We start from the raw sequence: 57,671 nt of genomic DNA, 5'->3' as shown, positions 1-57,671 counted from the left end.
CCCGGTGAGCTTATCCTCCACGTTGACCTGATGTTCACCCAGCAGGGTTTTCACAATCTGCGGTACCGTCTGGCCCTGGAAGATACGCAGGTTACGGTCGCGCTTCATCGGCCACAGGTCCGGCTCCACCGTCAGCTGGTACACCGCATAGCGGGTGCCCGTCAGCTCGACGGCACTCACCGCCACGCGGGTGATTTTTCCATTGATATAGCGGGGCGTCAGCAGGCTCTGCGTCGGGATGGTCACCGTGACCGGCTGACCCAGCAGTTTGCTGCGGTCAATGCGCGCATCCGTGCCAAGCAGGGTCAGCGTCAGGGCGAACGACTCGGACATCGCCTCGCGACCTGTGAGTTTCCAGAACAGAAGCCCCTCCACCGGGAGCTGAACGGTAATTCGGTTGAGCATAATCTTTATTCCGTAATGGTTTTATGCTGGAGAAGATAATAAAAAACGGATAAATGAAAAAAGTCATTTACTATTACATGTAACCAGGCAGATGAAAAATCACCTGGGGGAATCGTCGAGGAACCTATCATTTAATATGGAACAATTAATTAACTAATTAAAAATACACCCTACGCATGGCACCATACTTTCCCCATGCTAAAAATAAATCATTGATATAATGCACACATCTCTTCCGCAGCGATGAAATTTCCCCAGCACGTCCACAGTGTTACTCCCGGAGATGGATACCCCCTCTCATTCGTCAAGCCGACTTCAGTAATGTGTGGTGGAGTCAAACCTGCTGGCTTAACACGCATGGGCAATATCACCTGGTAATGAAGTATTTCCTTGTCAGTTAAGGTGTACAGCCATTTTCAGTCGTTCGCCTCAAGGTCTTCGTTACTGGTAGCGGAGGCTATGGGAAACGGATAGTTGTTCTAAGTGTTTATAATTTCTCTTCACTTAAGCCGCGGAGGCTAACCAGATACCATAGAATATAAGAATGCAACCAAATGATGCCAGGCATTTCGCCAGCAATAGCAATCCGGGGCTATATCTGTTTGCCAGCGATGACAAAATCGAATAATTTTCACCGTGTTATATCGCTGATGAAAACGCATTATAGTTTCAAATATTGAGCAAAGCATAACGACGAAAAACTTAGCCAATAACAGTGTGACAAATGAAGGAGGAATAACGATTAGTACCAACTCACCATCTTCTTTCGTCATCGAGGGGGAAATTTCCCGCAATCCGATCAACACGAAAACCAGAATAAAAGTGCAGACTAAGATAAAAGATAATTTTACGAAAAAAACTATCCATTCTTTTTTGTTAAAATTATCTTTGCCATTCCAGATATAGGCAAGAGCGACCAATGAAAAAATAATAAACCCGAGAAACTTCATTGAATCCGCTGCTCCTTATTCGTTCGCCCGACTATGACAGTCACACCCCCAGTATTAACAATTGGCGCATGGCGGGTTGCGTGAGGATGATCACCGCAACCAGTTGACCGAGCTGCCTGCTGCGGTCGATGCACGCATCCGGGTCGGGTCAAGGGCATGACGCAAAGCGGAGACGTTGTTGCGGTAACAGTAGAAACAACGGTATCCGTTATGCAACCTTAATCATTGTGCTTACTTTAGCCAAAGACCCGAAAACATAAGGACGCTTCCGAGGGAAATTAAGCTTTTAGCAACGATAAGTAAGCCAGGCGCGACGATGCGTGATATAGACGATATTTTTTCATAATTTTCCACATTGTAGCTTTTGTGCCCCCTCATAATCCCCGAGAAAACAGTACAGAGCAGCACAGCTGTGACCTTTAAACCCCATACGCACAGAAAAGACATAGAAAAAATGATCGAATATTGTTTGGCCGTTGCGATAGAAAACAATGACATCGACTGAGAAAGCCATTTAAACGTAAAGCCAATGACAACTGTGGCTACTAACACCAGAACCAACATCACTCCCGCCAGGAGCCACTTTTTCTTGTTAAAAAAATCTTTTCCATTCCAGATAAGCGCTAGTGTCCAAATCATAAAGAAAATAAAGAAAAACCAATGCATTACAATATTTCCCATTTATCCTCTTTAATCTTTTTTCAAAAGGGCAACACACTCAGCAATAACCATTAATTCCGCCATCTGCCTGAGCGGAAATTACGGCCAGCTCAAACCCTCACTATCCAAATATGAAAACAATTACAAGAAAGTATCTTCAGGAGCCCTGTCGAATAATTCACCTGCCATTCTGGCGATACGTTCGTGTTGTACCTAAATCAGAGTGCAGATCAATCATTATAATTCCTTATACGTAAGCGCAGTTTTACTACCAGAATCAACACGCTCAGTAACCTCAAATTTGGTCCCTGGCTCGAAAAGCACTCTGTTGTTTTAATGGAGATTAAATAATTATTTAGAGGGTTGAGGAGGCCATTTACCCCCCTTCTGGATGAGTTTCTCTTTTATCTCGTTTAATTTTTCGTATTGCTCACTGCCTTGTTCAAGCCCACTCAGCGCATCCGCAAGCGCATTGCTCATCGACCAGCCATTTTTAGCCTTAATTGACGGATCCGCGCCACGATCGAGCAGTAATAAAACATGATCGTATGACTGATTATCCAACGCATCAAACACCAGCGTTTTACCCAGTGAATTGGTTGAATTTACGTCAGCACCACGATTGAGCATTGCTTCCAGCGTCTCTGTATTTTTCGCTTTAATCGACTGGAAGATGATTGGTTCGTGGAAAACTTTATCTTTCACATTGGGTGAAAGACCACCGTCCAGCATCGCGTTGATCCAGTCAGCACTGTCCCCCTTCAGGGCGAATTCAGCAGGACTGCTTTTTCCCTGGGGGCGAGGCTGGAGCGGATCTGCGCCAGCCTTAACAAGCAACGTAATGATCTGCAAATGGGGTAATGTTTTTTTATCATTAATTGCGTTGCCCAGGGCCCAGAAAAGCAGGGTCATATCCTGCTTTCCGGGTTTGTTAAGGTCGCTGTCTGGTGCAAGCGTCTTCACCACATCGACATTGCCTTCTTCAATCGATTTCGCCAGTTCAAGCTGCTGACCGCTGAAGTAATCCTGTGGATTGAGTTCCATATCCTGCTTACACCCCTGAATCATGATTAAAAAACATAACGCCACGAAAGCCATCAAACGTTTTTTCACAACCGACTCCCGATTATCGAAATATCCTCATCCTTCTGTTGCTCAATGCAATCAATCGCCTGATTAATCCCATGGCGATCCAGCGCGCTTCCGGTTCCACCAGCAAGATCGTGGGGTATTCCCGCAGCATTAGGACTCAGCGCAGATATTTCCTCTTTGAGGATCCACGAAGGGACATGCCCTTTCATCATTTTCAGATCTTCCCAAGGGTTAACTTCCTGAATCCTGGTCAGCAGTTCACCATCAACACGATACGCCTGGATATTATCCGTACTGCCTAATATCTTGCCGCCGTATTTTTCTACCGTACCGGCGTTAAGGCCCGAGGCATTGAATGTCCATCCCGCTTTCCCACTAGCCATGGAGGTTGCAGAGGCCAGCCCGCCGCCCAGCGAATGTCCGGCAATATCAATATTCTGACCTGACCTTGCCAGCTCCTTACCGATACTCACAGCCTTTTTATAATACTCTGAAGCCATCCCCATACCCTGGGAAAAGTTATTCGACCAGTCAGCACCGTTTTGTACCGGAGCCAGTTCCCCTTTTGTCACCAAGGAGTAAACATTATCAGAGAATGATGCAAAGCCCGGCTCACGCGACCCACGGAACACCACAGTAGGGTTCATATCAGTACCGAACACTTCCGGCTTCGGTTGATAGACGCGCGCCAGAAAATTGGGAGAAGTGTCATCGTCAAAGAGCATCGATTTGTTCAAACCATACTTGCCCAGTAGCGCGTCATCATTACTGATATCCTTCCAGCCCTCTGGCACCCCCGGCGTTGTCTCCAGCGGATTCACTGTCTTATAAACATTCTCAGCAAGCTTCGCTTTCTCCACCGCAATATTATTCGCCGCCAGTCGTTTAGCGGCGATCTGCGCATCCGGGTAAAGGCTATTGCTGCCCTTCGCGATCAGATCCTTACGCGCCTGCCAGCGTTCCGCCTTGGTCATCTGCTGTAGCTGCGAAGCATAGGTTTTACCGTCTTTGCCCGGCGTGGGCTCATCCGGCATCTGTGCCGCTTTGGATTTCACCACCTGCTTCGGCAGTACCGTCGGCGCAGGACGGGCACCGTAGGTTCGCACCATGGTTTCGTAGCGATCGACGATTGTGCTTACCGGATACCAGCCCAGACCGGTAAGCGAGGCCGCCTGCAGTCGGCCATCGGCATTGATATAAAATATCTCCGTTACCGATGACCAGTTACGGAAACTCTCGTCGATGGCAACGATCCTGCCGATATCGAGATCCTGCACGATCAGCTTACGGGTATCGCGTCCTGACTGATAGGGATTCGCCCCGGTGATGGAATGCAGCAAATCGTAACGCGTAAACAGCGAACGCAGCGAATTGTCGGGAACTGACATTATCCACTGCCCGGCTACGGACGGGCGGATAATTTTCGCGAAAAGCGCTGGCGAGACATTCTCGCTGAAAAGATAGACAAACTTGAGGTTATACATTCGCTCCGTCCTGTTACCAGTCCCTGCTTACCTTACTTACGGATTCACCAGCCAGGTGCCAGGCTTCGCGATATCCAGCGTCTGGGTACGCGTTTTCCCGTTGCCCTGCAGTTCAATTCTGGCCTCGCCCGCAGGTAGCTTAAGCGATGCATAACCGTTATTTGCCGGACGCAGTGTTTTTGGCTCACCGTTCACTTTCAGGGTCTCACCGTCAAGAATACGGATATAGACCAGTGCAACCGGGCTGGCATCCACCGGCGGGGTGGCCGGTTGCGCTGTCGCAGTCGGTGCAGCCTGTTCACTGGCTTTCGCCGTTTCCGGTTTCACTTCCGGCGCGTTCGATGCGGTTTCAACGGGGCGCGTCTCAGCGGGGGCCTGCGCCGCCTGCTCTGGCGCATCATGGTCGCCACCGCTAAACAGCATCGCTCCGGCGACGACGCCAACCAGCACGCCCGCAGCAACCATTGCCGGGATTTTGTACCGGTGCCAGTCCAGTGCAGAAGCCGGTGCCTCTTCCTCTACCGGTACCAGCATCGTGCCCGGTTTTTTCGCGCTCAGTACATCGTCGATACCCGCTACCGGCATCTCAATCAGCGCCGCGAATTCATCGATGGATTGCGGTCGGTCTTCCATGTGCAACGCCAGCGCCCGGTCGATGGCCTGCAGCAGCAAGAGGGAATAGCCCTGTGGCTGCAGTTCCACCAGCGGTTTGCAGGTGTCCTGAATTGAGCGCACCACGCTGACCGGCGGCGGTGAGCCGACAATCAGGGTACGCAGCACGGCGCCGAGAGCGTAAATATCCGTCCACGGGCCCTGCTCGCTTTCGTTGTCGTCAGTGTACTGCTCGATCGGCGCAAAGCCCGGGCGCAGCATGGTTTCCGTCTCATCAGAGAGATTACCAATGGTGCGGCGCGCAGAGCCGAAATCGAGCAGAACCGGCAGGCCGTTGTCCTGAATCTGGATGTTATCCAGAGAGATGTCGCGGTGCAGATAGCCTTCGTCATGAATTGTCTTAATGGCACCGAACAGCATGGGCAGCATACGACGGATCCAGGCTTCGTTAATCAGCTCCGGCTTTTGTTCGCGCAGACGGGAGAGCGTGGTACCGCTATAGAACAGCGTTCCCATATAGGCCGTATCGTTTTGCACCCAGAAACGCAGCACGTGAAGCAGGTTCGGGTGGTTGAAGCGCGCCAGCAGGCGGGCTTCCTGAATGAAGCTGTTCAGGCCGGCGGAAAACGCTTTGCCAAAACGTTCACTGCGCAGTACCAGCGTCATATCGTCGCCGCGCACGGCGAGCGAGGCAGGCATGAATTCTTTGATAGCGATAGTGCGTTCGAGCTGATGATCCCACGCGCGATAGACGATGCCGAACCCGCCGCCGCCGATCACCTCTTTAATTTCAAACTCGTTGAAGCGATACCCGACCGGGAGCGCGTTTGGGACAGTCCGATTGTTATCATTATCCGTCATCTTTTACAGTTCTCTTGATGATTATTACGCGGCAAACTGACAGTGAAACTCGCCCTGCTCACAGGTGACGTGCAGACGTCGGTACTGCTCGTCGCTGCGGCTGGCGGTAAGTAATATCTGGCTCATCTGAGGCAGCAAGGTGTTTGTCAGAATAGCGTCCACCATGCGGCCGCCAGACTCCACCTCGGTACAGCGCTGAACAATTTGTTCCACCACGCTGTCATCAAACTCGGAAATAATATTGTGATTCTCTTGCAGACGACGCTGAATGCGTTTGAGCTGCAGGCGAACAATCTGCCCCAGCATCTCGTCGCTCAGTGGATAATACGGCACCACCAGCAGACGGCCCAGCAGCGCCGGCGGGAAGACCTCCAGCAGCGGCTGACGCAACGCGCCGCTTAACGCCTCAGGCTCAGGCATCAGTTCCGGATCGGCACACATGGCGCTGATCAGATCGGTGCCGACGTTGGACGTCAGAATAATGATGGTGTTACGGAAATCAATATGGCGGCCCTCGCCATCTTCCATCCAGCCTTTATCGAAGACCTGGAAGAAGATTTCATGTACATCCGGGTGCGCTTTTTCAATTTCGTCCAGCAAGACCACGCTGTACGGGCGACGGCGAACGGCCTCGGTTAATACCCCGCCTTCACCATAACCCACGTATCCTGGAGGCGCACCTTTTAAGGTCGAAACGGTGTGGGCTTCCTGGAATTCACTCATGTTGATGGTGATAACGTTCTGCTCACCACCATAAAGCGACTCCGCCAACGCCAGTGCGGTTTCCGTTTTCCCCACGCCGGACGGCCCACAGAGCATAAATACGCCAACAGGTTTGTTCGGATCGTCGAGTTTTGCCCGCGAGGTTTTCACGCGGCGGGCAATCAGATCCAGGCCGTGACGCTGGCCGATGACGCGCTGGTTGAGGGTATCAGCCAGGTTGAGCACCGCATCAATCTCGTTTTTCACCATCCGGCCCAGCGGGATACCGGTCCAGTCAGAGACCACCGCCGCCACCACGTTTTCATCCACCGCCGCAAACAGCAGCGGCTCGTCGCCCTGTAAAGCGTTGAGCGCCTGCTGCTGCGCGTTAAGCGCGCTGCGCAGTTCGCCGGTCTCGTCATCACCCGCGGCAAACAGCGCGGCACGCAGGCGGATGATTTCAGTCACAAGAGCACGTTCCTCTTCCCAGCGCTGGGTCAGGGCTTCGCGCTTTGTTTCGTATGTATCGCGCTCGGCGGTCAAGGCTGCGACGCGCTCCGGATCGCCGGCACCCACGCGCGCTTCGCGTCCGGCAATCTCGATCTCCACATCCAGGGCCGCGAGATGGCGCAGACAATCTTCCAGCTGTGCCGGCGGCGCACTCTGGCTGACCGCCACGCGGGCACAGGCAGTATCAAGCAGCGCAACGGCTTTATCCGGCAACTGGCGTGCCGGAATATAACGATGTGACAGCTTGACCGCCGCGCTGACCGCTTCGTCGAGAAGCAGTACCTGGTGATGCGTCTCCAGCGGCGACACGGTGCTGCGCAGCATCAGAATCGCTTTGGCTTCGTCCGGCTCGTGAACCTGTACCGTCTGGAAACGACGGGTCAGCGCCGGGTCTTTCTCGATGTATTTTTTGTATTCCGCCCACGTGGTGGCACCGATGGTGCGCAGTTGCCCGCGCGCCAGGGCCGGCTTTAACAGGTTAGCGGCATCACCGGTACCCTGCTGGCCGCCTGCGCCAATCAGGGTGTGGATCTCATCGATAAACAGAATGACTGGCGTAGCGCTGGACTGCACTTCATTAATCAGGGCCTGCAGACGCGCTTCGAACTCGCCTTTCATGCCTGCGCCGGCCTGCAGCATGCCGATATCCAGCAGCCAAAGCTGAATATTCTGCAGCGGTGCCGGCACGTCGCCTTCGGCGATACGCAGCGCCAGCCCTTCCACCACCGCCGTTTTGCCAACGCCAGCTTCCCCGGTCAGCAGCGGGTTATTCTGGCGACGGCGCATCAGAATATCGACCATCTGGCGGATCTCTTCATCGCGCCCGACAACCGGGTCAATCTTCCCTTCACGCGCGCGCGCAGTCAGGTCCTGACCATACTGGGCCAGCGTCCCTTGTGCGGCAGGCACCGTACCGGCTGGCGTATCCGCGGCAGCGGCCGCCTGCTGCGTCTCTTTGCTCTGAGCGCAAATCGCATCAAACTGCTCGATCAGCACGTCGACGTTTAGGCGGATGAACTGCGCCGAGATGCTTTTCAGCACGTTAGCCAGATTCCAGGTTTTCAGGATGCCAATCAGCAAATGTCCGCCGCGAATACGGCTGACGCCATACTTCAGCGAGCCAAACACCCACGCGCGCTCCACGGCGCTGTCGATATGTTCTGACAGATCGGAAACAGAACTCGCGCCACGTGGCAGCGCATCCAGTGCGGCCACGATATCGCGCGTCAGCTGCTGTTCATCGAGAGCAAAATGACGTATCACCTGTTGCAGATCGCCATCCTGCTGCTGCATCAGCTGATGCAGCCAGTGCACCAGCTCAACATAGGGGTTGCCGCGCAGCTTGCAGAACGCGGTGGCGCTTTCCAGTGAGGTAAATAACAGCGTATCCAGTTTGCCGAAAAGCACGGCACGGCTGATTTCTGACATGTTCGGTTCCGTTGATAACAATGCGTTAGAAAAATTATCGCTCTGCGCGATACACCAGATCGCCACGTGGGACAGGCTGAGGTTGAAGGCCCAGCCAGGTGTTGTAACCTAACCGCCCGGCGCTACCGAGCGAGGCACCCTGCACCGCGTCGGCGCGCAGAATAACCCGAGTTTCCCATTCAAATTCTACCCCTGCGTACTGGCGTACCCAGTCGCGCAGTTCAGTGACCCACGCTTCGCCTGGCAGGAAGCGGTTGTACTCTTCCGCGCTCAGTGGGCCGATTTCGATACGAAACTTGTGCTGCACGTCGCGCACCGCAACGCCGAGAAAAGCGGATTCTCCCATCCGCGGCAGTCGACGCCCTTCACCCAACTGCGCCTGTTCCCGCGGCGAAAGCGGCATCCACTGCGCCACGTTCGTGACCAGTTTTACCGGGGCGTGAAAATAGTTGCGCAGGATCTTCTCCAGCCCTTCCGGATCCCGTGCGTGACGGGTCAGGTGCCCCGCGTGAGTAAAACGGGCATGTGCGCTCAGGCTGCCTTTGGTCATCTGCCCCGGCTGGCCCATGCCGATCAAGGATGCCAGGTACCCCTCAAAGCGTTTGTTGTCCGCGCGGTCAAGAGAGACGGCGGGCTGCGCATCAGCCCAGGCACGGTAAAACAACAGCGTCAGGCGATGATGGAACAGATCGGCAAACGCGCTCAGGCTGGTGTCCTGATGATGATGAATACGCTCGCGGGCGTACTCTGTCATATGGACGGGCAGCGGGCCATTTGGACCAAACAGACCGAAGCTGAGGATAGACACCTCGTGCAGCCCGTTCTCTTCACGCTGGCGCACCTGCGCGAGGGTTGACGGCGCAAAGCTCATCGATGGCTGCTGACCGATACGTAATGGCTCAAATTTCGGCAGCGGCGCGCGCCCCAGCGGATAACGTTCACCGCCCTGGGCATCAATGCGTCTTAATAGCTGGAACAGATCGTAGCGCCACGGCGTCTCGCGAACGCCGCGCCAGAAAGCGTCCGGCAACGGCGTCAGGCGATGGACACGCAGCGGCGCGGAGGCGACTTCGCTCATAGTAGTGCCCTTTTCCCCATACGCGGTGCCCAGTAGCCAATCTCACCGCGCTGCTGACTCTTCAGCGTGAATTCAGTAAAGCTGTTGATGGACACCAGACGGGCAAACAGGCGTTCCAGCACGCTGCCGAAAAGCCAGGGGCTGGCGCCGGAAAACGCACGCTCATCCACCGTCAGAGTAATGCCGATCCCGCGCGCAAAGACCACCGGCCCCGGCTCCGGGACGCGACGGTGAACCGGCTCCAGCACGCAGTGGCGAACGCCCTCAACCTGACGCGCAACCGGCGTCTCCGCCAGGTTAGCATACAGCCCTAACAGCTGACGCAGGGCGGCGGCACCCTCTTCGTTTTCGCTGTCCATCAGGCTGAGATAGTTCATCTGCAGCTGGCTGATCAATCGCCAGGTGCTAAACCCTTCGGCCAGAGCCGGGCGTGGCGGCGTTGGGCCTTTTCGCAGGGTCAGGGATTTCACCGGCATGGAATCGGCCATGATGAACTGTCCGAGCTCCTGCTGAAGCATCAGCGGCAGGTCGCGGCTGGTGCACAATACTTCCGCGGAGATATAGCGCAGATTTTCCTGCCAGGGTGCATGCTGTTCATCCACCAGCGAAACAAAGACTTCGGAGCCGATATAACCGGTGCGGGTGCCGTAGCGCAGGGCATGTTCAGAGAGCACTCGCTGCTCGCGGCGCAGGGAAAAATAGGCGCCATAGTTGCCCGCATCACCGCTCCAGGTGCTCCAGAAAGGACGAAACGTCTGGTCGTCACGCTGGCCGTCGGCACTGCCGAAGATTTTGTTTACCGCATAAATTTCATAATCCAGGGGACGGATGTTATCCACCACCAGATGATATTCATGCTGGCTCTCACTCAGCTTCTGCCGCGCCGCCACTTTCGGGAAAAGGTTGATCACCGGCGTGCAATGCATCGCCAGATGGCTGGCATCAACCACCCGCTCCAGCTGCTCATCGCTTTTATCCAGCAGGATGAAAATATCGAACGCTTTTTCATTTTCACAGTGCTGGATAAGCTTGCCCAGACCGCTGAGGCTGATAAAGCGGAACCGTGCCGGAAACGCAAAGTATTCCTGCAGCAGACGATAGCCGTCAAAGTTGCGCAGGTCGTCCGGAAGCAGCGCCTGGTCCGGCTCAAACCCTTCCTGTCGCAAGGCATCCGCAGAGAGCAGCTGTCGCTGCGGGTGCTTGCTGACGGTCTGGCAGACAATCCCGGCGTGGTGCTCCATGACCAGCTCAAGCAGCTTGAGCGCTTCAATATCCGGGCCGCTAAAGAAAAACTCCAGACGGTCAAAATCCAGATGCCCAAGATGCTGCGGGCCATCACAGGCAATGCGGATCCGTAACGCGCTGTTGATCCCCCGCTGGCTCAGGCCCAGCTGCGCCAGCGGCAGATCGGCAGGCACACCGCCCAGCTCGACCTTATCGATTTTCAGCGGCAGCAGATTAACTTCATGCGCCGTGGTGTAGCTGCAGGTGACTCCGGTCTTTTTCAGCGCCAGGCTGTCCATCATGGTGCCGCGCGGCACCTTAAAACCGTTGCTCAGATCGCCACGCGTGCTGTCGGGCTGGATTTCAGCAATCGCCATTGAGGGGGTTGGCGCGAGATAGTTTGGCGCAATCATTTCCAGCAAACGCTGGGAGAAGCGCGGGAACTCCGCATCCATTTTCATTTGCACGCGGGAGGTCAGGAACGCGAACCCCTCCATCAGGCGTTCTGTATACGGATCCGCCACTTCGATGCCGCGCATGCCCAGTCGACCCGCGACTTTGGGATAGCGCTCGGCAAATTCAGCGCCCATTTCACGCAGATAGGCCAGTTCACGGTTGTAATATTCGAGCAGTTTACTTTCCATGATCACCCCGCATCTTTCAGTTCAAAATGGCCGTTTTCCAGATCGACATCGGTGCGAAACAGAAACTCCAGCGGGTACGGCACACACCACAGACGCCCTTTTATCTCAATGGACAACACGTTGTGCAGATCCAGTGACGAGGTGTCTGACACGCAGCGGACCTGCAGTCCCTGCGGCAAAATACGCGGTTCGAAGTTAATGATGGCCTCGGTAAGCTTGCGCTGAATGTCGTGCCATTCAATGTCTGACATTCTTTTCCCGGCCAGCGGCGCGACGCCAAAATTAACCACCGAGCGGTTCACATGCGGCAACGCGCTCAGGTCACCGGATGCGTCATGGTTGATGGTGTTAAACAACCACTGCAGATCCCGCAGCACGTTGCGGCGTAGGGCGGCGTGGGTAATCAGATTACTGTTGGCGGACTCGCGTTTTTTTTCCGGATCGTTATCGGTGAGGCGATCCAGCAGCGAGGGCTGCATTTTATCGCGCGCCCCCACCTTCTCCTGCTTGCTGCGGGCTTGCCAGCCGCTGCGCAGCAGATCGCCTTCGCCAGCGGGATTACTCATGGGCTCCATCCGCAGCAAACGTCACCAGGTTCAACGACAGCAATGGGCTTTCGCTTTGCTCGCTAAGCCAGGCTTTCTGCCCCATGCCTTCATACAGCGTGCCGTCATTGTCGAGCGGCAGCCATTCGGTGGTGCGCGCGAGCTTAACCGCATCAGACGCATCCACTGCGAAAGGATAGCGCGCCGGGATCTGGCAAACCTGTTCGGTACCGTCCGTCAGGCGCACCAGCGCATGACGCCACACCAGGTCAGTCACGCTGGCAGGGGCCTGGAAACGGATCTCGGCGATGGTGTTAAACGGCAGCCAGAAATAACGGCCGTTGACGATGGTTTCACACACGGGTCCCAGACGAGCATCGCCGTCCATCAGCCATGCGAATGCCTGCGTCTCGTCATTCTCAAGGGTGATTTGACCCGCCGTTGCCTGCGCCTGCTCAAGGGCTTCCAGACGCAGCGCCTGAGCACGCTCTCCCGCGTCATTAAGCGCGGCGGTAAGCGTGGTAAGCCACGGCCACTGGGTTTCAGGCATGGCAGGACGAGCCTGCCCCGCCATCACCTGCGCGCGCTGCAGCTCACCCAGGATGGACTGCTCCAGCAGGGTAACGGTTGGCTTAGCTTGGGGCTTAAGCGCCAGCCAGCTTTTCAGCTGAGTCAGGGCACGCGTCCAGTTACCACTGAGGGTCAAAAACTGCACAAACGCGGCACGGAGATCGGCATCGGCCGGACGGGCTTTGATCTCAGCTTCAAGACGCACCAGCGCGTCACTCAGCGATTCACCCGCCAGGTGTTGATAGAGCGTATTCATAGCCATTCCTTAGTTTGCCGCGCGCCAGGCGCCGACTGCCGGATCGCGCAGCTGAGGGCGCAGGGTGTCAATCAGGACGATATTGAGCGTTGTACCAGGGGTAACCCAGGCGCCCCAGATTTTTTTCACCGCGGCGATACGCGCCTGCAGTTTTGCATCGTCGCTGGCGGTCTCACGTGAAATCTCCACGGCCACCGTGCCGTTGCTTTTCCAGCCGTTGAGGCTGCTGTCGTAAGGCAGGATCATCCAGCTCTGGTCGCTGTTGGAGGTGCTGAAAACCATGCGCTCTTTGTTGACGGAGGTGATCAGCGCATTTTCCGGGTCGGCACTTTGATTCAGTCCCATGACCGGGAAGCCGTGAATGTAGGTCACCGGTATCTCTTTTTGTCCACCATTACGGGACTGGGAGATAACCGTGTGACCACTCAGCCAGCTCCCGTTTCCGCAGCGGGTGGTGTCTGAATCCGGAATAAAGAGCGCCGGAGCAGACGAGCCCCCTTCCCAGAAGGTACGCAGATGACAGCCGTCCTGAAGGGTAAATTCCTGCCACGGCGTGCGATCGGCAGCAACCGTGTGGGTTTCCGCGTTCTGGTCCGGCGGCAGCAACGCACCGCTGGCCGGAGTACTCACTGGCGCAGTCTGCTGCTGTTTTACCACCAGCGCCCAGTCCTGCGCTTTGCCTGCTGTCCCCTGCGCCAGCGTCGTCCCGGACGGATCGTTCAGCGTCCAGCTCAGTTTACTGACTTTGCTGCACTGGTGTTCCAGCAGCGAGCCCAAACGCGGAACAAAGTTCTCCAGAACCGAGACGTCTTTGTTGCCGTTCGCCACGATACGCAGCGCAATCTCTGACTTACACCAGCTCTGTGGGGTGTTGTCTTTGATGTTATCAATCCAGATATCCAGCTTCTGCGCAGGAGACTGCACGATGCGGAAATTCTCAGCCTGCGCGGTGGACGCCACCGCCAGAAGTGCTAAACCCGATAGCCAAAGTTTCATATCGTTCCTTGTGTGTCTAATCAGTTCCGCAGGGAAGAAATTGTGCTGCGTCAGAAAGCGTATGCAGCAAAGTGGTGTCCTGAGGGTTGCCCATCCATACCGCCAGGGCGGTATAGTTATCCTGAGCATTCCCCTCCTGTTCGCCATTCTTTTGGATGATTTGGTTCATTAAGGTCAGCCACTCTTGTGGCGTGTTAACCATGTGCAGCGACTGTTTCATCTGTTCTTCGCTGACGCCGTGCCAGAAACCGTCTGTACAGAGTAGAAATGCATCTCCGTCTTCGACCTGCACCACATCGCTGTAGCTCGCTTCTGGCCCACCGTTTTCAATACCCAGCGCCAGATAGAGCAAATTGCTGTTGAGGTTATCGGTGTCGTGCCCTGCATCTTTCATCTGCTGAACCAGGCTGTGATCGGTGGTGACATGCCACAGCCATCCCCGGCGAAACAGATACAGGCGGCTGTCCCCGGCATGTGCCCAGTAGGCCAGCCGGTAATCTCTGTCGATAAACAGACTGACCAGCGTGGTGCCCATCCGACGATAATCCTGAACCGCCTGCTGTTCGCTGAGAATGGTGCGATTCGCCGTTTGCACATAGTCGCGAATATGCTGCGCGTTCAGGTGCTTGTCGCCATCAAAACGGGAGATAATACTGTTGCGGGCCAGTTCAGCGGCCACCTCACCGCCCGGCAGACCAGCGATACCATCACAGACGACAAAGCAGGCTGAACGTTCCCCTATGGTTTCTCCCGTCTGATCCTGGTTGCTGGCGCGCGTCCCCTGGCGGGAGAGAGAAGCCGTTGCGATATTCATTTTTCTTCCGATCCGCTCTGTGAGTCTTTGTACTGATTTACCTCCATGTCATAAGCATGAAGGAAGGCTTCGCCAAACAGGGTGTGGAAGTCATCCTCAATCTCGCCTGCCGTTTCACCATAGCTGCGGACAAAGTAGTCCCACAGCGCGGCTTTGCGGCTGCCCGGCAACGCCAGTCGGGAGGTCATCCCGTTCTGCTTCGCCTGCTCTTCCAGCTGTTCCGGGTTGAAGGATTGCAGCATGGCGGCAATGATGGCGCGGATACCGGAGATCATACCCAGCTGATGCGCCTGCAGATCGATCAGCGCGTCACGCACGGATTTTGTCGGCGGCATAAAGCCCGGCATTGGCGTACCGAACATCTGGATCAGAACGGTTTTCCCGGTCGGCAACAGTTTGAACGGGTTGTTGGCATCATCAAGTACCATGGTCATATCGGCTTTTACGCCGCGCTTGAGAATGGAGCGCGAAGAAAGCAGCGCCACGGTGCCCTGAGAGAACATGCCCAGAATTTGCCCCAGCTGACGCATATTTTCACGGTCAAACTGCGGGACGGGCTGCATTTCGCTGAGCCCCATCCCTTCCAGCAGTGCCTCAAGTAATTCGCCCTGCAGTACTTCACCCTTTTCGCCATTATGGGCTGCTGGCGACGCCGCGTTTTTGACCGGGTCAATACGCAAACGCCCTTTAGGTGCCTGGGCATTACTGCGCGCCACGGCCTGCGGGGTTGGCATGGTGAAGCCGGCATAATCCGGTCGCGCTGGCTCTTCTTCTTCCGCGCGCGGCGGCACCTGCGGCTCAGGAGCAAACAGCGGAGAAGCGGCAAGGACGTCCTCTTCCTGTTCTGCTTCCGGCTCTGGCGTCAGGTCTGGCTCAACGACGGCCTCTGGCTTATCGCCGACAATTTCATCCGGATGGGTTAACGGTGCCCCGCCCATCAACCCGAGGGGGTCATCATTTCGTGCAGCAGGTGCGCTGGCACTACCGCCAAACAGAGCCAGCGGATCGAGTTCATCCGTCTGCTCTTCTTGTGGCTGCGCAGGTTTAGCTTCATTGGGCGGCACCAGCGTAGACGGGGTGACGTCGTCAAAAATGCTCTCTTTTTTGAACAATGCTTCGTCACTGAACAGCGTATCCGGATCCACGTTCTTACGCTCAAGCTTTGGATCGCTGTCATTGAACATCGCCAGCGGATCTTCAGCGTTACGCTCAGGTGCGACAGGCTGGGAGAACGGATCATGCGACGCTGCCGGCTGCGGCTTCGCCCGAGAACTGGAAATGCTGTCGGAGATAGAGAACTCCTGCATCAGGCTATCCCAGATTTCCGACGGCACAGCAGTCGGTTCCGCCTTCCCGCGCGGGGCGGCGCTCGCAGGCTTTGGCTGCGGGGCTGCCGCAGGGGCCGCGGCTGGACGCGCCTGCTGCTGCATGGTCGCCGCCATGCGGCTGACTGGCTGCGTATCATGAATCAGTTCGGTCACTTCGATGCGGTAATCATCAATACCGAGAATGTCCCCATCCTGCAGCTCAACCTGACGCCCGCGCTCAAGCGGAATGTCATTCAATACCACGCGGGTGACGCTGCCACGGTTAGTGACGCGGCATTCGCCCTGGGCGTCAACGTGAACAATGGCCTGCAAACGCGAGATGGTGCGGTCATTGTCCGGCAATACCAGATTGTTATCCGTACCGCGCCCAATGGTGCCGCCCGGGGCATAAAAATCACAGCTGCTCTGCGGCGGCTGATGACCGGGTTTTGTAGAAATAATCGTGAATCGCATGGCGTATTCCTGCTGGTATGATTAGCGCTCAAACGCTGCCGCTCTCGGGGCGAGAACGGCAGCGTTTGAGCGTAAAGTTAATTAGAACTCAGATTCCATTGTTACTTGCCAGAATTAAAAGCATTTAAAAATAGCCACCGTAAAAATAATCTTTTTGTTATACGAAGAGATCCAGACCATTTCAGAATCAGACGAAACGCCATTACACTTATGGAAATCTCTTTTTGTAGCAACCCAGCTTGCGTTAATGGCTGATAGACTCACGAAACCTCGCTGTAATGGTTTCGACAATGAATATAAAAAGTCATCACCAGAACAAAAGGAAAATTTCAAAAGTGGAGAACATATTCGAACTCACGTTCTTCTCCACGTAATATTAAATTATTCATTTGCCCACCAGCTTCTACATGACCACCAAATGACTCTATTTTTGGGTGTTTAGCGTTCGAATTGCGTCACTGTTGGTGATTAAGCTGCACTTCAATACCTGATAATGGCCCGGTTCGCTACCGCCTACCTTCTCTTTAAGTAAGGAAACAATAACGTTATCCGCTTTTTCAAAATTCTCTGCAGGTAGATTGCTTGCTTCGAGCCATGCGGCAGCGCTGGCCTCTGCATCATCTTTTAAACTCTTACTGTCCGCAATCTTACTGATGCAACGATTTTGCACCCAGTTTTCAAAGATTTGTTGTTGAGTAAAAGCACTGACATCAGGCAATGTTTGGGCATAAACAACGGTGGCATTTAACGCTAATGCGAGGAGTAATAAACGTTTCATTTCAGGCTCCAGAATGTTGCATTAGTAGGAATAAACGAACCATTGCCGGGTGATCCAAGGAAATGGCAGTCATCCGAGCAAATATTTCCATTCCAGAGTGTTACATGTCCGGTTGCGTCACTCCACCCATGGCCGGTAAAGATAATAATGCCTTGCTTGCCTGAAAATTGTGCTGGTGTAGGAGAGGCGACTGACATATCTGCCTGCCCCAGAACAGTAGGAAGAAATGCAATCATATCTTTAACGCGGAACATATAGCGTTTTTTGTCATTTCCGGTCACTGTCGCGTATTTGCTATTAGACGGAATAGGTATACCACAATAATTCAAAACATAGCTCATACGAATGGGACAGGCATTTTTAAAAATACCAGCATCGATATTATGCTGAACTTTTCCACCCAATAATTTGCCAACCTGTTCCACATTAACGTTAACTTCTCTGAATCTGTTCCAGGCAGCACCAAAAGCAGGACGCATAGCAGACATTCTTCTTTCTCCATCCTAAGAAGGTCACGTAAAAGTGAGCCCTTTCGGGCCCACTATCATTACGCTTCTTTGTTTTCTTTAATGTTCCAGCCAGCGCTGCTTTCAGCACCTTTACCACCAGCAGTGGTCTGCTCCCAGTACTGCTGTTTCACTTTCGCAGCCTGGAATGCATAGGTCACACCAACGGTGTCGCCGTTGTCTGCACCGGTGTACTGAACAGAAGTTACCAGCACATCTTCCAGCGTGATGCGGGTATATTCTACTTGCTGACCACCCGCTTTGCACACGGACAGTTCAACTTTAGTCAGGTGCTTACCGCTTGCGCAGTGTTTGAGAATTGCTGTAGTGGATTTGTCGATCAGAGCGTTAACGTGCAGATCGTTAAAGTTAACTTTACCGGCACCGCCGCCGCCACCAACACTCATATTACCTGGCTGGGAAGCGCCCCAGGAGAAGGAGGTAATATCAGTCCAGCCGGTGTGGTTAGAATCTTTAGATTCGCCCGTAACACCCTCGACCTTCAGAAACATATCAATAGCCATAATATCTACTCTTCGTGGATGAACAATATTGCTTTCGAAAAAGCACTTATATGGCAAACAGGAAAGCATGGGGCTGAATAAAACCGTCCATATTTTACCTCTGCCTCCAGCCTGACGAAAACACATTCGTGCAGACTGTTCAGAGTGGCTGCAATGACAACCACCCTAAATTAACTTAGTCACTCAATACTTCAACTAAGAGCTAGACAATTAACCTTTTAATCATCTAGAATAAAATCTATTGATTTTTAACAATTTAAGGGTCAGCGAATGAAGAAAATCATCTTATTAGTGCTAATGATTATATTTATAACCATTGGAGCTTTTACTCTTTTTGATATTTCTCAATCAATATGGTATGTATTTTCGCTTGAAGCAATAACAGCAATGTCTGCCGGTTTAATTTTTGGAAAAATCATTTTCCTAATTATCATTATTTTTGGGGTTCATTACTTATTGAAGGCATGGCGAAAATCATAGCCTTGACTTCATTTTTTCAGCAAAATAATAAATAGCGATGGATGCAATTACCAAAGAGATTAACAGGACAGCATTTATCGCTATTTTCATTACACTGCCACCCCAGTTAAATACAAAAACATAATAACCCAGAGTCGTAAAGAACATCATAAACGACACAAGTAACATCAGATAGACGAAAATATACTTGATCGTTTTTTCAAACACGTGTTACCCCTGACACAAAACGGCTAAAAATTTCCTCATCTACTGCACCATGACTTTGTTGGAAATTCACCGCCTCAATGAATGGTTTAATATTATCCTCAACCAAAAAATATAACAAATCCAAATCACCGGCTCCGCGCAATTCATAATAAATATTTTTATTCAATTTCAGCAAATCATATGAGGTATATACGGAGCGCGAAATTGAAGCACCAACACTCAAAACCCCTGTGATACCGGCAGAAACAAGGAATCGTGGAATGATTTTAGAGACAAATAATGTAATTAACTCATTAACGAAAACCATTTTAAAGGTAATTCCGCCTACTTGCGACCCACCTATTTTAAGGAGCAATTTCTTTGACTGCTCTTCAGATAAACCAGACAGATAGCGTTTAATCACTGTGTTGATTAGCCTACGTACATCTTCTGAGGTCAGCCCTTTTTTGATGAGTGTCAGCAACCTAATTTTATCGGTTTCATTTCTCCAGCGATGATCCGAATCCAGAAAATCCTTAGTTAACATCCACAAGTCTTCCGGGATGGACAAAAAGCCATCGACCGTACTGCGAGCGAATATTTCAGGACCACTTTGTGTACGCGGATTAAAGATTTTCAACATGCCATCGGCAATTTCTTTTGGCGAACTCGCTCCCAATTTATAGTCTCCCTGAGGTTAATGAATGTCGATGGTTAATTTTATGAATTGGATACCCACCAGCTAATTTACCGGCCCCGAAGGACCGGCAACGCACATCACGCGTCTTTCGTCTTCAGTGACGGCAGTTTAGAAACCAGACGCAGAGAAACGGTCAGACCTTCCAGCTGGTAGTGTGGACGCAGGAAGAATTTCGCGGCGTAATAGCCCGGGTTATCTTCAATTTCCTGCACCTGCACTTCGGCAGCCGCCAGCGGTTTACGGGACTTGGTCTCCTGTGAGGAGTTAGCCGGGTCGCCGTCCACATAGTTCATCACCCAGTCGTTCAGCCAGCGTTCCATCTCTTCACGTTCACGGAAGGAGCCAATTTTGTCGCGCACGATGCACTTCAGGTAGTGGGCAAAGCGGCAGCAGGCGAACAGGTACGGCAGACGGGATGCCAGACGCGCGTTAGCGGTCGCATCCGGGTCGTGGTACTCAGCCGGTTTCTGCAGAGACTGCGCGCCGATGAAGGCGGCAAAGTCAGAGTTTTTGCGATGAACCAGCGGCATAAAGCCGTTCTTCGCCAGCTCGGCTTCACGACGATCGCTGATGGCGATCTCGGTCGGGCATTTCATGTCCACGCCGCCGTCGTCGCTCGGGAAGGTGTGACATGGCAGGTTTTCAACCGCCCCGCCGGACTCCACGCCGCGGATTGAAGTGCACCAGCCATACTCTTTAAAGGAGCGGTTGATGTTGGCAGCCATGGCATACGCGGCGTTCGCCCAGGAGTAGCTGTTGTGGTTCGCGCCATCGGTCTGCTCTTCGAAATCGAAGCTGTCGACCGGGTTAGTGCGAATACCGTACGGCAGGCGCGACAGGAAGCGCGGCATCACCAGGCCAAGGTAGCGTGCATCTTCGGATTCACGCAGTGAACGCCACGCGGCATACTCGGTGTTCTGGAAGATTTTGGTCAGGTCGCGCGGGTTCGCGAGTTCCTGCCAGGACTCCATCTGCATCACGCCCGGTGCGGTACCGGTGATAAACGGACAGTGGGCCGCCGAGCCGATACGCGCCATCTCGCCCAGCAGTTCAACGTCCTGCGGACTGTGGTCGAAGTAGTAGTCGCCGACGATGCAGCCAAACGGCTCGCCACCAAACTGACCATACTCCTGCTCGTAGATTTTCTTGAAGATTGGGCTCTGGTCCCAGCCCACGCCCTTAAAGCGTTTCAGGGTACGACCCAGCTCCTGCTTGGAGATGCTCATAAAGCGGATCTTCAGCATCTCGTCGGTTTCAGTGTTGTTCACCAGGTAGCTCAGACCGCGCCAGGCGCTCTCCAGCTTCTGGAACTCTTCATGGTGAATAATCTGATTCACCTGCTGAGACAGCTGCTCGTCGATACCGGCAATCAGGTTCTGAATGGTGCGGTAGGTGTCACTGGAGAAGGTCACGGTATTTTCCAGCGCCTGCTGCGCCAGCGTTTTTACCGCACTTTCCACCGCGGAGCGCGCCTGATCGGTTTTCGGGCGGAACTCTTTGTTCAGCAGCGCGCTGAATTCATCCTGGCTGAACGCCTGACCACTCTGCTGCTCGTGTTGTTGAGTCTGGTTGCTCATCGATTATTCCTCGCTACCTTTCGCGCTTTCGTCATTTTTCGGCAACTGGCTCAGAGATTTGAGCAGCGTCGGATCCTGCAGAATTTTAGCGATCAGCTCTTCCGCGCCGTTTTTGCCATCCATATAGGTCAGCAGGTTGGAGAGTTGAGTACGTGCTTCCAGCAGCTTGTTCAACGGCTCAACCTTGCGGGCTACCGCGTCCGGCAGGAAGTCGTCCATGCTGTCGAAGGTCAGATCAACGTTGAGCTTACCTTCGCCGGTCAGCGTGTTATCCACCTGGAACGCCACGCGAGGTTTCAGCGCTTTCATGCGCTCGTCAAAGTTATCAATGTCGATTTCGAGGAATTTACGCTCGTCGACTGCCGGCAGGTTTTCCACCGGTTTGCCGACCAGATCGGCCATGACGCCCATCACAAACGGCAGCTGAATTTTACGTTCTGCACCGTAGATCTCTACGTCGTACTCGATCTGCACGCGGGGGGCACGGTTACGTGCGATGAATTTCTGCCCACTGTTACTCATTGCCATGATGTTCTCCATCAAAGATGCGCGGTGAAGGTGAAACGGCAGGCTCCATGCCTGTCGTCATAATGCCAGGACGCGTTATTCGCGGCGTCCAAAGATGTTTTCCAGTTGGTTAACGCCGTCTGGCGCCAGGTCGCGAATAATGTCCATAAAGTTAAGTTCTGACAGCCGCTGCACCCGTTCAATCATCAATGGTGCGGGGTGGCTCGGTTCGTACTGCGCAAAATACTGTTTGGCTTTCTCCAGCATCAGCTGTGCATCGGCGCGGCTGGTGACCTGCACGCTGCGCCAGTCTGTAACCTGCTGAACGGGTTGTGCGACCGCCGGTTGAGGTTCAGCGCTGAGCTCAGCCTGTGCCTCCCGGTTGGGCAGCAGCTTGCTGATGTCGGTCACCTGACAGGCGCTGGCGACCAGCCCGACGGTTTTCAGCAGCTGTTCCATCTCCGGAACGCCGCTTTCACCAAGATGGCCGGTGAGCAACTCGCGAATGGCCAGCAGCCGTTCGTTAATCACTATCACCGCCGACGTGCCCGGCTGATCGCCGCGGGCCAGCTCGTCAATCAGTCTTGGACGGCCACCGGGATAATCCGGACATTCGGTTTTACTGCCATCCAGCAGTGCCTGCGCGTCGCGAAGTGAAATTTCATCGCCATTTGATCGCAGCAGCGAGGCGTTACGCACGGCGACGGTCAGGTCAGACTTATCACTCAGCCCGGCCAGGGCGTTAATGCGGTAAAACGGGTCGGTTTCGCCATACTCTTCCAGCAGCGGATAGAGCGGCTCCCAGTAACGCGTGATCGCCTCCTGCACCAGTAACAACCCGTCGGCGTAGCCCGCAAGGCCGCGGCGACGTGTCCATGCATGTGTTAACGCCAGCATGACGCGCAGATCTTTGGTGCGGCTCAGCAGGCTGGTGGCGAATTTTTCCACCGTATTCCAGTCAGCAGGTTCTGCCGGAATGATGGTGTCGCCAAACTGCTGCTCTGCTTTGCCCTGGCTGGCCTGATTCATGAGCTGGAAATCAGCGTCATACTCCAGGTTTTCGCCGCAGGGCTTGTCGGGGCTTATTGGCGCGAGAAATTCTTCGATATTCATAAGATCCCTGCTTATTCAAACATGGGCGGATAGAGACCGTGACGGCCCGGACGGGCGCCACCTGCCGGGTCGAACAGCAGCGTAAAGAGCTGCCCGGTGAAGTTGCCGCTGTGAACATGGGTGTAGAGCGGGTAGCCGTCGCAGCGGTTGGTCCACCAGTAGCTGGTCTGGCGAAGCGGGTCAAAGCACTCTGCTGCCTGAGGCCAGCCCAGCGTGCTCTGGCCGTCTTCGTCATAACCAATCACGTCGAGAATATCTGAGCGCTTTTGCGGCTCGACGGGCTGCGGTGCCGGAATGGACATCAACATGTCATCGAGCTGTGAGGCAGAAAAACTGTTACGTACCGCATGCAGGCCCAGACGGCCAATCTGCTGATACCAGCTTTCAGCCTGACTGAGCAGACGTGATGACCAGTCCGCGGGGGCAAAGCTGAGCTGAATGCAGACCGGATATTGTCGACCAACGCTGTCACGTCCCGGCAGCAGGCAGCCCATCTGAATCATCTGGCTGCCCAGCATCGGCGGTACGACAAAATTCCAGACCGGCGCTTTGTTAAACGGGCGCTCACCGCTGCGCTGCTCTTCCTGCTGCCAGGCCAGCAGGCCGACCTGGAACCAGTGCGACCACTGGCGTTGCAGGGTGTCAGGAAAGCGACGCTGCAAAAAATCTCCGGCGCTGGGCAGTTTGCCATACCAGCTGTAGCGGTTCATCGCAGGGGTATTCGTCATACGGCTGTCCTTGCGGTTATGGGCATGAGAAACGGGGAAGCTGGAACGGGTTACGAATACTGTTTGGCGCAAATTCCAGCGTAACCTGATGTCCGTCTACGTTAAAGGTCGCCTGGCGACTCAGACTTCCCGCCCCGGGGCTGGTACGCGCTTTATCGAAAAAGCGGTTCAGCGCCCAGGAACCGTTCGTCACCAGCGTAGCCGTGCTGCCGTTAGCCAGACCCAGCTGCATACGCACCTGGTTAGTCCCGCCCGGCCCCGGCCAGTTCATGATCTGCACAGCCTGTGGACCGTGGCTGTAGCGCAGCAGTTGACCGTCAACATCCAGCGTCAGGTTAAGGATTGTGTTATCCATTCTGACGGTGCGCACCGTCACTTTGTAAGATGGCGTGGTGGCACCGTTAGCAAAGAAAGCATCGCGAATGGACTGCGCCTGCTGGAACGGTCTCAGGAGCCCTTCACTTCCCGGCAGCGTTTTTCCATCAATGCCCGGCATAAAGCGCCAGTTCGCCTGCGTGGTATCAACTTTATTGGTCAGGTTGTCACGAAAGAAGGTGTCCATCAGCCCGGTGCCTGGCGCAAACATGCGCGCGAGATCGTCCGGCGTGACCTCCGTACTGGCGCTGCGCACCAGCGGGTAACGGCCAGCGATTGCCTGACGGCAGAAACCACCGACTTCGACGTTAATCCGCTTACGCACGTTTTCGAGGTCGCGACGCTGGGTATCACTGCTGGCCCCCACCGCCATATTGCTGAACATGGTTTGCAGACCGCCCGGCAGACGACCGGCACTGGCCTGCAGACGGCTAATCGCCTCGCCTCCCGGAGCAGGCATGCCGCTGTTGGCCGCGTCCTGAACGGCAGTCAGGTAGCGGTAAAGTTCATCAACCTGCTTGAGAAAATCATCAAAGACGATGGTCTTCCCGCCTTTCTCCAGCGGCTGCGCCAGCTCAATCATTGGAGCATAGTGATCGGTTACCAGCTGTTCAGGTGCCTGAGTGACCACCGCGGCCTGCGTCGGGGCATTGTCATTATTACTGAATAACGCTTCGAGCGTGCGGGTGGCACGGTTGCTTTGCGCTTGCGCTTTACCGGCATCATCCGGGGTTGGCGCATTGCGTGAAAGCGTCAGGACCTGGCTCAGGTTCAGCACCAGACGGCGCAGCGGCGAGTTTGCCCCGGAGAGCAGACGCGCGGTATTGATGCGCTGAGAGAGATCGGCGCTGTTATTAAGCTGAATGTCGGCGAGGAAGCGATCCCAGTTGGCGATAAAGTCGCGCATGTAGAGCTGACGCACGGCGTTATCGATCTGCTGTTTATCTTCCTGGGCTGAGGTCGCCCCCAGCACCCACGCATCGTCTTCATGCAGAGCAGTGGTGACGCTGTCAATCTGGCCGTTGAAGCTTTTCCAGTAACCGTTCGGAGTATAAAGACCCGGTACGCCTTCACTCACCGGCTTGCCGCTTTTGCGTGAAAACACCAGCTCGCTCTGCGGACCGCCCAGGTCGGAGAGCGATACCGGTTTCAGGTTTTCATCATGCTCCAGCAGACGCTTCAGACGACCATACACCCGGGTGGAAAGCGGCTGCTGGTTGATTAGCGCCCTTTCACGCGCGACCAGGGATTCATCCTGCGCGTACGGCGAGGCCTGAATTTTCGGCTCAAGCAGCTGTGTCAGGTGCCACTCAAGCTGCTGAAGCTGCGCCTGAGTCACGTTCTGCGGCAGGTTGCGCTGCAGATTGAGCATTACCCAGGAGTGCAGGAATTTGCCGTCATAGTGCTTCGGCTGATAGAGCATCTGGTAGGCCTTCAGCGCTTCATAGCTGTATTCCACATCGCTGCCGTTATCGTTGCGCAGCCAGGTGGTGATATGCATCGCCACGGCAGGGAGCAGCATCTGGTCCAGCGCTTTCTGGTACAGAGACTGCGATGCATCGCTGACGTCATCCCCACGATAGAGCCCCATACGGCGTGAGACAGGCGGATCGTTAACATCAAACGCGTCACTTTTCGGCAGATCGACCAGGCCATTCAGCAAGGGCAGAAGGTCAAATAGATCGCGCTGAGGCTGATTCTGCAGCGCCTTGCTCTGCTGATCCAGCAGCGGCACTTTTGCGTCCACCTCTTCCAGATAAGCCTTGTTCCTGGCATAGCTGGTCAGCCACAGTCCACCGAGGATCACCAGCAGGGCCAGCAGCGCCGCATAGCCGGACCAAATGACGGCGCGGTTACGCAGTTCCCACCAGCGGTTTTCCCCGGCGATGCCAGCTTCCTGGAAAATGACGTTTTGCAGCAGGTTCTTGATGAAGAAGCTCTGCCCTTTCGCCCCCGGAATCGGAGCCTCTTTGCTGACGGAGTCCCAGCGATTTCCCTCTTCACCTTCCGGCAAGGAGAGCGCACGGTTAAGTTCGCCCATCACCCGGTCAAACGGCATACCTTCCTGGGTACCACTGGCGAAATAGATCCCGCGCGGGGAGAATTCGGTTTCAAAGTTAGAGCGGGCAAAGACCGTGCTCAGGTAGTCAGCCAGCAGCGGACGCAGTGCGGCAAACTCCTGCGGGAAGAGATACGCTTCCGCGCGCGCTTTTGCATCATGCTCCTGCAGCAGGGTTTCCGGCAGTCCGGCATCCAGGCGCTGCTGTAAGAGGGAAAATTCCTGCTGGAAGTTACCCATCAGGTCGTAATCAGCGTGTTTGGTTTGCTCCCACGGCAGCGTGAAGCCCCAGATCTGGTCGCGCTGCGCTTTGTCGTAATCGGCAAACCAGGCACGGAAGCCTTTAAGCAGGTCAGCTTTGGTCACCATAACATACACCGGGAAGCGAATACCCAGCTGCTCATGCAGCTCAGAGAGACGCTGGCGCAGGTTGACCGCCTGCTGGCGTGACGCTTCAGGCGAGAGCGTCAGCAGGTCAGAAATGCTGATGGTAATAATCACACCGTTGATCGGCTGGCGACGGCGATACTTACGCAGTAACCCCATAAACTCAAGCCATTCACCGGCGTCCTGAACCTGTTCGCTCTCCTGGGTGGTATAGCGACCCGCGGTGTCCAGCAGTACGGCCTCGTTGGTGAACCACCAGTCGCAGTTACGCGTGCCGCCGATCCCGCGCAGCGCGGTCTTACCGAAGCGGTCGGCCAGCGGGAATTGCAGCCCGGAGTTGACCAGCGCCGTGGTTTTACCGCTGCCCGGCGCGCCGATGATGACGTACCACGGCAGTTGATACAGATACTGTGTGCTAAAGCGCTGCGTCCACTGGGCACCCTGTCCCGCTTTGCTGAAGTGCGCTTTTTTCAGCATCTGTGCGGCTTCGTCAAAACGGCTGGCGAGGATCTGCTCCTCGTTGTTCAGTCGCTTCTGCGGATCCGCTGCTTCCGGGCTGGTGGTGTTCTCATTGAGTTTGTCCATCAGCTTGCGGTTCAGCCAGGCATTGTACAGCCGCGGCAGAATGTGGCCCTGCGCCCAGAGCAGATAAACCACCGCAATACTGATGATGCGGTTCTGTTCAGATTCGAGCGGTCGGGTGTCCACGATGGACAACAATGGGCCAATCATCCAGATAACCGCCGCAAGCGCAGTGACGCCCAGGAAGCTCCACAGAATGCGATTGGTCAAAATGGAAAGAAGAGTAGTCAGCATCCTTAGTTTCCTTGCGGCAATCCGTTCAGCTCAGCCTGGGTATTTTCAGGCGACACCAGCAGAGTAATTTCCACCCGGCGGTTACGGGCACGGTTTTCCGGCGTATTGTTAGGTGCCACTGGATTAATCTCGCCGCGGCCTTCCGCTTTCACACGTTCAGGTTGAGAGAGGCTTCCCTGCAGCATTTTCTGAACTGACCGGGCACGTTCCAGCGACAGTTCATAGTTAGAGGCAAAGCGCGCGCTGCGAATTGGCACGTTGTCGCTGTAGCCCACCACCAGAATTTTACCGCTGACGTTATTCATGGCCTGTGCAATACGGTTTATCACCGGCTCATAACGGTCACGTACCACGGTTGAGGCGGAAGCAAACAGGCCGTCCCCTTTCAGGATCACCACGCTACGGTCCGCTTCATCTTTTACCGCAACCAGACCGGCTTCAATTTCCGGCTTCAGGAAACCACGCAGGTTCAGCACCGCAGGCAGTTGGCGGGCAGGTTGCTGGATAGTCGTTTCGGGAAGCTGTGACTGATAAATTTTTGCTAATACCGGGTTGGTGCTATCGCCAAGCCGCCAGTTAAGCACGATATAGAACAGGCAGGCGATAAACCCGGCCAGCGCCACGCAGGCCCACAGAGGTACCATGGGTCGCCATAGCTTGCGCAGTACCGGACGATCTTCCGGATGCGGAGAGAGCTGTGGCGGGTAACTGCCACGCACGCCGCGAATCATCTGCCACAGCCGTTGCTTGATGGTTTCAAGCTGGGTGCGGCCATTATCCAGCACCCGATAGCGCCCCTCGAAGCCGAGCAGCAGGCAGTAGTTGATCATCTCCAGCAGCAGAATATGTTCGCGCGGGTTTTGCGACAGACGCGCCAGCAGCTGGAAGAACTTTTCGCCGCCCCAGGTTTCGTTATGAAACGTCACCAGCAGACCATTGCTGGACCAGACGCCGCTGCTGCCCCAGGGGGTGAGCGCGGCGGCCTCATCAAGTGCCGTACACAGGCAGTAACGTGCCCCGACGATCACCTCATAGGCCAGACCGGCCTGCTGACAGCGCACTTCGAACCGGCGGATCTCATCGATCAGGCGCTGGCGCAACGCCACCTGATCGTCATGTGATACCGAATGACGGATTTGCGGAATCGCATTGAGCAGCGGATTGGCGGCCGCCACCAGCTGATTGTTGCTACTGGCTCCGGTAAACGCGGCATCACTGCCGGTATCCTGTCGTTCCTGCATATTAAGCGCTCGCTTTATTATTCAGTCGGGCTACGGATGGCCCAAAACTCCATATCAAGTCCCGGGAACTCGCCTGCGAGATGCAGGGCGAAAGCGCCGGACTTATCCATCTCGTGCCACAGCTCGCTCCCCTTCTCCAGCTCGAAGTAGCTGTAGCCAGCATGCCAGGGAATCTGCGGCGGTGCGACCGGCATGGCGCGCAGCATAATGCCAGGCAGTTGCAGCTGAACCAGATCGCGAATTTTCGAGACCGGTGCCACTTTCATCTGGGCAGGGAAATGGGTTTGCAGGTGTTCGCCCGGCACGTTGGCTTTGACCGCCAGCACGAAGCCGAACTCACGCACCATGCTGGTTTCCGGCACGGTCGCGATGTTCAGACCGTGGGAACGCTCGTTAAGCGGCAGCTGAATGGCATGGTCTTCCATCACCAGAGACAGCCCCTGACGCAGCAGCATCATCAGTTTGCTGAAGCAACCCGCGAGGTCGTCGTGATCGTAAATTGGCAGCACGCTTTCAGCGGTACGCTGAGACGCCCAGGTGGCGAGCTCGGTCGCAAACGGCAGCCAGCTGCGCCAGAGCGTTTCCGGATGCAGCAGCGGAAGCGTTTTTAAATGCGAAACCTCGCCCAGATGGCGGTTCACCAGTGAGAGCAGCGTGAATTCAATCAGTTCCGAGGTATTAAAACGACCAGGCTGGCGCAGACGACCGCCAATTTGCTGGCTGCGCTGTACCAGTAAGCCGTGCAGATCGTTAATCATGCTGTAGATCTGCGGGCTGTTATTGGCGTTCAGCATCGGCGGAATGTAGCTGCTATCGAGACGCACGTGGTTATCGTTGCGTTTCTCGGTCACAAACGCCACACCGATAGCGGTCCACTCTGCCGTTACATCTTTTTCCAGCATCAGGGTCAGACGCAGGCGGCCAAACTGTACGGTGGCATCGCCTACCGACATGGCGTTGTCGTCTTCCACCTCTTGCTCAAAGGCGATGAAGCGCGCCAGCGAGGCCGGCTCTTCACTGAAGATCACCTCTTCTCTCTCTCCACGGCGAACCGGCAGTGCGAGCACCACCTTTTCATTGGTGAGATTGTCAGGGATTTTCAGCGGCACCGGACCATTGCGGCCATTGCGCACCTGGAAAAAGGTTCCGTCAGGCAGCAGTCCGCTGCAGTAACTCAGGGCAATGCATCCCTGGCGCAGCATCGCTTCGTCCAGCTCAACGTCGAGAAAGCCCCAAAGGTATGAACGCTGCAGCGCACCCCATTCACGAACGTGGTTGAGCAGATAGCTTTCAGTCCGCTGAAAATGGTGTGGGCGCAGGAACATGCCTTCGGTCCAGACGACCTTTTCTGCTTTCGTCATGATGATGTAATTCCTGTTATGAAGCGCGTTACTGGCTGATGACCCGGATGCCATTCACGTCGAGAAACACGTTGGCCTGGAGTTCATCCGCTGACCATTTCCAGAACTGGTAGATATGGTTTTCGCCTGGCACAGGCAGAGGGAGTGAAACGCGCCATTTCTTGCCATCCAGCATCTGATATTCCGCCATCACACCAATGTAGCGGGCGTCGGGAGAGCTCTGTCCACTCAGGGTTTTCGAGAGCTGACCCGGCATCAGGAAGAAAACATCGCTGTTCAGCAGATTCGCGCCAAGCGTGGCTGACGCGTTGTTCTGCAGGGAATAGAAGTCGCTGGACATGAAATCCGCATCGGATTTCAGCAACAGCACTCTGACTTTTAGCGGCGCAGATTCATTGATTTGTGGATGAGCCTGAAACTGCAGATTGTAGCGGGAAGGGTCGCTGTGTGAAGACGACGTACAACCACTGACAAGGGCGAAAATCGCCGCGTAAAAGACGGACCACAACCAATGAAAATTTTTATTATTCATAAAAATACGCTCAGGGACGCGGTTTAGTTCAGGATCCAGGTACCGTTAGCGCTGTCTTTGCAGGCTTTGCTGTTACCGTCCACATCAACACAGGTTGCCTTCTTACGCACTTTCGCACGCTGGGCCTGCTTACGGACGGTCGCTTCGTACTGATCGGCTTTGATCACTGCACGCATCGGGACGTAGCCAATCAGCTGATCATTTCCCTCATCGGCAAGCGCCATCCAGTAGTGCTCAACCTGACCCAGGACCACATACGTTTTACCGGTTTCCAGGGTACGGATAACCTTTCCGCCGAAGTCAGGACGGCTCATCAGCGAGGCCGGATACATGGCACGATACGGCTCATTGAGCTGAGTAAACTCTGCTGGAGGTAAAACAGCATGACGGTGGGTTAACGTGACGCCATTGACCTGGCTGGTCACGATCGTGTCGTCGTTGATCACAGGTTTCTGCGGCGCTTTACAGCCCGCCACCGCCATTACAAACAGAAGTGAAAACAGTACGCGCATTTTCATATGCTTTTCCGTAGCGATATTTCGATGATGGAGATAAAGGGGATGAAGTTTGACTTAGGTGCTATTGTTAAAATAGTCAGTATATTTTCGGGGCGTTACTATTTAAGGGCATAGCTACCGCACGAGCCCTTCAGAATAAGGCCCAGCGTCTTCCTGACATATTTTGACAAACGGTAAGCAAGTTTACATGAGCTTGCCACCAATTCAATATTTACCGCTTCATAACTGATGGTTAATGAAGCACTCGAGACATTATAGGATTAATCTGAGAAAAAAATACGATTTAGCTAAAATCGTCTATTTCCCTCAAGCCAAAATCACATATCCATATGATTTAAAATGAAATTACACAAAAGAGAATCACTTTCATTAACGCAATAACCCTATTACTGCTACTACCATAATTAGTAGAATCTGGCTTTATGGGGGGCGAAGAAAATATATCCAATATGAATTATTTGTTGCATTATCGAGGTAACTTTCAATTTCAGCCAGACCTGTCTCAATATATGAAATTGTTTCAGGGAAACTGAGAAAAGTTAATTTTACACCTCAAAATAAGTTTGTCTTTTAATCTCCCTTTCGGATTTAATCTGGTAATTTTCCGATATTAACAATTAAGCACAGCTACATATTCCTGGTTAAAGCGACGATTAATTTGCACCGATTCCTCCTGTCTGCAGGGGTCTTCGTCGCCCTGCCCTTCAGCCACCTTCATCTGAAATTTAACGCTGACTTCATCATCGCTTCGCTTTCGCCATAGCGCAGAGTGAACAGGTGATAGATAAGATTTATTATAAAAATGATAAAATTTCGTTATAATTTCTTTAAATGTTTACGCCGATTAGCTTGTAAGCCACTGTAAAATATAGCCATTCAATTCAATGCATTTAACTTTGCTCTGGCCTCTGGTAACAGACGCCATCATTGTTTTCGCTTATTGGCAAACCCGGTGGTTTATGGGCGCAGGTGATGTTATGACCGCACAAGTCAGGAGTTGGTATGAATAAGAAAAGACGCTCAGTTCCCGGTATCAGGCACTATGACGGCCCAGCCGGTGGCTGGGGGGCGTTAAAGGCGACGGCCATTGCGGTACGTACCCAAATGGATACGCTGGATGCCCCCACAACTCTGCTGCGCACAAACCAGCCTGACGGTTTTGACTGCCCTGGCTGTGCGTGGCCCGATAAAGAACACAAATCCACGTTCCAGTTCTGTGAGAACGGGGCGAAAGCCGTCACCTGGGAAGCCACCAATAAACGCGTCACCACGGATTTTCTCGCCAAAAACAGCGTGTCCTCGCTGCTGGCTAAATCTGACTTTGAGCTGGAAGGTTACGGTCGTCTCACCCATCCTCTGCGCTATGACCGGGCAAGTGATACCTTCCAGCCAGTGGAATGGGACGACGCTTTCCAGCGTATCGGTGAGGTGCTGCGCGGGCTTGAGCCTGACCAGGTCGAATTTTATACCTCCGGCAGAGCCTCGAACGAAGCAGCGTATCTGTTCCAGCTGTTCGCCCGCGAGTACGGTACCAATAACTTCCCCGACTGCTCGAATATGTGCCATGAAGCCACCAGCGTCGGTTTACCCCGTTCCATTGGTATCGGGAAAGGGACCGTCTCACTTGATGACTTCGATAAAACGGAGCTGGTTATCTCCATTGGTCATAACCCTGGTACCAACCATCCGCGGATGATGGGCACGCTGCATGAGCTGGCTCGCCGCAACGTACCGATTATCGTCTTTAATCCCCTGCGCGAGCGCGCGCTGGAACGTTTCGCGGATCCGCAAAGCGTTATTGAGATGGCAACCTACAGCTCTACCGATATCGCCTCCACCTATTTCCAGGTGAAAGCCGGGGGCGATGCCGCTGCGTTAAAAGGGATCGCAAAACACCTGCTGGAGATGGAGAACGAACGCGGAAACGTGCTCGATCGCGCCTTTATTGCTGAACACACCCTGGGTGTTGAGGCGTTTACTGCGGATATTGCGCAAACCGACTGGGAGGCCATTGAGCGTGAATCCGGGTTGAGCCGGGCAGCGCTCAAATCCGTGGCCGAGGCCTACGCAAAATCGAATGCCACCATCATCACCTACGGGATGGGCATCACCCAGCATAATAAAGGCACCGCGAATGTCCGCCTGATCGCTGATCTGTTGCTGCTGCGCGGTAACATTGGCAAACCCGGCGCGGGGATATGCCCACTGCGCGGCCACTCGAACGTTCAGGGTAACCGCACCGTGGGCATAAGCGAGAAACCGACACCGGCATTTCTCAACCGCCTGAAGGAGGTATTCGGTTTTGAGCCCCCTGCTCACCACGGCCATGATGCGGTGCAGGCAACGCAGGCCATGATCGACGGACGTGCAAAAGCGCTGATCTGTCTGGGGGGAAATTTTGCGGTAGCGATGCCCGATCACGAGAACGGTTTTCCGGCAATGAATACGCTGGATCTGAGCGTGCACATCGGTACCAAGCTCAACCGCACCCATTTGCTGGTGGGTAAAGAGACCTTTATTTTGCCGTGCCTCGGTCGTACCGAGCTGGATGTCCAGGCCACCGGACGCCAGTCTATTACCGTGGAAGACTCGATGTCGATGGTGCATGCCTCTTCTGGCAAGCTGAAACCCGCCTCTCCGCGCCTGCGCGCTGAGCCGGCCATTGTCGCCGGAATGGCGCAAGCCACCCTGCGGGAGACCCGCGTGGACTGGATGACGCTGGTTGAGGATTATGACCGTATCCGCCACCTGATTGAGCAGACCATTCCGGGCTTCGAGAATTACAATGAACGGATCCGCATTCCTGGTGGTTTTCGCATGCCGCTGCCGCCCACAGAACGTATCTGGCCAACGGCGACGGGCAAAGCGATGTTTTCGGTTTTCGACGGCGTCAATGAGAACGCCAGTGGTGAAGGCGATAATGTGCTGCGCCTGATCACGCTGCGCAGCCACGACCAGTACAACACCACCATTTACGCCCTTGATGACCGCTACCGCGGCGTCTTTGGCCGTCGCGATGTGCTGTTTATGAATGAAGACGATATGGCGCAGTCAGGCCTGGAGCATGGCGATCGCGTGGATATCGAAACCGCCCTGCCGGGGAGCGTTCAGCGTCTGGAAGACATTACCGTTGTGGCCTACAGCATTGCGCCGGGTTCCGTCGGAGCTTACTACCCGGAGGCCAACGTACTGGTTCCGCTTGATTATCTGGATAAGGACAGCGGTACGCCGTCTTATAAATCGGTTCCGGTCCGCCTCATCCTGCGTTCGAAAGAGATCCGCGTGCTGTAAGGCTTTCAACGCAGAGAAATACGATGGATATAAAACAGTTAAAGTACTTAATCGCACTCGATCAGACCCGGCATTTTGGTAAAGCAGCCTCGCAGTGCAACATCACCCAGCCGACCCTCTCCATGCGTATTCGCAGCCTGGAAGAGGAGCTGGGCCTGGTGCTGATTACTCGCGGGCAACGTTTTGAAGGCTTTACGCCCGAAGGCGAACGCATTCTGGCATGGGCGCGCGCGGTGCTGGCCGCTCACGACGGCCTGCAGGCCGAAGCCTCGCTGTGCAAAGGGCAAGTGGTGGGTGAATTGCGTCTGGGAATGGTGCCGCTGGCCAGCGTGGATCCGATGATCTTTATCCGCCAGCTGACGCAAAAATACCCGGAGCTGACCTACAGCCTCTACTCAATGTCCTCGCAACAAATTGCCGACGGCGTCAGCCGGAATCAGCTTGAACTGGGGATTTGCTACCTGAACAGCATCGACACCCGTCCGTTTGATATTATCCAGCTGCCAAAAACCGAAATGGGATTGCTGCACGATATCCGCCATTTCCAGCTGGATCAGGAGACGCTGACCTGGCAGGAACTGATGGCATTTCCGCTGGGGTTTCTGACCAAGGGGATGCATTATCGCGAGCATATGGAGGTGAGCTTTAAATCTGCCGGCATTAATCCCGAGTCTGTCTTCGAAAGCGATTCCACTTTCCAGATCATTCAGGCGGTACAAAGCGGCGTGTGCTGTGCCGTGATGCCGCTGAACAACGGGCTTGAGACGCTGAACAGCCATTTCAGGATTGTCCCCATCGCCGACGCGAATATTGAGGCGCCCATTGGCCTGATAATGCGCAAGCAGAAACCCCTCTCCTCACTCGCGCTGCGCTGTTTTACCGATGCGCAGGCGATTTATAGCCCTGTTCATGAAGGCAATTGTTGCTAAGGAGAAACATTAATAGCATATCTCTCCTTAAAGTTAATTATATACCACAATGGTTTTCAATATTGATTCATATGGTTTTTGTTAAATATATCAATTCCTTTCCTTCGAATAGCATCTATCCACATGTCAGCCATCCATGATCCAATACCAAAACTTTGGATGGCTGTCTCTCTCATTAAGCGATGCTCATTTGCGATTGTGGTTGGCATGAGCGCACTATCGTCAGTATTTATGCACACCGCTAATGGACCGCTTCTTAACCCAAAACGATTGCATTGCTCACCGGGTTTTAGCCAATCCGGGTTGGGTGGATTCCAGCGAAATAAAGGATGCTCCTGATATTTTTCGAACCGCCCAATATATATGTTGGATGTCGGGCAAGCTTCAATCACCAACCCTTTTCTTGAATATTTTTCCATCAAGAAATCCTGAATAGCCTCATATAATCGTAATTCTCCACAAGAAATGACATCAGTGTCGGAACGTCCACCAGCGAATTTATCACCACCATCTGGCTGACAATTTACTGATATTATATGATTAAAAGGATTATTCTCTTCGAGACCACTATCAAGATACCGTTGCCAAAGCGTTTTCGGACTCAAATCTTTATGATCATCATCATTCATTAACAAATCTGCATCGGGCACCCACTCATAAAAATTAGCAAGTTCAGGTTGCATCGTCTTGAAATCGGGCCAGTTTCGTCTTAATAGCCACGCCTGATATAACAAGCCAGGTGTCGAAACGGCGTTGTAAAGTCGATGCGACCAGTAGTGAATTTTATCACGTAACTCATGCATCACAGGAATATGCTCAACCGTAAGTTGTGAAAGCTGAACAGCTTGATGATAAGCCCATACTAAATTATCGAGGTGTTGTCCCGCTGTCAAATAAGCTCGCCGTTGACGTTTTGCCCAACTCGCTGGTTTAACACCAAGCGCAAGGCCATGCCCTAACCGATCACCTACGCTTAGTAAACAATATTCGACGGCTTCATCCAAAGCCCTAAGTCCGCTTAGCAAGTGACTATAATCCTCACCGGCATGTACTGTAATAAAGGGACGCTGGAGTCGTGTTGATAATGAAAGTCCTTTTGGATGTTTTCCTGCCCTAAGCACTCTAAGTATTGGGGAAAATACCTCTATTGGTAATTCATTTTCATTTCCCGCTACATCATATCCCCGGACTAAGCGCCTGACATCTACTGTTTGGGGCATATCGCCAATATTACTTTTGTATGCCTCTTCCTGCAAAGTCACAGAAGAATTAAACATTTCAAGACCACGCACTTGGCTCAAAAGATTAGCCCTATAACTTTCTAATCTTTTGTCGTTTGGTCGTTTTTTATCGGGGTAACCACGAGTAAAATGAACAACTAAATGCGATTTTTCGAGAATGTTTTCTTTTTCATGCCTGGCATAGAAGTCCATGATTTTATTATGGTAAATATTAGGCTTATTTTTACCAAGAACGTAATCAGGGGATACACGATATTCTCGACAAACCCCTTCAAGAAAATCATACTTCATCCCTTCGCTTTCAAAATATTTTTTATCTGCTCGTCTGACACCTGAGGTAAAATACTCTACAAATTGCCCTAATCCAACAGAAGATACAACCATATAATTTCGCAAGACATTGCTGCAGCGAACGAAATTCATTAAACAATTCCGATAGTCTGTATTGTGAGTATCAGTCAGAACGGCAATACAAAATAGTAACCAGCGGTGATGCCCACGAAAACGCTCGTTAACAGATGCATGTAACAACCTTTGCTGCATAGTCACAAAAGGCAGAAATTGTTTAACTTGCTGTATATTCCACACATCTTCATTATTAGAAGAACCATGTAAAGCATCTTCTAGCACTCTATATTCTATAGCTTTATTCTTATCAGAATGAGATAAAAACTTAATAATGCAGGATACATAACCAGACAAATAATCTGGGATTTTTTGTTTATTTAAAAGTCCACTTTCAAAAAGAGTATACTCTTCTCTTCTCGGCCATTTAATTTTTTTATTAAGTTTGAAATCACCATCTATGAAACTGAGCATTGATAATGAGGTATATCCATGCCCATTAAAATGAACGTGATTATCGGCATAAACAGTATCGTTCCTTTCTCCTGGAAAAGCAAAAGGACATTGTCTTCCCGTCAGTAGTGATATCAGATCATCCTCTGATAGAACTTTCTGTTTTACTAATTGAGTATACGCGGTGGATATTATCCAGGCTGGATCCAGTAAAGAACAGATCATCAACCATGATTCGAGTCGTTCTCCCTTAACTTCAAAACAATCTCCCTGCCACAGTAAAAAATGGTTGGCCAATTCTGTAAGAATATCTAACACATTGATATGTGACTCTTTATAGCACCAATGGTTAATATTGTTGACAATGTCTTCGTTTCGAAGCCGCCCTCCATGATAATGTTGATAATCACGTGCGGCTGAAGCAAGTATAGTGTTCTCATTTTGTTGACCATTTGTATAAGTTGAATGTTGATTTGCATGATTCATCAAATGGTGATAAAAAAGGCGATCTGAAGACAATGTCGTCACAGGGATCAACCAATAAGGATCTTGATTAAACATATTATCCCCTAACGGTAATGTTCAATTGCAAATGTAAGACCATTGTACATTCTGGCAATAAAATTATTACCTTGAATCTTTGATTTCATTTTTGAACTGCTCATTATTTTATCTAAGATTACATTGGCAATATCTATTTTATCCCTGGCCCACTCAACCACTTCAGCAGTTATAATACTTTCATTCCCTGAATCCATTCCATACAGAATTCTAATTTCTTCAAAAGATGTCGCAGATAAAAAATCATTCTTTAAACTATGACTCGCATCCCCCTCAAAAATAGTATCACCGATAGGGTATTCATTAACATCCGAAGAAAAAAATATCGGGTTGCACCACATCGCTTGTATTAATTTTGCATAATCAGAATCAGTTAATAGTTTGATAGTAAGGGCTGTATTCCCACTAGCTGAAACTACTCCAGATATGTTTCTGAACAACGTTCGATCAGCTTTAGAAAATTCCGAGAATTTTCTCACAACATCAGAACGGGCACCCGTCGCGACGTTAGCATTAATGATTAAACCTTCTTTTAGGAAGGTTGTTAGTGCATTAATATAAATATACTGGAATCTACGAGCCAAATCAGAAAGATGTTCATCCTTAATCTTTTTCTTATCCAACAAGTTTAACTTTAGCACATTAAGCTGTGAGAATACCTTATTGAACACCATACTGATTAGTGGTATTAAATTAAGACCCTGAAGTGAAGGCAACCGATTATCATTAAACCATTCATATAATTCACTGGCAAATTTAGAAACAGTTTCATCATACTCAACCAAATTATCATCCGTTCCACTTTCACTGCTATCTTCAGTAATAACTTTTGTTGGATTAACAGCAAAAATTGAATAAAAAGGCGCTTTTGAAAAAATTGACATAAAACTCTCCTTGAATTTCCCTTCTTCAAGAAAAACGTCAGGTAAGTTATTTGTAATAGCTAACATGGACCATGATAATAATTCAAAAGCACGACTAAAAAATATATGATACCTTCGATTTTGTTGCTGACTATAGTAATCCCTATGCGTATAAATTGCGAGTAATTCCTTATTACCATGTTTATTTTCAGCCGTCGTTTTACTAATAAACATTGGTTCCATTATAAACTCTAACTCTGGCATACTCCTCAGGATATTAGTTTCCTCTGAAGAAGCACCTACCATTGCCTGAGGGAAAACTGTTTCTAAAATTTCAAAGTTTGTATCATGGGCCCGTAGCTCTTTTATTTTGGCATACTGCTGAGAATAAAAATCCTTATCGGCCCAGGTATATCGTTCTTTTTGTAATAATGGATTAAACGCCGATAAATTGTGAAAATCTAGCTGACTGGCTGAGGACATTTCCATAATTTTCAGATACGATTCAGCATTAGTGATTGCAATGCCATCTCGACGATCTTCAGCCCAGACAAAGAAGTTACTCCACAGAGATTCTGATTTTTCCTTACTCGAATAAAGTTCTTCAGGAGGGAGTAATCTGACAAGTTGCGAAACGGTACGTGCGCTATCGGGCTGCGGCCAAATGGTACTACGTTCGTTACCGTTGCAAAGTGGATAAAATACACTTTTGATCAGTTTTTCATAACCCGGATAGCTTATCTGCTGCATTCCATATTTTATCACTAAATTTGGCAGGAGTTGCTGAACCGGCAGCAATGGCAAGCGATCGTGGAATGGAAAAACTTTGGTCAGATAGGCTGAAGAAAGTTGCTCTGCGGCATTTTTAACTCTCGTTGACATTCTTCCTGCTGCTAAGGCATTTTCAAATTGCATTGTGGTAATATGTCTATATAATTCATCATCACCACTCACCAGAGGAAGTATTAATGGGCAAGACAATAAGCATCTGATATCATCAAGAACACCGAATGCGTTATCAATTTTCATATCAACGTCGTCGACCGGCAATACCAATGCATCACAATTTAATAAATTTACGCTTGCAATTAAAAACTCATGAAAATAGCGTTCAATATGTATTCCAGAGCGGTATTTCTGAATCCTATCTATTCCTCTTAATTCATTTAGCTCTGCTGATTCCCCAAGTGAACCAGAGAGTTTTTTTAAAGCTTCAAAGAAATTATCTTTATGTAATTGATTACTTTCAGGCCTCCTTAATACTTTTTCTACAGAAGCATAGACCGAAGCGATAATGACCTCAGAAAATCTGTCACCAATGTTTAACAGAGTAGGATCGATAACATCTATAAAGTGAAGGTTAGGGGTATCATTTTGACTTTTCCCCTTTTTAGACCAGATTGCTTGTGCATTACGTAAAAATACAGTTTTACCGGTTCCTCTGGCTCCACTAACGAAAATTGCATGATGATAGCTATGCAGTTTACTGGGATATTGCGTACATCTCGATTCATGCTCTTTTTTATATTTTCTAGCCTCTCTACCCATTTTATCTAATAAAGAAATCAATCGAATGTTAGCATCTTGTTGCCATAGTTCACTTTGCTCATTGTTCTCATCTGCTGAGTGAAAGTCATCTTTATATTCAGGTGCATCAAGATTAAGTATAATACTGCTTGGCATAGTCCCTCACAAAATATAATAATCAACATTAGAATGGTTTTTATTGCAACTTTATCTTATCAATTACTTACGCCCATGACTACTTTTAAAGACAATTCTTATTTACAAAATGGAGAGATACACCTCATAAGCCTATATGTAATGTAGGAACGCTTCGGGAACGACGTTGTTCAGCAACTGAGAATAGCCCTGCCTCTCAACCACGCTGAAACCGTTAATGAGTACCGCCTCGCAAACGGCACGGTATTCCGCTGCGCTGACCAGCGTCGTCAGTGCATCGCGGATGGCATTGAGCGTCGTGGGTGAAGTAGCGCCTGCGGAGATCAGGGGCAGGCCCGGCGTCAGCGGAGTTTGGTCAATCAACGTCAGACCCGCCAACGTTTCCGGCTCATGACGCTGCAGCAGTGCCCAGGTGACACAGTCGATAGCGGCGATATGCCCCTTCCCGCGTTTGACGTCAATCAGCGACTGACGGTGGCTGCCACTGAATGACGTTTGCGAAAAGAAAGAGGCGCTGGTCACCCACGGTGCCACTTTTTTTCGCAGCGCGTGATAGCCGGACTGCGAGTCAGGAGAATTACACACAGCCCGACGTCCGCGGAAATCCGCCAGCGTAAGATGCCGCTCCTCCGCACGCGTCACCAGAAAACTGCGGTAGTGACTCCCTTCGCATCCCGCTGCCGTGTAGTGAAAACAGCCCACCACCTGCACCTCCGGGAGCTGCGTGACCAGCGGGTAGCCGCAGGTCTGGCTGAGAATAAGCTCTGGCTGCTGCCAGTGGATCAGCAGGTCCGATTCCGGCCAGCCGGGGACACGCTCGACGTACACGCCCCGGTCGACCAGAAGTTGTTGCACCGCCAGCCAGAGCGCGCGAGTGTCGGCGCGATCCACGGCATACATGGGAAACGCCAGCAGGTTATTCATATCCTTCCTCTTGTTGTTTTCCGGGATGAGCGGTGACCGCCACTGGCCGGGTCAAGAACTGGCGTAGCCATTCGCCGTAGCCCCTGACCACAAAGCCATGGTTACGCTGCCGGTACGCTTCGTGGTTTTGGTGGTAGATTGTCTGTAACCCATACCAGGGAACGCCCGGTAAATCGTGGTGAATGGAATGGTAGTTGAGATTCAAAAACAGCACCCGCCAGAACAGCCCTGCTTCGTTGATGACAGAACGCGCCAGCGGATCATCCGCCGCTCGATGTTCATAAAAGGAGCGCACTTTAGTCAGCGCCAGCGCCGGATAACTTACCGCCAGCACAAACCAGACGGGCGAGAAACCGTTGTGCATCATCCAGGCAAACAGCGCTGCCAGCAGCGACGCGTGGACGAGCCACATTGCCATTGCGCGCAGGTGAAGATGGCGAAACGCCGTCACGGCGCTGGCTAGGGTCTGCAGAATATCCAGCAGCGGTGCCAGCAACAGCCGGCCGCAGAAGGTATTCCGTGCATGGATCACGCGCTTGTGCCAGGGCGAAAAGCGTGCCCAGCTCTCCTCGGTAAAATAGTACGACTCCGGGTCATCCACCGGGATCGTCAGGCTATCGTGGCGATGATGGGCAAGATGAGAGTCCCGGTACAGACCATACGGATACCACACCGCCAGCGGAAGCGTGCCAAACAGCGCGTTAAGCCAGGCAAAGCGTGTGGGATGGCCGTGGATCAGTTCATGCTGGAGTGACATATACCAGGTGGTAAATCCGATGAGCAGCAGCGTAGCGGGCAGCAATCCCAGCGTTTTCCAGTACGCCAGCGTGGCAAACCAGCCACTGTAAAGGGTGATGATGACGATCCACGTGGGCAGTTCGCTTCGCCACAAAAACCCCGAGGCGAGGTGGTGAATTTGATCGCGTTGTTGCGGATGTAAATAGAGGGAGCTTCGTTTACCCATGCCTTCAGACGCCGTTTCGCCAGAGAGAATGCCCTGACGATCGGGGAAAACGCCTGAAATAACAAAGAACTTATATCGCTTTGCTTTGCCAGAAACGCGGGCAGCGCGAGATCTCCCTCTCGTTCGCAACTTGACTTATTTTGCAATAAAGGTACTTTTCAGGACATGAAGAAGATCCTGATTATCGTCCCTGACGGCGGCATGCTGTTTGAAGCCGCCGGTATCGCAGACATTCTGATGCAGGCGAACCGGCTGCATCCGGAAGGCCTAGCCCATCCCTGTTACCGCATTATCATCGCCACCACCCAGCCTCACCAGGTGATCCACGGCCAGTCCGGCCTGAATCTGCTGGCGGATTATCGCCTGCCGGAGCTGGATCCGCGTGAACCGCTTGATACGATTATTATCACCGGCCGCGGAATGAACGAGCAGGAGAGCACGGCGGTGGTGGACTGGCTGCATCTCGCTGCGCCACACGCGCGGCGGATAGCCTCCATTTGCGGCGGCGCGATGCTGCTGGCCCAGACCGGCCTGCTTGATGGACGCCGGGCGACCACCCACTGGCGGCTGCTGGAGACCCTGCAAACCCAGTACCCGGCCATCCATGTGGAAGGTGGCCCGCTGTATATTCAGGACGGTCCCATCTGGACCTCCGGTGGGGTTAGCTCCGGGTTTGATTTGACCCTGGCGCTGGTGGAAGACGATTACGGTTTTACCCTCGCTCGCGAGGTGGCGCAGGATATGGTGATGTATCTGCGCCGCCCCGGCGGGCAGCTGCAGTTCAGTCGCTATAATCTTCAGCAGCCCGGCACCTCCGGCCCGATAAGCGACCTACAAACCTGGATCCTGGAGAACCTGACCGCTGACCTGTGCGTGGAAAATCTGGCGCAAAAAGCGGCGATGAGCCCGCGCAATTTCACCCGCGTGTTCACCCGTGAAACAGGCGCCTCTCCGGCGCGTTATGTCACCGAAGCACGCCTTGCCGCCGCCCGGCAACTGCTTGAACAGACCAGCGACCCTCTCGAACGCATTGCTGAGCAGAGCGGGTTTGGCAGCAGCATCAATTTGCGTCGCGTCTTTGAGAAACAACTCCACCTCACGCCTGGCGAGTATCGTCAGCGCTTCCACTGTCGCAAAATGGCATAATGTGATCCTTTTTTGTCGTTTACGCCATCCGGCCTGACGCCTACAGTGACTCCAGACAACAGAGATAAGGAGTGCACTATGGTTAAGGTCGGCATTAACGGTTTCGGCCGTATCGGACGTAATTTCCTGCGCGCGGCGCTGGGTAACCCGGATGTGCAGATTGTGGCAATTAACGATCTGACGGACAGCAAAACCCTCGCCCATCTGCTCAAACATGATTCCCTTCTCGGCATGCTGCCGGCTCCCGTTGAAGCCGCGGACGGGGCACTGCAGGTCGATGGCCAGCGGATTGTCGTCTTTAGCGAACGCGATCCGGCGAATATCGCGTGGCGTGACGCCGGCGTTGACGTGGTTATTGAAGCCACTGGCTTCTTTACGGAGCGGGAAAAAGCAGCCGTGCATATCACGCACGGTGGGGCTAAGCGCGTCATCATCTCCGCCCCCGGCAAAAACGATGACCTGACGGTGGTCATGGGTGTCAACCATGAACAGTACGATCCGGCTCAGCATTACGTAGTGAGTAACGGCAGTTGTACGACCAATGGCCTGGCCCCCGCCGCTCAGGTTTTGCATCAGCAGTTCGGGATTGAGCATGGCCTGATGAACACCACGCACGCTTATACCAACAGTCAGGCACTGCACGATCAGCCAGAGAAGGATCTGCGCGGTGCACGTGCGGCAGCCCTGTCGATTGTGCCTTACTCCAGCGGTGCGGCGAAAGCGCTGGGGAAAGTGATCCCCTCACTTGACGGTAAACTGACCGGGTATTCCCTGCGCGTGCCGGTTCCGGTGGTGTCGATTGTGGATTTGACGGTAACCCTGGGCCGTGACGTTACCGCCGAGGAGGTGAATGACGCCTTCCGGAAAGCCGCTGCCAGTGGCCCCCTGAAAGGCATTCTGGGTTACAGCGATGAACCGCTGGTTTCCAGTGATTATCAGGGCGACCCGCGCTCGTCAATTATCGACGGGCTCTCCACCCTCGTGATTGGCGGCAAAATGGTGAAGATCCTGGCGTGGTATGACAACGAATGGGGATTCTCAAACCGTCTGGTGGATCTGGCGGTGCTGATGGATAAGAAAGGGTTGTAACCTTCCCCCCGTTCCCACTCTGAGTGGGTGTCGCTGCCCGGTAGCCTTTCGCTGACCGGGCACGCGTTCGTCACTCTGCTTTGACTTTCACGCCCATAAACACAATTACCATGGCTGTCACCAGCAGGAAACCGCTGCCCGCGAAGACGCCGCTGGCACCGTTGAGGTCGAATACAGCACCACCCACTGCCGCACCGGCGCTTATCGCCAGCTGGATAGAGGCCACCAGCAAACCACCCGCACTTTCGGCTTCATCCGGCACGGTGGTGGCAAGCCACGTTGACCAGCCCACCGGTACCAGACCAAACGCAAAGCCCCACAGCGCGACCAGTAACCCGTCCAGCATCGCCAGATGACCAAACGCCACCATGGTGAGAGCAAGCACGCCCATCGCGAACGGTACCAGTGCCAGCGTCAGGCGCAGGTTACGCGCCAGCAGATGCCCGGCGACGGAGGTGCCGATGAAGTTGGCAATCCCAAAGCCCAGCAGGATCAGCGAGATGCTCTCCACGCTCGCCTGCCCCACCGTTTCAAGGAACGGACGCAGGTAGGTAAAGAAGGCAAAGTGGCCGCTGAAGATAAGAATGGTCGCCAGCATGCCGCCAATCATCCCCGGACGACGCAGCACGCGGAACAGCGTACTCAGGCTACCGCTGCTTTCCGGCTTCATGGACGGCAGTACCCAGAGCTGCCACAGCAGCGCCAGCATGCTCGGCAGAATGCAGAGAATAAAGACGTTACGCCAGCCAATCAGGCTACCCAGATAGCTTCCCAGCGGCGCCGCCACCACCGTCGCAATCGAGACGCTGGAGAATATCACCGCCAGCGCTTTCGGCACTTTATCGGCAGGCACCAGGCGCATCGCCGTGGCGGTCGACATCGCCCAGAATCCCCCGATCGCCACACCCAGCAACAGCCGGCCCATCAGCAGGACGTGCAGCGTGGGCGCAAAAGCCACCAGCAGGCTGGAGATGATCTGCAGCACCGAGAAGAACATCAATACCCAGCGACGGTCGATATTTTTGGTGGCCGGCGTGATGAGCAACCCGGTGACCAGCGCCACCAGCGCCGTGGCCGTCACCGCTTGTCCGGCCATCCCCTCGGACACCCCCAGGCTCGCGGCCATCGGCGTCAGCAAACTGGCGGGCAGGAATTCTGCTGTGATCAGGCCGAATACGCCAAGCCCCAGTGAGTAGACGGCTCGCCAGGCGGGTTTTGCAGGCGTGACCGCCTCTCTCGCCACGACACATGAATTCATCTGTTGTTCTCCCGTAATAAAAATGTGACAACTGTCGCAAAAGCATAGTGGGTTCACCCTGGACGATCTATGACATATAATCTCCACTTATTGATTATTCGTCCGGAGTTGCGTCATGACCGCTCAGTCACCCGATTTGATCAGCGAACTTTTGCGCGGCATGCGCCTGTCGGGCGTGAAATACCGTCGAATTGAGGCCAGCGCGCCGTTTGGCGTGGCGTTTCACCAGGCGCCCGGCAAAGCCCAGTTCCATTTTGTCAGCCACGGCAGCGCCCTGTTGCGTATGGAGAGTGGTGCCACCTTCACGCTGAATGGCGGCGACGCCCTTTTTATCCCGAACGGCAACGCCCATGCCCTGCTCTCTGACGAGCACGCCAGCATTACCCCGGTCAGTGCATTCCCCAGCGAGCCTATCTGCGGTTCGGTCTGCGCGATCACCTGTGAGCCGTGTCCGGAAAGCGAGAACACCATCATCTTCAGTGGATGCATGGATTTTGAACTGGGCGGGATGCAACCGCTGATCAAGGCGATGCCGGAAGTGATGATGGTGAGCCGGCTGATGTCCACATGGCCGGAAATTCATCCGCTGCTGGCAGCGATGGAGCGGGAATCAATGACCCGCCAGGCCGGATTCGCCGGGATCCTCGCGCGACTTGCCGACGTGGTGGCCGCGTTGATCGTGCGTGGCTGGGTTGAAGGAGGCTGCGGCAAAGCTACCGGCTGGGTGCAGGTATTGCGCGACCCGCGTTTGAGCCGGGCCATTTACGCCATGCATCAGCAGCCAGGCCTGAACTGGAGCGTGGCGGATCTGGCGAAAGAAGCGGGCACTTCCCGCTCCGTGTTTGCTGAACGTTTTCTGGCGGCCACGGGAACCACACCGGCAAAATATCTCAGCGAACTGAGGATGCGGCTGGCCATTCAGTACATCCGCCACGAAAATCAGCCCATTGAAACCGTCGCGTTGCGTCTGGGGTACGGTTCACTGGCCGCGTTCAGTCGGGCATTTAAGCGCATTATTGGGCATGCACCGGGCACGTTGCGCGAGACCAGCCAGACCCCGGAAGAGGTCTGAGCCAGGCGTTAGCGATACGTATTTTTTGCCAGTCGCCTTTCGCGATTTAATTATGGGGCGTGCTAAGGGAGCACCTGGCGCTATTCCGGAATAAAAGAGCATTCCGCGCATATTATTATCGCGCCATGATTTGCGCCCATTGATTAAATTAAAAGCAATATAATTATTTATCATAAAAAATAATTACCTTTCAACTAGATAGCAAATTCCCCCAATTCCTTCCGGCGCATAACCAGACGGTAAATTGTCTGGTTATGCGCAAAATGGGATATTCGACACGCGAAGCGGCCAATATTCGTCTAAGGTTTTCAGGTGATTGATAACAGCGGCAACGCTGCTCAGCGAATACAGGAGATGAACCGATGATAAGACCTCGTACACTACGCCCTGCTCTTTTGCACCTGGCTTTGGGCGGCGCGTTACTCGGTGTGACAACATGGGGTTATGCGGAAGAACACCTCACCACCCAGACAAGCTCCCCCGATATTTTACTTGGTCCTCTCTTTAATGATGTGCAAAGTGCCAAACTGTTTCCCGATCAAAAGACCTTTGCTGACGCCGTGCCGAAAAGCGATCCGCTGATGATTCTGGCGGATTATCGTATGCAGCGCACCCAGTCTGGCTTCGATCTGAAGCACTTTGTGGAAATGAACTTTACGCTGCCAGCGGAGGGTGAAAAATACGTTCCGCCTGTCGGGCAAAGTTTGCGTGCACACATTGATGACCTCTGGCCCGTACTGACCCGCACCACCGATAAAGCGAGTAATAAGTGGGATTCCCTTCTGCCGCTGCCTAAACCCTATGTCGTGCCTGGCGGACGTTTTCGCGAGGTCTACTACTGGGACAGTTATTTCACCATGTTAGGGCTGGCTGAGAGTGGCCACTGGGACAAAATCAGCGATATGGTGGACAACTTCGCTTACGAGCTGGACAGCTGGGGACATATCCCGAACGGCAACCGCAGCTACTACCTGAGCCGCTCCCAGCCTCCGTTCTTCGCGCTGATGGTCGAGTTGCTGGCGACCCATGACAGCGATGCGCTGAAAAAATACCGTCCGCAAATGGAGAAAGAGTACGCCTACTGGATGGAGGGGGCCGACACGCTGCAGGCCGGACAAGCTAACAAACGTGTGGTGAAGCTGGACGATGGCTCAGTGCTCAACCGCTACTGGGATGACCGCGATACGCCGCGTCCTGAATCCTGGCTCGATGATATTACCACCGCTAAAAGCAATCCTAACCGACCGGCCACGGAGATCTACCGCGATTTACGCTCAGCGGCCGCCTCGGGGTGGGACTTTAGCTCCCGCTGGATGGACGATCCGCAAAAACTGGGCACGATCCGCACCACCAGCATTGTGCCTGTCGATCTTAACGCCCTGATGTTTAAGATGGAAAAATTGCTGGCCAGGGCAAGCCAGGCATCCGGCGATACCTCCGCTGCCAGCAAGTATGACGCGCTGGCGACCGAGCGTCAGAAAGCGATCGAGAGCCATCTGTGGAATGATAAAGAGGGCTGGTACGCGGATTACGATCTTAAGAGTAAAAAGGTGCGTAATCAGCTTACGGCAGCCGCACTTTATCCGCTCTATGTGAAGGCGGCTTCGCAGGATCGCGCTGATAAGGTCGCTGCAGCGGCATCGTCACGCCTGCTCAAACCGGGCGGCATTTCCACCACCACCATCAACAGCGGCCAGCAGTGGGATGCACCTAACGGCTGGGCACCGCTGCAATGGGTGGCGACGGAAGGGTTGCAGAATTACGGACAGGATAAGGTGGCAATGGATGTGACCTGGCGCTTCCTGAAAAATGTTCAGCATACCTATGACCGCGAACAGAAGCTGGTAGAGAAGTATGACGTTTCGAGTACCGGTACAGGGGGCGGTGGCGGTGAATATCCGCTGCAGGATGGCTTCGGCTGGAGCAACGGCGTGACGCTGAAAATGCTGGATCTGGTCTGTCCGAAAGAGAAACCGTGCGACAGCGTGCCGGAGAATCAGCCGGCGGCAAACGATGCTGTCGCACCGGCGAAAAGTACGGCGCAATAAAGCGGCCTCATTCCCTCACCCTCTCCCACCTGGAGAGGGTGAATGGGCCGTCTTACGGGGTTTAACAGGGCGTCAGAAGCTGTAGCTCGCGCCTAACTGATAGGTTCGGTCACGTCCAATCCAGCAGTTGGTCGCATCGTAACAGGTCAACGTCTCTTTATTGGAGATGTTCTGCGCGCTCGCTTTCAGGGTCAGCCCTTCAAGCGAAGGCAGAATTTCGCCCATCCGATAGGATGCCGCCAGATCGTACTGCGTGGTGCCACCGAGTTTACCCGCGTCGTTCGCCGGTGAAATCTCCATCGGCCCGGTGTAGCGCGCCCCGGCCCCCAGCATCAATCCTTTCAGTGGCGTATTCTCAAAGGTGTAATCCCCCCACAGGTTGAATGCATTTTCCGGCACCTGCGTAGGGCGTTTGCCCTGATACTTATCGTCCTGCGTATTGATGGCGTGAGTGTATGCGTAGTTAGCAATCAGGTTCAGATTGTCTGTCGGACGGCTAATCACAGACAACTCCGCCCCTTTAGACTCCACTTCGCCGGTCTGACGATAGTTCAGGAAGCCGGGATCGGAGGTGACGACATTCTTCTGGCGAATACTAAATACCGAGGCGGTAAAGGTGGTGGCGTACTCTGCCAGCAGATATTTCACCCCGCCCTCCACCTGCTTGCTGGTGGTCGGCTTGACCTCTTTCGCCGTCAGGGTTCCCTGCGGCGAGACCGGGGCAAACCCTTCTGAATAGCTGATAAACGGAGAGAGACCGTTGTCGAAGGCGTAGAGCGCGCCCAGTCGTTTGGTAACGCGATCCTGCGATACCCACGCCTTGTCGCCGTTATGCAGATAATCGGTGGTGACGGAGCGATAATCATCATAGCGCAGGCTGCCCAACAGATTTAAGCCGCCAAACTCCACCTGATCCTGCAGGTAATACCCATTCTGCTGATAGCTCAGACGGTTTTTCTGCGCGGTATACAGCCCCAGCGCATCCTCATGGACCTGTGAATAGTCCGGATTGCGCATATCAATCCCCGGTGTTGTCGAGGCATAGCGGTAGTGGAAGTGGGAATTCAGCTTCTGGTAATCAAACCCGGCCAGCAGATGGTGTTTCCACTCACCCAGCGCAACGGTTTTGGTCACCTGATTATCAATGTTGACGCTCCGGAGATCTTCATCCGTGGTGTAGGCAAAGCGGTTAAGCTGATTGACTTCACTGCCCGGCCCGGTTGCATAAATACTGCGCTGGTGGGTATCGATGTCAAAATAGCGTGCCTTCTGGTTAAAGCCCCAGCCGCTGTCAAACTCATGTTCAAAGCTGTAACCCAGCATCCACTGGCGCTGTTTAAACCCGCTCCATTCGTCGCCGGCATAATCCCGCTTGCCCGCATATTTCGAACGCAGCCAGGCGAGCGGTAGCGGGTTAGACGGCGTCAGGCTTGGGGAGTTTTGCGCCAGCGCATCAAGGGTGAGACGCGTTTTGTTGTCCGGTTGCCAGGTGACAGACGGCGCAACCAGGTAGTTTTCATACCGGGAGGTGTGCGGCTGATCGTCACTCTCCGTCGCTTTCCCCAGCAGACGGTAGTTCCAGTCGCTATCGGCAATTTGCCCGGTCGAATCCAGATACCCCTCTTTCAGGTTACGGTTGCCGGTGTTAAAACCCAGTTCGGTCCGGGCGGCTTGTTGCGGTTTTTTACTCTGAATATTCACCAGCCCACCCGGCGAGGCACCGCCGTACAGTACCGATGAGGGACCTTTGAGAATATCAACGCTTTCAACCAACAGCGGATCGATACGGGCTTTGGTATTGCCGGTGACGTTATAGGGTAACTGCAGCCCGTTGTAGAACTCCTGATCGACGGTAAATCCGCGAATTTTATATTCGCTCATGTAGGAGGTGTTTCCGCGCACCTCGGTCGACACACCCGGTGCATAGCGCAGGATCTCATTCACGGAGTTCGCGTGACGCTTATCGATTTCCTGTGCCGACAGGGTATTGATCACCTGCGGGGTTTTACTCTCGGCAACGGCTGATTTGGTTGCGCTGTTCGTCCAGTCGGGCAGTACGCTGCCCTGCTCTGAGCCCGTGACTACGATGGTTGATTCTTCGGCAAACGCCTGTACCTGCAATGCCAGCGTCACGGCTCCTGCCAACGCGCATAACGTGAAACGAGAGGGGTTCATAAAGTCGTCTTGTGATTAAATGTAATCAGGAACGACAATTATTATCATTTCGATTAGCAAATCAATATGCACGTAAAAAAACGGCCCTCCTTGAGAGCCGTTTTAGTGAAGTTATGCCCGTCGCAGTAACCTGAAAATGCCCAGCACCACAATGGCACCCACGACAGCCACCAGGAAACTGTGCAGGTCAAAACCGCTGATGCTGCCACCAAAGCCAAACATCGTCGCCAGCCAGCCGCCTACAACCGCCCCCACGACACCGAGCACACACGTCAGTATGAAGCCGCCGCCATCATTTCCCGGCATGATAAGTTTAGCGATAGCGCCAGCAATTAGACCAAAGATAATCCAGGCGATAATACCCATAGCGATGCCCTCTTGCAGGTTTAATGCATGCGCAGAAAACCTTCTGCGCAGGTAACTTAAGTATAGGTCATCCCTGGAAAACTAATTTCATCTCACCGACTTATCTTCTCTGCAATCTGAAAAAAAACTCATCGGTTTGTATTAAGTTTCATTGTGCAGTGCCGATAACGCAAAGACAGTCTGTCATCTATCAAGGAGCCATCCGGCGTGAGTAATTACAGTGAGCAGTTCCTCAAGCAAAATCCGCTGGCTGTATTAGGGGTATTGCGTGACCTGCAAAAAGGTGAAGTGCCGCTGCGCATCAGCTGGTCAAACAATCAGTTCATCAGCAAGATCCTCGACGTCTCGCAGGAGCGACTGGTTATCGATCTGGGCAGTCAGGAGTATGAAAACCGCGCCGCACTGAAAGCAGAGAAACTCGCGGTGATGGCAGAGACCCACGGTGCAAAAGTGGAATTTGTGCTCCCGCGCCTTGAGATGAGCGAATACCAGGGTCTTCCCGCGTTTGTCACACCGCTGCCTGCCAATCTGTGGTTTGTACAGCGCCGGGAATATTTCCGCATCAGCGCCCCCCTTCACCCTGCCTATTTTTGTAAAGCTAAAATGCCGGACAAAAAAGAGCTCCGCTTCCGCCTCTTCGACCTGTCGCTGGGCGGTATGGGCGCGCTGATGGATACGCCGAAACCTGACGGACTGGTCGAAGGCATGCGATTCTCGCAAATTGAACTGGATATGGCCGGCTGGGGACGGTTTTATTTTGATGCCCAGTTGATTGCCATCAGCGAGCGTAAGGTGGTGGACAGCAAAAACGAAACGATTACCACGCCACGTTTGAGTTTCCGCTTCCTGAACGTCGGACCCGGTTCAGAGCGCGAACTGCAGCGCATTATCTTTGCACTGGAGCGCGAAGCACGGGAACGTGCGAATAAAGTTCTGTGAGGAAAACGGGCAGCGTGACCGCCGCCCGCCTGCGGCATTACATGGCATCCATCGCTTTCTGTACTTTCCAGATGTAACGCGGAGCCTGTGGTGCCGGATGATTTTTAGCCACATGTTCAACGAATTCATCTTTGTCCATGCCGTTAATCTCTTCTATCGCCTCTTTACGGTCAGAGGAGAAGGTTCGCAACAGCGCCCCGGCCCCGTTGACGTAAGAGACCACCAGCGCGTATTGCATCACTTCCGGGTCGTCGATGCCCTTCAGTACGCCATGCTCCAGAATGCTGAGATAGGCTGTCCCCATGGAGATATTACGCTCCGGGTTCTTCAGCTCACTGGTCGACGGCTGACCGCTCCAGCCCATGTAGCGGTAGACCTCTTTACCTGCGGTAGACGCTTTGAGCTGCATCAGCCCCACTGCGTTTGATTTGCTGACAAGCGTGGGATTACCGCCGGATTCAACGGCAATGATCGCGGTGATAAGACGCGGACTGACGCCCCATGCCTTCCCGGCTTGCTCGCTGATCGGCATCCACTGCATGGCCCGTTTCACCGGCACTTCCGGGTTCCAGGGCGGATTTTGATAGTCATGTCTGGAACTACAGCCCGCAAGCAACACAATCAAAAAAGCAAACCATCTCAATTTCACGTCATCTATCCTTATAGCCGGTCATCGCAGTGCGCCGCCCCTTGAAGCGGGCAGCGTATAAGCGGCATGATATAGACAATTAGTTTCTCATTCAGCAAGGAATTGCCATGTCTCAGTTTCATCTTATCGCACCGTCGGGCTACTGCATCAATCAGGACGCGGCACAACGGGGCGTTCAGCGCTTACTGGGCTTCGGCCACCAGGTAGAAAATCAGACGATTATCCCTCGCCGCCAGCAGCGTTTTGCCGGAACCGAGGCCCAGAGACTGAATGATATCAACAGCCTGGTGAACCTGAAGGGTGAGGATCGGATCGTGCTTGCGGTGCGGGGGGGCTATGGCGCGAGCCGGTTACTGGAGAGTATTGACTGGCAAGGTCTGGCACAGCGTCAACAGCAGGATCCGCTGCTGATATGCGGCCACAGCGACTTCACGGTGATCCAGCTTGGGCTGCTGGCGCTGCATAACGTCATAACCTTCAGCGGCCCGATGCTGGCCGGAAATTTTGGTGCGCCGGCGCTCGATGCATTTACCCTTGAGCATTTCTGGCGCGCCTTGCGAAACCCAACCTACAGCATAACGTGGCAAGGCCAGGGGCCGCACTGGGCCTGTGAAGGCCAACTCTGGGGTGGTAACCTGGCAATGCTGGTCTCGCTCATCGGTACGCCGTGGCTGCCGGACATCGAAGACGGTATTCTGGTGCTGGAAGATATTAACGAACATCCGTTCCGCGTCGAGCGCATGTTATTGCAGCTTTATCATGCCGGGATCCTTGAACGTCAGTCAGCAATTGTGCTGGGCAGTTTTAGCGGTGCGGCACCCAATGATTACGACGCCGGTTACTCCCTTGAAACGATGGTTGATTTCATCCGTTCCCGTCTCGATATCCCGGTTATCACCGGTCTGGATTTTGGCCATGAGCAACAAACCGTAACCCTTGCGCTGGGGGCACATGCGTCCCTGATACATGATGATTCAGGCAGTCGGTTAACAATAAGCGGTCATCCGGTCATAAAGGCATAAAAAAGCCGTTAAACCCCTTAATAAAACGCTGTTGCCGTGGTTAATATGTTAGGGTTTTAGTAACAGCGTTAACATTGAGGTGGGAGTAAGACAACATTGGATGCCGCAGCGATAATCAGCCTTTTCATTCTGGGTTCTGTGCTTGTAACCTGTAGTATATTATTAAGTTCATTTTCATCGCGTCTCGGCATACCTATTCTCGTTATTTTCCTTGCTATCGGCATGCTGGCTGGCATCGATGGCATCGGCGGTATTCCTTTCGATAACTACCCTTTCGCCTACATGGTGAGTAACCTCGCGCTGGCAGTGATCCTGCTGGACGGCGGGATGCGCACTCAGGCGAGCTCGTTCCGCGTCGCCTTAGGGCCGGCGCTGTCGCTCGCGACCGTAGGCGTATTAATCACATCCGGCCTGACCGGGATGATGGCCGCCTGGCTGTTCCATCTCAATATCATGGAAGGCTTGCTGATTGGCGCTATTGTCGGTTCAACCGATGCGGCGGCGGTCTTTTCCCTGCTTGGCGGTAAAGGGCTTAACGAACGTGTTGGCTCCACGCTTGAGATTGAATCCGGCAGTAACGATCCTATGGCGGTGTTTCTCACCATCACGCTGATTGAGATGATCCAGCAGCACGAAAGCGGGCTGAGCTGGATGTTTGCCTGGCATATCCTGCAGCAGTTTGGTCTGGGGATTATTCTTGGCCTCGGCGGCGGCTATCTGCTGCAGCAGATGATCAACCGGATTTCACTTCCCGCCGGGCTTTACCCTCTGCTGGCGCTGAGCGGGGGCATTCTGATTTTTGCCGTCACCACCGCGCTGGATGGCAGCGGCATTCTTGCCGTCTACCTCTGCGGCTTCCTGATGGGTAACCGCCCTATTCGCAACCGTCACGCCATTTTGCAGAACTTCGACGGACTGGCCTGGCTGGCGCAGATTGGCATGTTCCTGGTGCTTGGCCTGCTGGTTACCCCTTCAGACCTGCTGCCTATCGCCGTACCGGCGCTGATGCTGTCGGCGTGGATGATCTTCTTCGCCCGTCCACTGTCGGTGTTTGCAGGCCTGCTGCCGTTTCGCGGCTTTAACCTGCGCGAGCGTATCTTTATCAGTTGGGTGGGTCTGCGCGGCGCGGTGCCGATTATCCTTGCCGTGTTCCCGATGATGGCGGGTCTCGATAACGCCCGACTGTTCTTCAACGTCGCATTCTTCGTTGTTTTGATTTCACTCCTGTTCCAGGGCACGTCACTCGGCTGGGCGGCGAAAAAGGCAAAAGTGGTGATCCCCCCCGTTGGCTGGCCCGTCTCCCGCGTCGGGTTGGATATTCATCCGGAAAATCCGTGGGAACAGTTTGTGTATCAGCTTAGCGAAGACAAATGGTGCGTGGGCGCGTCGCTGCGCGATCTGCATATGCCCGCCGAAACGCGGATTGCCGCGTTGTTCCGCGACAATGTTCTGCTTCACCCTACCGGCAGCACCCGTCTGCGTGAAGGGGATATTTTGTGCGTGATTGGCCGCGAGCGCGACCTGCCCGCGCTGGGTAAATTGTTCAGCCAGTCGCCACCGGTGGCGCTGGATCAGCGTTTCTTCGGCGATTTTATTCTGGAAGCGAGCGCCAAATTTGCAGATGTTGCCTTGATTTACGGTCTGGATGAAGGGCTGGAGTATCGCGATAAGCAGCAAACGCTGGGGGAAATCATCCAGCAACTGCTTGGCGCAGCACCCGTAGTCGGTGACCAGGTCGAGTTTGCCGGGATGATCTGGACGGTGGCCGAGAAAGAAGATAACGCGGTACGCAAAGTCGGCGTAAGGCCGATGGAAGAAGAGTCAGAGTAGTTTAGGTGACATGTCTTACTGGCCGGGGAAGGCGTTATCGCCCCCCGGCACATCGCATAGTTACACCGTCACAACCGGTACGCGCGGCGCCAGAGCGCACATCAGCTCATAGCCAACGGTCCCTGCAGCAGCGGCCACATCGTCAATTTTAATTTCATTTCCCCACAGCTCAACCGGTGAACCAATCCCCGCCTGCGGGCACGGCGTGAGGTCTACCGCCAGCATATCCATTGAGACCGTCCCCACGGTACCCGTGCGAACGCCATCCACCCACACCGGCGTGCCGGTCGGAGCGATGCGCGGGTAGCCGTCGGCATAGCCTCCCGCCACAATGCCAATTCGCTGTTCGCCTGTCGCCCGGTAACGGCTGCCGTAGCCCACCGTGGAACCGGCCTTCAGCGTTTGTACGCCGATGATTTCGCTGCGCAGAGTCATCACCGGTTTCAGGCCGCTGTTGGCAATATCCTGCCACTGCCCTGACGGTGACGCACCGTACAGAATGATCCCCGGGCGTACCCAGCTGTAGTGCGCCTCCGGGTGCCACAGCGTGGCCGCCGAGTTAGAGAGCGAGCGCGAACACGCCAGACCTTCAGCCGCCTGCTCAATCCGCACCATCGCCTCGGCGATGCCATCGGGTTTTTCCGCGTCGGCAAAGTGCGCCATCAGCGTCATTTCGCCCACATTCTTGATGCCGCGCAGCTGTTGCCATACCGTATGTACCCGCTCGGGCTGGAAGCCCAGGCGGTTCATGCCGCTGTTCACCTTGAGATAAATGTCGAGCGGGGCATGCAGTCTGGCGTCCTGCAAGGCTTTAACCTGCCAGTTGCTGTGAATGCTGGTGGTCAGCCGGTACTTATCCAACAACGGCAGATCGTCGGCATGGAAGAACCCTTCCAGCAATAAGATAGGGCCTTTCCAGCCACGCTCGCGCAGCAGAATGGCCTCTTCCAGATTCAGTAACGCAAAACCGTCGGTCGCGCTGAGCGCGCTCCAGATGCGGTCAATACCGTGGCCGTAGGCGTTCGCTTTCACCACCGACCAGACGCGTGAACCTGGCGCAGCACGGCGAACAATCTGCAGGTTATCCTTCAGGGCCTGCAAGTCCAGCTGAGCCAGAACAGGACGGGACATGACAACTCCTTAGTTATGCGCGCCGTGCAGGTGCTGTGGACGCGAGGGGGTGAACCCAGATTGATAGCGCGCGGCACTTAAATCGTCAAACGGAATTGCCGGGGTGCGCCCGGAAATCAAGTCGCTCAACAGCTGACCTGAGCCACAGGCCATTGTCCAGCCGAGGGTGCCGTGTCCGGTATTCGTCCACAGGTTTTTGAACGGGGTGCGGCCCACAATCGGCGTGCCGTCTGGCGTCATTGGACGCAGACCGGTCCAGAACGTGGCCTGCTCGACAAAACCGCCGCGTGGGAAGAGATCGCCCACGACCATCTCCAGCGTTTCACGACGCGGCTGCAGCAGCTCGGTGTTGAAGCCGACAATCTCCGCCATGCCGCCTACGCGGATACGGTTGTCGAAACGGGTAATGGCGATTTTATAGGTTTCATCCAGAATGGTGGAGACGGGTGCACCGCTGTCCTCTTTCACCGGGATGGTCAGGGAGTACCCCTTCAGCGGATAGACCGGAATGTCCAGAATGCCCTTCAGCATGGCGGTGGAGTAAGAGCCAAAGGCCATGACGTAGGCATCCGCTTTAATCACCTCTTCGCCGCATTTCACGCCGTAAATATTACCGCCTTCCGACAGCAATTTATCGACGGACGTGTTAAAGCGGAATGTTACCCCTGCCTGCTCGCACATCTGCGCCAGAC

47 protein-coding genes (2 of these 47 only partly in view) are annotated in these 57,671 nt (G+C 53.6%); 10 read left to right on the top strand and 37 right to left on the bottom strand.

Features of this window, described 5'->3' with window-relative positions; all coding sequences use genetic code 11:
* From AB6731_RS03200 to AB6731_RS03120, 17 genes are all read right to left on the bottom strand, one after another.
* Positions 1 to 405, bottom strand: partial view of a type VI secretion system Vgr family protein gene (locus tag AB6731_RS03200; protein ID WP_371005877.1) — the start only. The gene continues 1,518 nt to the left of window position 1, outside the view; 405 of the gene's 1,923 nt are visible here — the first part of the coding sequence; it begins with the start codon at positions 403 to 405; its stop codon lies beyond the left edge, outside the window.
* Between the two features lie 518 nt (positions 406 to 923).
* Positions 924 to 1,355 carry a hypothetical protein gene (locus AB6731_RS03195; protein WP_371005876.1) on the bottom strand — a complete coding sequence of 144 codons (432 nt, stop codon included), beginning with the start codon at positions 1,353 to 1,355 and terminating at the stop codon, positions 924 to 926.
* Positions 1,356 to 1,586: 231 nt separating this feature from the next.
* Positions 1,587 to 2,036 carry a hypothetical protein gene (locus AB6731_RS03190; RefSeq protein WP_151712393.1) on the bottom strand — a complete coding sequence of 150 codons (450 nt, stop codon included), beginning with the start codon at positions 2,034 to 2,036 and terminating at the stop codon, positions 1,587 to 1,589.
* A gap of 330 nt (positions 2,037 to 2,366) precedes the next feature.
* Positions 2,367 to 3,128: an ankyrin repeat domain-containing protein gene (locus AB6731_RS03185; protein ID WP_025203898.1), complete on the bottom strand. Its 762-nt coding sequence runs from the start codon at positions 3,126 to 3,128 to the stop codon at positions 2,367 to 2,369.
* Positions 3,125 to 4,591 (bottom strand): phospholipase, encoded by a 1,467-nt coding sequence (locus tag AB6731_RS03180; protein WP_371005875.1) that lies wholly within the window; start codon positions 4,589 to 4,591, stop codon positions 3,125 to 3,127. The genes AB6731_RS03185 and AB6731_RS03180 overlap by 4 nt, the downstream gene beginning before the upstream one ends.
* Before the next feature lie 36 nt (positions 4,592 to 4,627).
* Positions 4,628 to 6,064, bottom strand: a complete 1,437-nt coding sequence (locus AB6731_RS03175) for a serine/threonine protein kinase (RefSeq protein WP_371005874.1) — start codon at positions 6,062 to 6,064, stop codon at positions 4,628 to 4,630.
* A gap of 24 nt (positions 6,065 to 6,088) precedes the next feature.
* Entirely contained in the window at positions 6,089 to 8,704 is a 2,616-nt protein-coding gene (tssH, locus tag AB6731_RS03170; RefSeq protein ID WP_279256254.1) for a type VI secretion system ATPase TssH, read from the bottom strand.
* A 34-nt stretch (positions 8,705 to 8,738) separates the two neighbouring features.
* Positions 8,739 to 9,782: a type VI secretion system baseplate subunit TssG gene (gene tssG, locus AB6731_RS03165; RefSeq protein WP_025203894.1), complete on the bottom strand. Its 1,044-nt coding sequence runs from the start codon at positions 9,780 to 9,782 to the stop codon at positions 8,739 to 8,741.
* Positions 9,779 to 11,650 (bottom strand): type VI secretion system baseplate subunit TssF, encoded by a 1,872-nt coding sequence (tssF, locus tag AB6731_RS03160; RefSeq protein ID WP_371005873.1) that lies wholly within the window; start codon positions 11,648 to 11,650, stop codon positions 9,779 to 9,781. Before tssF ends, tssG begins: the two co-directional genes overlap by 4 nt.
* Before the next feature lie 2 nt (positions 11,651 to 11,652).
* The gene (gene tssE, locus AB6731_RS03155) at positions 11,653 to 12,216 is read right to left on the bottom strand and encodes a type VI secretion system baseplate subunit TssE (protein WP_010432861.1); all 564 of its coding nucleotides are present in this window, start codon (positions 12,214 to 12,216) and stop codon (positions 11,653 to 11,655) included.
* On the bottom strand, positions 12,209 to 13,021 hold the full coding sequence (locus AB6731_RS03150) for a type VI secretion system accessory protein TagJ (RefSeq protein ID WP_371005872.1): 813 nt from the start codon (positions 13,019 to 13,021) through the stop codon (positions 12,209 to 12,211). Before AB6731_RS03150 ends, tssE begins: the two co-directional genes overlap by 8 nt.
* Before the next feature lie 9 nt (positions 13,022 to 13,030).
* Positions 13,031 to 14,017: a hypothetical protein gene (locus AB6731_RS03145; RefSeq protein WP_020883465.1), complete on the bottom strand. Its 987-nt coding sequence runs from the start codon at positions 14,015 to 14,017 to the stop codon at positions 13,031 to 13,033.
* A gap of 16 nt (positions 14,018 to 14,033) precedes the next feature.
* Positions 14,034 to 14,831 (bottom strand): PP2C family serine/threonine-protein phosphatase, encoded by a 798-nt coding sequence (locus AB6731_RS03140; RefSeq protein WP_014170545.1) that lies wholly within the window; start codon positions 14,829 to 14,831, stop codon positions 14,034 to 14,036.
* Positions 14,828 to 16,612, bottom strand: a complete 1,785-nt coding sequence (tagH, locus tag AB6731_RS03135) for a type VI secretion system-associated FHA domain protein TagH (protein WP_063858474.1) — start codon at positions 16,610 to 16,612, stop codon at positions 14,828 to 14,830. The genes AB6731_RS03140 and tagH overlap by 4 nt, the downstream gene beginning before the upstream one ends.
* 424 nt (positions 16,613 to 17,036) lie before the next feature.
* On the bottom strand, positions 17,037 to 17,390 hold the full coding sequence (locus AB6731_RS03130) for a T6SS amidase immunity protein Tai4 family protein (protein ID WP_049022653.1): 354 nt from the start codon (positions 17,388 to 17,390) through the stop codon (positions 17,037 to 17,039).
* The gene (locus AB6731_RS03125; RefSeq protein WP_041162722.1) at positions 17,387 to 17,878 is read right to left on the bottom strand and encodes a type VI secretion system amidase effector protein Tae4; all 492 of its coding nucleotides are present in this window, start codon (positions 17,876 to 17,878) and stop codon (positions 17,387 to 17,389) included. Before AB6731_RS03125 ends, AB6731_RS03130 begins: the two co-directional genes overlap by 4 nt.
* A 59-nt stretch (positions 17,879 to 17,937) precedes the next feature.
* Complete coding sequence (locus tag AB6731_RS03120; protein ID WP_014884229.1) at positions 17,938 to 18,420, bottom strand: type VI secretion system tube protein Hcp; 483 nt, start codon at positions 18,418 to 18,420, stop codon at positions 17,938 to 17,940.
* Between the two features lie 270 nt (positions 18,421 to 18,690).
* On the opposite strand from AB6731_RS03120, the gene AB6731_RS03115 reads away from it, so the two are divergent.
* Positions 18,691 to 18,900, top strand: coding sequence for a hypothetical protein (locus AB6731_RS03115; RefSeq protein WP_040017744.1), 210 nt, complete (start codon positions 18,691 to 18,693; stop codon positions 18,898 to 18,900).
* 199 nt (positions 18,901 to 19,099) lie between these two features.
* Here AB6731_RS03115 and AB6731_RS03110 read toward each other — a convergent pair whose 3' ends face one another.
* From AB6731_RS03110 to AB6731_RS03065, 10 genes are all read right to left on the bottom strand, one after another.
* Complete coding sequence (locus AB6731_RS03110) at positions 19,100 to 19,765, bottom strand: hypothetical protein (RefSeq protein WP_226863565.1); 666 nt, start codon at positions 19,763 to 19,765, stop codon at positions 19,100 to 19,102.
* A gap of 98 nt (positions 19,766 to 19,863) precedes the next feature.
* Positions 19,864 to 21,363 carry a type VI secretion system contractile sheath large subunit gene (tssC, locus tag AB6731_RS03105; RefSeq protein ID WP_014170549.1) on the bottom strand — a complete coding sequence of 500 codons (1,500 nt, stop codon included), beginning with the start codon at positions 21,361 to 21,363 and terminating at the stop codon, positions 19,864 to 19,866.
* A gap of 3 nt (positions 21,364 to 21,366) precedes the next feature.
* Positions 21,367 to 21,891 carry a type VI secretion system contractile sheath small subunit gene (gene tssB, locus AB6731_RS03100; protein WP_008502644.1) on the bottom strand — a complete coding sequence of 175 codons (525 nt, stop codon included), beginning with the start codon at positions 21,889 to 21,891 and terminating at the stop codon, positions 21,367 to 21,369.
* Between the two features lie 75 nt (positions 21,892 to 21,966).
* Positions 21,967 to 22,983: a type VI secretion system protein TssA gene (tssA, locus tag AB6731_RS03095; protein WP_020883458.1), complete on the bottom strand. Its 1,017-nt coding sequence runs from the start codon at positions 22,981 to 22,983 to the stop codon at positions 21,967 to 21,969.
* A gap of 11 nt (positions 22,984 to 22,994) precedes the next feature.
* Entirely contained in the window at positions 22,995 to 23,711 is a 717-nt protein-coding gene (tagF, locus tag AB6731_RS03090; RefSeq protein ID WP_020883457.1) for a type VI secretion system-associated protein TagF, read from the bottom strand.
* Between the two features lie 16 nt (positions 23,712 to 23,727).
* Positions 23,728 to 27,348 (bottom strand): type VI secretion system membrane subunit TssM, encoded by a 3,621-nt coding sequence (gene tssM, locus AB6731_RS03085; RefSeq protein WP_371005871.1) that lies wholly within the window; start codon positions 27,346 to 27,348, stop codon positions 23,728 to 23,730.
* Between the two features lie 2 nt (positions 27,349 to 27,350).
* Positions 27,351 to 28,589, bottom strand: coding sequence for a DotU family type VI secretion system protein (locus AB6731_RS03080; RefSeq protein WP_014170554.1), 1,239 nt, complete (start codon positions 28,587 to 28,589; stop codon positions 27,351 to 27,353).
* Positions 28,590 to 28,606: 17 nt separating this feature from the next.
* Positions 28,607 to 29,950, bottom strand: a complete 1,344-nt coding sequence (gene tssK, locus AB6731_RS03075; RefSeq protein WP_020883454.1) for a type VI secretion system baseplate subunit TssK — start codon at positions 29,948 to 29,950, stop codon at positions 28,607 to 28,609.
* A gap of 28 nt (positions 29,951 to 29,978) precedes the next feature.
* Positions 29,979 to 30,482: a type VI secretion system lipoprotein TssJ gene (gene tssJ / locus AB6731_RS03070; protein WP_014170556.1), complete on the bottom strand. Its 504-nt coding sequence runs from the start codon at positions 30,480 to 30,482 to the stop codon at positions 29,979 to 29,981.
* Between the two features lie 23 nt (positions 30,483 to 30,505).
* The gene (locus AB6731_RS03065) at positions 30,506 to 31,000 is read right to left on the bottom strand and encodes a hypothetical protein (protein ID WP_014170557.1); all 495 of its coding nucleotides are present in this window, start codon (positions 30,998 to 31,000) and stop codon (positions 30,506 to 30,508) included.
* A 1,002-nt stretch (positions 31,001 to 32,002) separates the two neighbouring features.
* On the opposite strand from AB6731_RS03065, the gene AB6731_RS03060 reads away from it, so the two are divergent.
* Together AB6731_RS03060 and AB6731_RS03055 are read left to right on the top strand one after the other, a co-directional pair.
* Complete coding sequence (locus tag AB6731_RS03060) at positions 32,003 to 34,291, top strand: FdhF/YdeP family oxidoreductase (RefSeq protein ID WP_183516249.1); 2,289 nt, start codon at positions 32,003 to 32,005, stop codon at positions 34,289 to 34,291.
* A 23-nt stretch (positions 34,292 to 34,314) separates the two neighbouring features.
* Positions 34,315 to 35,220: a LysR family transcriptional regulator gene (locus tag AB6731_RS03055; protein ID WP_113655987.1), complete on the top strand. Its 906-nt coding sequence runs from the start codon at positions 34,315 to 34,317 to the stop codon at positions 35,218 to 35,220.
* A 56-nt stretch (positions 35,221 to 35,276) separates the two neighbouring features.
* Here the strand turns inward: AB6731_RS03055 and rdrB are convergent, their stop codons facing one another.
* The 4 genes from rdrB to AB6731_RS03035 all read right to left on the bottom strand — a co-directional run bounded on the left by rdrB (position 35,277) and on the right by AB6731_RS03035 (position 42,254).
* Positions 35,277 to 37,820 (bottom strand): antiviral RADAR system adenosine deaminase RdrB, encoded by a 2,544-nt coding sequence (gene rdrB, locus AB6731_RS03050; protein WP_113655988.1) that lies wholly within the window; start codon positions 37,818 to 37,820, stop codon positions 35,277 to 35,279.
* Positions 37,821 to 37,828: 8 nt separating this feature from the next.
* Positions 37,829 to 40,366 carry an antiviral RADAR system adenosine triphosphatase RdrA gene (gene rdrA, locus AB6731_RS03045; protein WP_113655989.1) on the bottom strand — a complete coding sequence of 846 codons (2,538 nt, stop codon included), beginning with the start codon at positions 40,364 to 40,366 and terminating at the stop codon, positions 37,829 to 37,831.
* A 132-nt stretch (positions 40,367 to 40,498) separates the two neighbouring features.
* Positions 40,499 to 41,290, bottom strand: a complete 792-nt coding sequence (locus AB6731_RS03040; RefSeq protein WP_113655990.1) for a phosphate/phosphite/phosphonate ABC transporter substrate-binding protein — start codon at positions 41,288 to 41,290, stop codon at positions 40,499 to 40,501.
* Positions 41,283 to 42,254, bottom strand: a complete 972-nt coding sequence (locus AB6731_RS03035) for a fatty acid desaturase (protein ID WP_371005870.1) — start codon at positions 42,252 to 42,254, stop codon at positions 41,283 to 41,285. The genes AB6731_RS03040 and AB6731_RS03035 overlap by 8 nt, the downstream gene beginning before the upstream one ends.
* Positions 42,255 to 42,419: 165 nt before the next feature.
* Between AB6731_RS03035 and AB6731_RS03030 the strand changes: the two genes are divergently transcribed.
* The gene (locus AB6731_RS03030) at positions 42,420 to 43,400 is read left to right on the top strand and encodes a GlxA family transcriptional regulator (RefSeq protein ID WP_014170563.1); all 981 of its coding nucleotides are present in this window, start codon (positions 42,420 to 42,422) and stop codon (positions 43,398 to 43,400) included.
* A gap of 78 nt (positions 43,401 to 43,478) precedes the next feature.
* A complete protein-coding gene (gene gap / locus AB6731_RS03025) occupies positions 43,479 to 44,489 on the top strand; it encodes a type I glyceraldehyde-3-phosphate dehydrogenase (RefSeq protein ID WP_371005869.1) in 1,011 nt (336 codons plus the stop codon).
* A gap of 70 nt (positions 44,490 to 44,559) precedes the next feature.
* Here the strand turns inward: gap and AB6731_RS03020 are convergent, their stop codons facing one another.
* A complete protein-coding gene (locus tag AB6731_RS03020) occupies positions 44,560 to 45,747 on the bottom strand; it encodes an MFS transporter (RefSeq protein ID WP_032678410.1) in 1,188 nt (395 codons plus the stop codon).
* 115 nt (positions 45,748 to 45,862) lie between these two features.
* Between AB6731_RS03020 and AB6731_RS03015 the strand changes: the two genes are divergently transcribed.
* Positions 45,863 to 46,819, top strand: a complete 957-nt coding sequence (locus tag AB6731_RS03015) for an AraC family transcriptional regulator (RefSeq protein WP_063156550.1) — start codon at positions 45,863 to 45,865, stop codon at positions 46,817 to 46,819.
* 362 nt (positions 46,820 to 47,181) lie between these two features.
* Complete coding sequence (locus AB6731_RS03010; RefSeq protein WP_371005868.1) at positions 47,182 to 48,867, top strand: alpha,alpha-trehalase; 1,686 nt, start codon at positions 47,182 to 47,184, stop codon at positions 48,865 to 48,867.
* Between the two features lie 72 nt (positions 48,868 to 48,939).
* Here AB6731_RS03010 and AB6731_RS03005 read toward each other — a convergent pair whose 3' ends face one another.
* Entirely contained in the window at positions 48,940 to 51,042 is a 2,103-nt protein-coding gene (locus AB6731_RS03005) for a TonB-dependent siderophore receptor (protein ID WP_371005867.1), read from the bottom strand.
* Between the two features lie 111 nt (positions 51,043 to 51,153).
* Positions 51,154 to 51,408, bottom strand: a complete 255-nt coding sequence (locus AB6731_RS03000; RefSeq protein WP_010432765.1) for a GlsB/YeaQ/YmgE family stress response membrane protein — start codon at positions 51,406 to 51,408, stop codon at positions 51,154 to 51,156.
* Positions 51,409 to 51,615: 207 nt separating this feature from the next.
* On the opposite strand from AB6731_RS03000, the gene AB6731_RS02995 reads away from it, so the two are divergent.
* Complete coding sequence (locus tag AB6731_RS02995) at positions 51,616 to 52,347, top strand: flagellar brake protein (protein ID WP_020883443.1); 732 nt, start codon at positions 51,616 to 51,618, stop codon at positions 52,345 to 52,347.
* Positions 52,348 to 52,384: 37 nt separating this feature from the next.
* Here the strand turns inward: AB6731_RS02995 and emtA are convergent, their stop codons facing one another.
* On the bottom strand, positions 52,385 to 52,996 hold the full coding sequence (gene emtA / locus AB6731_RS02990) for a membrane-bound lytic murein transglycosylase EmtA (RefSeq protein WP_014170571.1): 612 nt from the start codon (positions 52,994 to 52,996) through the stop codon (positions 52,385 to 52,387).
* A gap of 107 nt (positions 52,997 to 53,103) precedes the next feature.
* Here emtA and ldcA point away from each other — a divergent pair, with 107 nt between their 5' ends.
* Both ldcA and AB6731_RS02980 read left to right on the top strand, forming a co-directional pair.
* On the top strand, positions 53,104 to 54,018 hold the full coding sequence (ldcA, locus tag AB6731_RS02985) for a muramoyltetrapeptide carboxypeptidase (RefSeq protein WP_014170572.1): 915 nt from the start codon (positions 53,104 to 53,106) through the stop codon (positions 54,016 to 54,018).
* A gap of 96 nt (positions 54,019 to 54,114) precedes the next feature.
* The gene (locus AB6731_RS02980; protein ID WP_014170573.1) at positions 54,115 to 55,848 is read left to right on the top strand and encodes a potassium/proton antiporter; all 1,734 of its coding nucleotides are present in this window, start codon (positions 54,115 to 54,117) and stop codon (positions 55,846 to 55,848) included.
* A gap of 60 nt (positions 55,849 to 55,908) precedes the next feature.
* On the opposite strand, the gene dadX is transcribed toward AB6731_RS02980, so the two are convergent.
* Entirely contained in the window at positions 55,909 to 56,979 is a 1,071-nt protein-coding gene (gene dadX, locus AB6731_RS02975; RefSeq protein ID WP_025203876.1) for a catabolic alanine racemase DadX, read from the bottom strand.
* Between the two features lie 9 nt (positions 56,980 to 56,988).
* Positions 56,989 to 57,671, bottom strand: partial view of a D-amino acid dehydrogenase gene (locus AB6731_RS02970; RefSeq protein WP_371005866.1) — the 3' portion only. Its footprint extends 616 nt past the window's final position; only the last 683 of its 1,299 coding nucleotides appear in the window; its start codon lies off the right edge, out of view — the gene reads right to left on this strand; it ends in the stop codon at positions 56,989 to 56,991.

The sequence above is a fragment of the Enterobacter sp. RCC_40 genome (assembly GCF_041360735.1).
GTDB lineage: Bacteria > Pseudomonadota > Gammaproteobacteria > Enterobacterales > Enterobacteriaceae > Enterobacter > Enterobacter ludwigii.
Note: the sequence above shows the minus strand (reverse complement) of the source record. Positions and strands in the feature narration are given on the sequence as shown.

What these genes read in the sequence shown, in the direction of transcription:
- AB6731_RS03195 (WP_371005876.1), bottom strand. Translation starts at nt 1,355, where the DNA reads ATGAAGTTTCTCGGGTTTATTATTTTTTCATTGGTCGCTCTTGCCTAT.
- AB6731_RS03190 (WP_151712393.1), bottom strand. Translation starts at nt 2,036, where the DNA reads ATGGGAAATATTGTAATGCATTGGTTTTTCTTTATTTTCTTTATGATT.
- AB6731_RS03180 (WP_371005875.1), bottom strand. Translation starts at nt 4,591, where the DNA reads ATGTATAACCTCAAGTTTGTCTATCTTTTCAGCGAGAATGTCTCGCCA.
- AB6731_RS03175 (WP_371005874.1), bottom strand. Translation starts at nt 6,064, where the DNA reads ATGACGGATAATGATAACAATCGGACTGTCCCAAACGCGCTCCCGGTC.
- tssH (WP_279256254.1), bottom strand. Translation starts at nt 8,704, where the DNA reads ATGTCAGAAATCAGCCGTGCCGTGCTTTTCGGCAAACTGGATACGCTG.
- tssG (WP_025203894.1), bottom strand. Translation starts at nt 9,782, where the DNA reads ATGAGCGAAGTCGCCTCCGCGCCGCTGCGTGTCCATCGCCTGACGCCG.
- tssF (WP_371005873.1), bottom strand. Translation starts at nt 11,650, where the DNA reads ATGGAAAGTAAACTGCTCGAATATTACAACCGTGAACTGGCCTATCTG.
- tssE (WP_010432861.1), bottom strand. Translation starts at nt 12,216, where the DNA reads ATGAGTAATCCCGCTGGCGAAGGCGATCTGCTGCGCAGCGGCTGGCAA.
- AB6731_RS03150 (WP_371005872.1), bottom strand. Translation starts at nt 13,021, where the DNA reads ATGAATACGCTCTATCAACACCTGGCGGGTGAATCGCTGAGTGACGCG.
- AB6731_RS03145 (WP_020883465.1), bottom strand. Translation starts at nt 14,017, where the DNA reads ATGAAACTTTGGCTATCGGGTTTAGCACTTCTGGCGGTGGCGTCCACC.
- AB6731_RS03140 (WP_014170545.1), bottom strand. Translation starts at nt 14,831, where the DNA reads ATGAATATCGCAACGGCTTCTCTCTCCCGCCAGGGGACGCGCGCCAGC.
- tagH (WP_063858474.1), bottom strand. Translation starts at nt 16,612, where the DNA reads ATGCGATTCACGATTATTTCTACAAAACCCGGTCATCAGCCGCCGCAG.
- AB6731_RS03130 (WP_049022653.1), bottom strand. Translation starts at nt 17,390, where the DNA reads ATGAAACGTTTATTACTCCTCGCATTAGCGTTAAATGCCACCGTTGTT.
- AB6731_RS03125 (WP_041162722.1), bottom strand. Translation starts at nt 17,878, where the DNA reads ATGTCTGCTATGCGTCCTGCTTTTGGTGCTGCCTGGAACAGATTCAGA.
- AB6731_RS03120 (WP_014884229.1), bottom strand. Translation starts at nt 18,420, where the DNA reads ATGGCTATTGATATGTTTCTGAAGGTCGAGGGTGTTACGGGCGAATCT.
- AB6731_RS03115 (WP_040017744.1), top strand. Translation starts at nt 18,691, where the DNA reads ATGAAGAAAATCATCTTATTAGTGCTAATGATTATATTTATAACCATT.
- tssC (WP_014170549.1), bottom strand. Translation starts at nt 21,363, where the DNA reads ATGAGCAACCAGACTCAACAACACGAGCAGCAGAGTGGTCAGGCGTTC.
- tssB (WP_008502644.1), bottom strand. Translation starts at nt 21,891, where the DNA reads ATGGCAATGAGTAACAGTGGGCAGAAATTCATCGCACGTAACCGTGCC.
- tssA (WP_020883458.1), bottom strand. Translation starts at nt 22,983, where the DNA reads ATGAATATCGAAGAATTTCTCGCGCCAATAAGCCCCGACAAGCCCTGC.
- tagF (WP_020883457.1), bottom strand. Translation starts at nt 23,711, where the DNA reads ATGACGAATACCCCTGCGATGAACCGCTACAGCTGGTATGGCAAACTG.
- tssM (WP_371005871.1), bottom strand. Translation starts at nt 27,348, where the DNA reads ATGCTGACTACTCTTCTTTCCATTTTGACCAATCGCATTCTGTGGAGC.
- AB6731_RS03080 (WP_014170554.1), bottom strand. Translation starts at nt 28,589, where the DNA reads ATGCAGGAACGACAGGATACCGGCAGTGATGCCGCGTTTACCGGAGCC.
- tssK (WP_020883454.1), bottom strand. Translation starts at nt 29,950, where the DNA reads ATGACGAAAGCAGAAAAGGTCGTCTGGACCGAAGGCATGTTCCTGCGC.
- tssJ (WP_014170556.1), bottom strand. Translation starts at nt 30,482, where the DNA reads ATGAATAATAAAAATTTTCATTGGTTGTGGTCCGTCTTTTACGCGGCG.
- AB6731_RS03065 (WP_014170557.1), bottom strand. Translation starts at nt 31,000, where the DNA reads ATGAAAATGCGCGTACTGTTTTCACTTCTGTTTGTAATGGCGGTGGCG.
- AB6731_RS03060 (WP_183516249.1), top strand. Translation starts at nt 32,003, where the DNA reads ATGAATAAGAAAAGACGCTCAGTTCCCGGTATCAGGCACTATGACGGC.
- AB6731_RS03055 (WP_113655987.1), top strand. Translation starts at nt 34,315, where the DNA reads ATGGATATAAAACAGTTAAAGTACTTAATCGCACTCGATCAGACCCGG.
- rdrB (WP_113655988.1), bottom strand. Translation starts at nt 37,820, where the DNA reads ATGTTTAATCAAGATCCTTATTGGTTGATCCCTGTGACGACATTGTCT.
- rdrA (WP_113655989.1), bottom strand. Translation starts at nt 40,366, where the DNA reads ATGCCAAGCAGTATTATACTTAATCTTGATGCACCTGAATATAAAGAT.
- AB6731_RS03040 (WP_113655990.1), bottom strand. Translation starts at nt 41,290, where the DNA reads ATGAATAACCTGCTGGCGTTTCCCATGTATGCCGTGGATCGCGCCGAC.
- AB6731_RS03035 (WP_371005870.1), bottom strand. Translation starts at nt 42,254, where the DNA reads ATGGGTAAACGAAGCTCCCTCTATTTACATCCGCAACAACGCGATCAA.
- AB6731_RS03030 (WP_014170563.1), top strand. Translation starts at nt 42,420, where the DNA reads ATGAAGAAGATCCTGATTATCGTCCCTGACGGCGGCATGCTGTTTGAA.
- gap (WP_371005869.1), top strand. Translation starts at nt 43,479, where the DNA reads ATGGTTAAGGTCGGCATTAACGGTTTCGGCCGTATCGGACGTAATTTC.
- AB6731_RS03020 (WP_032678410.1), bottom strand. Translation starts at nt 45,747, where the DNA reads ATGAATTCATGTGTCGTGGCGAGAGAGGCGGTCACGCCTGCAAAACCC.
- AB6731_RS03015 (WP_063156550.1), top strand. Translation starts at nt 45,863, where the DNA reads ATGACCGCTCAGTCACCCGATTTGATCAGCGAACTTTTGCGCGGCATG.
- AB6731_RS03010 (WP_371005868.1), top strand. Translation starts at nt 47,182, where the DNA reads ATGATAAGACCTCGTACACTACGCCCTGCTCTTTTGCACCTGGCTTTG.
- AB6731_RS03005 (WP_371005867.1), bottom strand. Translation starts at nt 51,042, where the DNA reads ATGAACCCCTCTCGTTTCACGTTATGCGCGTTGGCAGGAGCCGTGACG.
- AB6731_RS03000 (WP_010432765.1), bottom strand. Translation starts at nt 51,408, where the DNA reads ATGGGTATTATCGCCTGGATTATCTTTGGTCTAATTGCTGGCGCTATC.
- ldcA (WP_014170572.1), top strand. Translation starts at nt 53,104, where the DNA reads ATGTCTCAGTTTCATCTTATCGCACCGTCGGGCTACTGCATCAATCAG.
- dadX (WP_025203876.1), bottom strand. Translation starts at nt 56,979, where the DNA reads ATGTCCCGTCCTGTTCTGGCTCAGCTGGACTTGCAGGCCCTGAAGGAT.